The organism is Capilliphycus salinus ALCB114379, from assembly GCF_047276495.1.
GTDB lineage: Bacteria > Cyanobacteriota > Cyanobacteriia > Cyanobacteriales > Microcoleaceae > Capilliphycus > Capilliphycus salinus.
Window position 1 is genome coordinate 6154496 of sequence record NZ_CP178543.1, and the last position, 57671, is coordinate 6212166.

A 57671-nucleotide genomic window follows, 5' to 3' on the forward strand; every position below is an offset into this window, starting at 1 on the left:
GAACTCCCGATCTCGTTTTCTTGCAAGAAGTAACTGAAATCCATGAACAAGAAGCTTTTCCTCAGTTAATAGAGGCTTATCCTTACCAATTTTCATCACCTCGAACAACAATTTTAAGTAAGTTTCCTCTCCGGGAGACTCAAACCATTCACTTAGCCGAACATTCGGAATTTCAGCAGCGGGCAATTGCCAAGATTAACGAACAAGAAATAACGCTTTATAATATTCAAACCATTTCACCTTGGATTCGCTTTCACCAGATTTTACCCTTTTTAAAAATCCCCTTTTATGATTATCGCGAACGTTCTGAAGAAATCATCGATTTAGTCAAAAGACTACAGAAAGAAACAAACCCTGTAATTGTAGCAGGTGACTTTAATCTCAGCGACCAAACTCAAGATTATTATCGATTGCGGCAAGTTTTACGGGATGCTTTTCGAGAGTCTGGATGGGGTTTAGGTTTAACCTGGCCTCAAGGTTGGCCGCTCAATTTTCTGATTAAAAATTCGACTCAAACTCTTGATTATCCCCTGTTTCGGATTGATTATATTTGGTATTCTCCAGATGGGGAGTCTAAAATGACAAAGGTGTTGGCTTCGACGGGTTCGGATCATTTGCCGGTGGAGACTCAAGTTTATTTTCGGCTATTTGCTGCACTAAACCCCCAGAAATTGGTATAACAAATGAATGACCCCTACAGGAAAATAGGAATGATTGCAAATACAGCAACCGCAGACAGACCATTACTTCGAGGAAAAGGACTCCCTCCGTTTGAGATGATCGAACCGGATGCGGTGGTTCCCGAGATGACGCAATTATTAGAAGAACTTGATGCCGAACTTGCAAGTTTAGAAGCGAATGTACAGCCGACTTGGGAAGGTTTGGTTGAACCGTTGCAACTTTTGCAGGAGCGTTTAACCTGGAGTTGGGGAATTGTTAATCATTTGATGGGCGTAAAAAATAGCCCGGAACTGCGAAAAGCACACGAAAGCGTTCAGCCAAAAGTTGTGCAGTTTATTAACAAATTCAACCAAAGTCAAGCGATTTATAAAGCGTTTAAAGCCTTGCGAGAATCTTCCGAATGGGAGAATTTAGACTCGGCTCAAAAGCGAATTGTAGAAGCGGCAATTCGAGATGCTGAACTTTCTGGGGTGGGTTTTGAAGGCGAAAAACGGGATCGTTTTAATGCGATTCAATTGGAATTAGCCGAACTTTCGACTAAGTTTTCCAATCATGTTTTAGATGCGACAAAAGCCTTTAGTTTGACTTTAACCGAACCGGAAGAAGTCGAAGGTTTACCCCCCAGTTTGCTCAGTTTGGCGGCTCAAGCGGCCCGTTCGGAAGGGATGGAATCAGCCACCGCAGAACAAGGTCCCTGGCGAATTACATTAGATTTTCCCAGTTTCGGCCCCTTCTTAAAATTTAGCAAGCGGCGAGATTTGCGCGAACAAGTTTATAAGGCTTATATGAGTCGCGCTTCTAGCGGAGAATTGAATAATTTTCCCTTAATTGAACGGATTTTAGAATTGCGTCAAGAAAAGGCAAAATTACTCGGTTTTGAAAGTTATGCTGAGTTAAGTTTAGCCAGCAAAATGGCGCCGAGTGTGGAAGCGGTGGAGGCGTTATCTGAAGAATTGCGGGTCGTTAGTTATGATGCGGCTTTGAAAGATTTTGAGGAACTAAAAGCCTTTGCAGCGTCCAAAGGAGCGCCGGAAGCCGAGGATTTAAAACATTGGGATATTAGCTTTTGGGCCGAACGTCAGCGAGAAGAAAAGTTTGCCTTTACCGATGAAGAATTGCGCCCTTATTTTCCCTTGCCTCAAGTGTTAGAAGGGTTGTTTGGTTTGGTCAAACGGATTTTTGGAATTACGATTATTTCGGCCGACGGTGAAGCCCCGGTTTGGCACAAAGATGTCCGTTATTTCCAAGTGTCTGATGACGCCGGAAATCCCATCGCTTATTTTTATTTAGATGCCTACAGTCGTCCGGCAGAAAAACGGGGCGGCGCTTGGATGGATGAGTGTATTACTCGCAGCAAAATTACCGAAAATGGTGCTTTTACTGTTCGTTTACCTGTGGCTTATTTGCAGTGCAATCAAACGCCACCGGTTGATGATAAACCGAGTTTAATGACGTTTAGTGAGGTAGAAACGTTATTCCATGAATTTGGTCACGGTTTACAACATATGTTAACCACCGTTGATTATGCGGGGGCTGCGGGGATTAATAATGTTGAATGGGATGCGGTAGAATTGCCAAGCCAATTTATGGAAAATTGGTGTTATGATCGCTCGACTTTGTTCGGGATGGCAAAGCATTATCAAACCGGAGAATCTTTACCCGAACATTATTATCAAAAGTTGCTGGCAGCCCGCACTTATATGAGCGGTACGGGTATGTTAAGGCAGCTTCATTTTGGATTAATTGATTTGGAATTGCACCACCGTTATCAACCGGGAGGAAAGGAAACGGTTATTGAGGTCAGAAACCGCATTGCTGAAAATACAACCGTGTTAAAACCTTTACCCGAAGATGCGTTTTTGTGTGCTTTTGGGCATATTTTCTCGGGCGGTTATGCGGCAGGTTACTACAGTTATAAATGGGCGGAAGTTCTCAGTGCCGATGCGTTTTCTGCTTTTGAAGAAGCGGGTTTAGAAGATGAAATCGCAGTCGCGGATATTGGGAAACGTTTCCGAGAAACTGTGTTAGCTTTGGGCGGAAGTTTGCACCCAATGGAAGTTTTTAAATCCTTCCGAGGACGCGAACCGAGTACCCAACCTTTATTGGTTCATAGCGGTTTAGTTCCTGCGGCATAATTGCGTTAAATTTGTTTAGGGGCGTTCATCAAGAACGTCTCTAAATCTTATTAGCCTGAACAATTTAGACCGGGATGCAGCAGATGTTTTATCCCCCTAAATCTCCTGTAATAATCCCCCTAAATCCCCCTTGAAAAGGGGGACTTTATCCCCCTAAATCTCCCTTAAAAAGCAGGACTTTCAATCATTTCCCCTTCTTTTCCCCTTCTTTTCCCCTTCTTTTCCCCTTCTTTTCCCCCCGATCATCGGGGGGCTAGGGGGGATCGCGAGGGGGGCTAGGGGGGATTTAAAAGAGATACTAGGGGGGATAAGTATCAAAAGCAAACATAATAGTATTTCATATAATCTCTATATTTATGATTGTTATTCTCTCTTCAATTTTACCTGTAGCTTGTATTGTTTTGATTGGGTTTATTATCGGAAAAAAGCTAAATCTCGATATATCTACCCTTTCTCGCCTGAGTTTGTACGTGTTATATCCCGCTTTAATTATTGATAATCTCTACAAAACCACCCTGAGCGGTGAAAGTGCGTTCGCCATTACGGTTGGATTTTTAATTACCTTTGTTATTTTAGGTATTATAGCATGGCAACTCAGCAATTATTGGCAATTTTCAACCGATTTAAAAAAAAGTTTAATCACCACAACCGCTTTACCCAACGTCGGAAATTTGGGGCTTCCGGTGACTTTATTTGCTTTGGGAGAGGCGGGACTGGAACGGGCAATTGTGTACTTAATTGCTTGGAACATCGTTGTTTTAACAACAGTTCCCGCTTTTTTACAAAGTGGGGGTTTTCGTTCTTCGATTCAATTCATGCTGAAACTTCCCCTCACTTGGGCGGTGACTTTTGGCGTGTGTTTGCGAGTGTTTAATGTTCAGCTTCCCTTTAAGTTAGACGAAGGATTAAACCTGTTAGCAAATGGGGCAATTCCCCTGGCTTTATTAATGTTAGGTTTGCAAATAGCCAATAATCGATTATCCGTCAATTTATACGAAGTGGGAGCCAGTTTTTTAAGACTTATGGGCGGTGCGGCGATTGCGTTTATCGTCGGTAAACTGTTGGGTTTAGAAGATTTGGATTTAAAAGTTTTGATCTTGCAGAGTTCAATGCCAACCGCAATTACAGCCTTTTTAATGGTGAACGAATTTGGCGGCGATGCGGTTCAAACGGCGCGAGTTGTTGTGGTTTCAACCCTGCTTGCTTTTATCACCTTACCGGGGGTTTTATTCGCCCTCCAAACCTTTATTTAGTTGTTCCGATAATGCTGTAGGGGCGGGTTCCTAACCAATTTAGACTTCCCACAGACAATCATAATAAACCCGTCCATTCTTAGCCTAAATTGCTCTTTACTAAAAATCAACACATATAAATAGAATCAAAAACCCGGTTTCTGTTATAAACCGGGTTTTTGGGGTGTAGTAAGTTCGTTGTTGCGCTTTAGCACAAAGTCAAAAAAATAATTAAAAAAAAAAATAAGATTGGGAAAAATAAAAACCCGGTAACTAACCGCGAAACCGGGTTTTTGGGGTGTAGTAAGTTCGTTGTTGCGCGGAGAGTGCCAAATCAAACCTATAATTTCCGATGGAAAATTATGTGTGAATAAGAAGGGCTAAAGCCCAACAACAAGCCCAACAACAAAGGTTTTAAAATTCACCGGAGAGATTAAACCCTCCCAAAATAATTAATAACAATCCCGCAATTAATCCCAATTCAATCCCCAAAGGTTTGTGAGTGAACTGTTTCCCAAACCAATAACCCCCGCCAATGGTTAACAAACTCGAACAAAAACTAAAAAAACTGGTTAAAATTACATCAAATTTAGCAATACCCGCCCCGACACCCGTTCCTAAATTTGTGATAGTTAAAGCAAAACCTAATAAAATTGCGGTTTTTAAATTCAGTCTATTTATAGAATTTTGAGAAGTCAATTCTTCGGTTTCGTTTGAGTCTGAAGCGAGCGTTTGCCCAATACTAACCAGACCAATTATAATTAAAATTAAGCTGCCGATATAACCCGCCAAACTGTCGGGTAAATACTGACGAATTTGATCGCCAAGATGAATCGAAATCCAAGTGCTTAAACCCGAAAGAATTGCAATGGCAAAGTTAGCAGAAGTCGGAACAATCCAGTTTCGCAGTCCGTAACTCATTCCCACTGCTAAATTATCAAGATTGGTGGAAAGCGACAAAACAATAGAACTCAAAACAGACTCAAATAAATTCATATTTTAGACGACTAATACGATGTCAGATTGATTAACTTTATTATCAGAATGGGGCGGGTTCATCTCAGTTACCAGTGATTACAGTTAATAACGGTTTACAGTTTTTGCAGTTATTGGTTATCAATATTCACTGTTCACTGTAATCAACCCGCCCCAACATAATGATAATTGATTAATTGTACAGGATCTAATTCCACTTAGAAAGGCGAACCCGGAATCGAAGGTCTGGGAACCGACGGCACCGGAGGAGTAGGAACATTCGGAGTAGGAATTCCATTCGCAGAACAACTAAAACTAGACGGAACAATGCGCTGACAAATTGCTTGTAAAGCACCTTCTGGCGTGATGGGAATATTAAAACCAGAAAACAGTTCTCCAGCTAAAATTAAAGCCAATTCTTCGGGAGTAATATCCTGAATATCTCCGAGAATACCCGGTAAAACCCCTATTTTTTGACCTTCCCTCAAAATCACCGGAACCGCACCTTCTTCTTGAGAAATTACTTCAACTTCTCCCTCCAAAACTTTAATATTTCCGGTCCCATCTTCGTTGGTTTCCATAATATAAAGTGTACCTTTTACCCCAACAGAAAACCCTCCAATACAACCATTTGCAGGCCCACTAACGACCACTTGACCTTGTTGAATATCAATACATTGACCAACAGTAACCCGAGAATTTGTTCCAATGCGTCCGGCGGCGCCGTTATTAAATTCTAACCCCGCACGGGAATTTTCGGTGTGAATCAGTTGACCCAAATTCGCTCGGTCTTCAAGTTTTGCTTGCTGTTCTTCGATGAAGACTTCTTCTCCATCTAAAATTTCTTGAACGGTAGCCAAATCAATTTGAGCAAAAGCGGGAGGATTAAACAGTCCGAACCCCACAGCAAAAGATACAGCGGATAGCAGGCTTAAAATGGTTTTTGGGGAACGATAGTGATTGACAATCGAATTTAATGGCATCATCTGGTTTAGTGGTTAAAATTGAGAAAGGAGATAAAGAAGCGCAAATCAAAGGTTGAGGTTAACACCCTCAAGATTGTCATAAAAACTATTTTAAGATAAACCATGACCTGCGAACAAAAACAAAACAAAATCTTGAATAGGTGGTTTTACGGAATACTTCAAGTTACTTTTCTACTGAGCCTTCTGTTATCAGGAAAAATTCCGCCCGTCGCCTCCGATGAACCGGTGAACCCCTCCAACGTTTGGGATAGGGAATTGACCGAAAAAATGATACTGGCGGCGAACCCTAAAAATCCGGCACAAGAAGCCTTAAAAGCGGGTTTAAATCACTATCGCCAGGGAACGGGTGCGGCTTTACGCCTAGCCATTGAACAGTTAGAAATTGCTTTAAAACTGTGGCGAGAACAGGGCGATTTTACTCAAGAAGCAACCACGTTACAATTTTTGGGGTTAATTCATTCTGATTTGGGAGAATATCAAGCCGCTTTAAATTATTATCGTCAGGTTTTACAATTACTTCCTGAATTGTCTCAACCGGAGTATTGGGAAGCGCCGATTTTAGAACTTTCGGCTGAGGTTTATTTCAGATGGGGCGAATATCAAAAAGCCTTAGAAGCCTATGAAAAAGCTTACAGTCTCCGCCAACAAATTGGCATAGAATCCGCACAAGCCGCCACGTTAAATAGTATCGGTTTGGTGTATTATGATTTGGGAGAATTAGACCGGGCGTTAAAGTATTATCAACAGGCGCAGTCGCTCTTACAACGTTCCGAAAATTCCGGTGATTTAAAAACTACAGCTTTGATTTTAAATAATATTGGTCAGGTTTATTCCGAACAAGGAGAATTAGAAAAAGCCAAAGAAACCTACGAGCAAGCGTTGAATTATTGGAGAGCATTACCGAGCCAATCTGATATCAGAAATATTCGCGGACAAGCCGCAACTTTGAACAACAAAGGTTATATTTTTGCCCAATCTAATCAACTTCAAATCGCCCAACAAACTTACAATGAAGCCTTACCCCTCTGGCAAAAAATCGGAGACCGCACCCGAGAAGCCAGTACGTTAAATAATCTCTGTTATGTGGATTTTAAACAGGGAAATTTAGCCCAAGCTTTAGAAATTTGTACTCAATCTCTACAAATTAGACAAACGGTAGGAGATAAAAGCAAAGAACCGCTTAGTTTGTATTATATCGCTCAAATTCAACGGGAACAAGGTCAGTTAGAAGCCGCAGTTCAAACTATAGAAACGGCGTTAGAAATCATTGAAGATTTGCGAACAAAAGTTGATCGCCAAGATTTAAGAACCTCCTTTTTTGCATCAAAACAAGAATATTATCAGTTTTATATTGACTTGTTAATGCAACTGCACAAACAAAATCCCGAAAAGGGTTTTGACGGGTTAGCTTTGCAAGCCAGCGAACGCGCCAAAGCCAGAAGTTTATTAGAAATATTAGCCGAGTCTGGGGGAGAAGTTACCTCGGGAATTGACCCCAAATTATTAGAAGAAAAGAAACAACTGCAACAACAACTCAGCGCCTTAGAACAGTTGCGAGTTCGGTTACTCAGCGGCGAACATACGGAAGAACAAAGAATAACAATTAACGGCGAAATTGATAATTTACTGCAACAATATCGAACGTTACTATCAGAAATTCGCGCCACCAGTCCCCATTATGCGGCGCTAACTCAACCCCAACCGTTAACCTTGGGAGAAATTCAACAACAAATTCTCGACTCCGAAACCGTTTTATTAGAATATTCCCTCGGAGAAAACCGCAGTTATTTATGGGTGGTCACGCCAAATTCCATAGAAAGTTATGAACTCCCCGGACGAGAAGAAATCGAAACAAAAGTAACCGCATTTCGAGATTCTTTTTTACTTCCCAACCAACGCATTCGCCGAACCCTCGCGGAAAACGCCGGAAAAGAACTGGCGGAGATGATATTACCCGAATCAGAAAAACTCAGTCAAAAACGGTTATTAATTGTCGCCGATGGAGTCTTACAATATGTACCGTTTAACGCCTTACCAACCCCCGGAACATTAATCTTAGAAGAAGACTGGACGCCATTAATTGTGAGCCACGAAATTGTCACCCTTCCTTCTGCTTCTACTTTAGCAGTTTTACGTCAAGAAATCAAGGGAAGAACACCCGCACCCAAAGCCTTGGCAATAGTCGCCGATCCGGTTTTTAGCTATCAGGATGAACGGGTAAAAAATGTAGCTCCAGAAAAGGCAAAATCCTTATCGCCCGAGTTAGAACGTTCGGCGAGAGAGTCGGGGGTTTTATTTGACCGTTTACCCTTTACCGAAAAAGAAGCCGAACGAATTTTAGACCTCATTCCAACGGTTAATAGTACCAAACAATTTGGGTTTTCAGCCCGCCGAGAATTTGTCACCAGCCAACAAATGAGTCAATATCGAATACTTCATTTTGCAACACACGGTTTACTCAATAGCGAAACCCCCGAACTTTCGGGTTTGGTCTTATCTCTGGTCGATAAAACGGGCGAACCGTTAAACGGTTTTCTGCGTTTATACGATATTTTTAACCTGAATTTATCGGCAGAGTTAGCCGTTTTAAGTGCCTGCGAAACCGGATTGGGAGAAAATATCAAAGGCGAAGGTTTGGTGGGGTTAACGAGGGGATTTATGTATGCGGGAGCGCCCCGAGTTGTTGTCAGTTTGTGGAAAGTTGATGACCAAGCAACCTCCGAATTAATGGTGAAATTTTATCAACGAATGCTGCAACAAAACCTATCCCCCGTCGCGGCGTTGCGAGTTGCTCAAATTGATATGTGGCAACAAAATAAATGGTCATCTCCCTACTTTTGGGCGGCGTTTACGCTACAAGGAGAATGGCAACCGCCCCAATAAACCCCAATTAAACTGTTAATTTTATTGATAGTTATTGATAGCGATCGCCAACTTATCCGTAAATTTACTGAGTGGTTAGCCGATAGAGATAGAATCTCAATTCTGTAATTCTACTGTGGACTTTGCTTGAGAGGTTGCTGTATAAATGAAATAGAGCAAAAAATTCTATCCTTAGGAAGATGACAACTTCCTGGTGCATCGATAACAAGACGGGCATCTGAAGCCATCTGTAGAGTAGCTCACTACGAAGCTGTACGAAGCTATGACGAATCCTCAAATGTCTGGAGTCTGCAAAAGCCCACACATTTGAATTTCCTCACAAAAGGCTAACGCATTTCCTCAGACTCTCATTTAAAAGATTTACTATCAGGGTCAAATTAACCTGTCTAACTTCTTTAGGAATTATCCGAAAGAGGTCAACCTTTAGTGTGCAAAAAAGTTCGATTTTACATGAAAAAACTAATAGTTTTACTTGCGTTAGTTTTCCGGAAAAAAGACAGTTTTCAACGTTTTATGAAATGGAGTTAGCAAGCCCTATGCTTCTATCAACCGACGCTAATTCCATCGCCAAAAATATTATCTATGTTACGGGTTTGCCCCGTTCCGGTTCGACTCTAACCTGCCAACTTCTCGGAGAACACCCCGACATTTACAGTCCCGGTTACAGTTCTCCGCTACTGACGGCAATTAGAAGTTTGCAAACCCAACTCAGCGATAACGAATTTCTACTCTCCCAACTCGATAACGATTTTGATGTCGTCTACCAACGCCTTCTCAATGCCTATCGGGGGTTTATCAACGGTTGGTTTGCTGAAACTGAAAAAAATTGGGTGGTTGACAAACATCGGGGCTGGCTGAATGCTATCGACTTGGCGCTTCACCTCGACCCAAACTGCCGGATGGTGGCCTGCGTGCGGGAACTGGGGCAGGTCTACGGTTCCATCGAAGCCCAACACCAAAAAACCCTGCTGCTGGACTTTCCCGACGACCTGGCGGGGCTGTCCCGCTACGGACGGGCTGAGCGCCTGTTTGCCTCGGAAGGGGTCATTGGCGGGCCGTTAAAAGCCTTGGAAGGGGTTCGGGACTTGCCCGAGTCCAAACAAAAGCGGGTGTATTACATCGTGTTCGAGCATCTGGTCAGCGAACCGGTTGCGGCGATGCGGGAACTGTTCACCTGGTTGGGGCTGCCGGACTACGAAATCGACCCCAACGCCCTGTCGGTGAAGTCCCTCGACAGCGATAGTTACTACCGTTACAAATACCTTCACAAAACCGGGTCGCGCATTGTTCCGCCAACTCCCCACGAAATTTCCCCCCGCATTCAGCAGCAGTTGCAGGTCAACTATCGCTGGTTTTACGAAGTATTTTATCCGGGTCAGTTGCCAATAGTTGAAAGCTGACATCGGGTGATTTTTGGCTGCGTCTTTTTTATGTTCAGTTTCCATCAATTGTTGTGTCTCAGTCGTAAATTTTAGCAAGGAAAAAAATAATGGCATTTTTTGAAGTTACTCAGACAAACGATAACGGTTTGGGCGATACCGAAGGAACCTTGAGTTGGGCGATTTTTCGAGCCAATACTGAAGCCGGAGACGATACGATTGTCCTCAAAGGCGATGTCTTGGTAGAAGGGGTGATGAAGCGGTTAATTAACAGCAACGTCACCATCACCGGAGATGACCCCGATACTGTTGATGTTGTTGAGACAGCCACAATTAGCGGTAACAACCAGTTTCGCCCCCTGTTCGTCAAGTCCGGAACCGTCAACCTCAACAACCTGACCCTGACCAATGGTAAAGCTTTGGGGGGCAGCAGTAGCGGAGGTGGAGGCGGCGCCGGTATGGGCGGTGCGCTGTTTATTTACGATGGTACGGTAACAGTCGAGGATGTTGCCTTTACTAACAACACCGCCCAAGGGGGAAACGGGGGTGTAAGTGGACTGGGCTACGGCGGAGGCGGGATGTTCGGTAACGCTGGCGGCAACGGCGGCGGTGGTCTTTTTGCGGGTTCAACAGATAAGAAGGGTGCCGACGGAGGCTTAGGTGACTACGGCGACCGCTTCGGTGTCGGCGGTGAGGCTGGTGAGGGCGGCGAGGCTGGTGAGGGCGGCTACTTCGGCGGTGGCGGGGGCTTCGGCGGCTTCGGCGGCTTCGGCGGCTTCGGCGGCGGCGGCGGCTTCGGCGGCTTCGGCGGCTTCGGCGGCTTCGGCGGCTTCGGCGGCGGCGGCGGCGGCGGCTTCGGCGGCTTCGGCGGCGGTAACAGCATCGGCTTAGGAGAGGGCGATGACAGCTTAGGAGGCGGCGGTGCGGGGATGGGGGGTGCTATCTTCATCCGCAGCGGCTCTCTCAATTTGTCCGACACTATCTTCAGCAACAACAGTGCCACGGGTGGAACGGGAGCTAACAACGGCTTGGGACTCGGCGGCGCCATCTTTGCCATGAAGTCTAACTTCAACGAGAATCATAACGACCAAGGGATGCCGATGATTTTACCCACCGTTGAAGGCAGCAACGTTTACGGTTCGGGGAATACCGCAGCCAATGACGAAGGTACAGAGGGCAACGACGATAATATCTTCGGCCCTTCTCTTACCTTTTTACCCCCACCCCCGAATGTTCTTCTAACAACTCCCACTATTTCCGAAGCTACCGTCATTGCGGGTGCAACCGACCAAATACTCTACCAACTCAACCTCGCCGTTAGCGATGGCGATGCCGAACTCAACAGCATCACGTTCACCCCGGGCGGCACATACACCCCAGCAGACATCGGCGGGTTTGAACTCATCTACTCCACCGATAACATCCTAGACCAACTTGACACTTCCCTCGGTACTCAAACTTCTGTTGAACCGGGTAACAGCCTGACCTTCTCCGGGTTAATTCAACCTATCGACGAGGGTAGCACCGGCTACTTGTTCCTGACCGCTGATATTGCCCAAACCGCTACCGAAGGCAGAACTATCAATATTGCCGCACCAGCCCTGACCGATATCACCTTCGCCTCCGCCAACATAACAGGCACTCCCACAGCAGGGGCGACTCAAACCTTCGATGGCATCCCGGTCATTACCGGCGTTGCACTGCCGACTGAGGGCTTCTACGGCATTGGAGAACCTCTCGACTTTGTGGTCACGTTCAGCGAAGCCGTTACAATCATTGAGGAGGAAGGCAATATTGTTCTGCCCGTAACCCTCGACAACGGCGGGACTGTCAACGCCACCTTGGTCGGCAATGGTTCATCTGCCACGACTCACACCTTCCGTTACACCGTCGCCGAGGGCAACGAAGATATCGACGGCATGACCGTTGGCGGCGAGTTAATGTTAAATGGGGACATAGCTGTTCTAGATGCCACGAACAACAGTGCTGTCCTCACCCTCAACAATGTTGGCAGCACGGGAGGTATTGTAGTAGATGGTATCGTTCCCGCTTCTCCCGTTATCGCTCCCACTTCCGGCGCCACCAACGACACCACCCCCACATTAACCGGAACCGGGGAAGCCGGAACTACAGTAACAGTTTTTTCGGGAGAAACTCCACTCGGCACCGCTACCGTTGACGAACAGGGGAACTGGACATTTACCCCCGAAACTCCCTTATCCGAAGGTAGTTATCAGTTAACGGCAACAACCACCGATGAAGCCGGTAATACTTCTGAGACTCTAACTGCGGTTAGCTTAACAGTAGACAGCAGCGCACCGACAGCGCCAACTATCAACAGCAGTGGCACCACCAACGACACCACCCCCACATTAACCGGAACCGGGGAAGCGGGAAGTACCGTAACTATCCTCAAAGATGGAAACGAAATTGGTACCGCTACCGTTGACGAACAGGGGAACTGGACATTTACCCCCGAAACTCCCTTATCCGAAGGTAGTTATCAGTTAACGGCAACAACCACCGATGAAGCCGGTAATACTTCTGAGACTCTAACTGCGGTTAGCTTAACAGTAGACAGCAGCGCACCGACAGCGCCAACTATCAACAGCAGTGGCACCACCAACGACACCACCCCCACATTAACCGGAACCGGGGAAGCGGGAAGTACCGTAACTATCCTCAAAGATGGAAACGAAATTGGTACCGCAACAGTTGACGAAAATGGTAACTGGACATTTACCCCCGAAACTCCGTTATCGGAAGGTAGTTATCAGTTAACGGCAACAACCACCGATGAAGCCGGTAATACTTCTGAGACTCTAACTGCGGTTAGCTTGGTTGTAGACACCACCGCACCGACAGTACCAACTATCAACAGCAGTGGCACCACCAACGACACCACCCCCACATTAACCGGAACCGGGGAAGCCGGAACTACAGTAACAGTTTTTTCGGGAGAAACTCCACTCGGCACCGCAACAGTTGACGAACAGGGGAACTGGACATTTACCCCCGAAACTCCCTTATCCGAAGGTAGTTATCAGTTAACGGCAACAACCACCGATGAAGCCGGTAATACTTCTGAGACTCTAACTGCGGTTAGCTTGGTTGTAGACACCACCGCACCGACAGCGCCGACTATCAACAGCAGTGGCACCACCAACGACACCACCCCCACATTAACCGGAACTGGCGAAGTTGGAAGTACCATAACTATTCTTCAGGATGGAAACAAAATTGGTACCGCAACAGTTGACGAACAGGGGAACTGGACATTTACCCCCGAAACTCCCTTATCCGAAGGTAGTTATCAGTTAACGGCAACAACCACCGATGAAGCCGGTAATACTTCTGAGACTCTAACTGCGGTTAGCTTGGTTGTAGACACCACCGCACCGACAGTACCAACTATCAACAGCAACGGCACCACCAACGACACCACCCCCACATTAACCGGAACCGGGGAAGCGGGAAGTACCGTAACTATCCTCAAAGATGGAAACGAAATTGGTACCGCAACAGTTGACGAAAATGGTAACTGGACATTTACCCCCGAAACTCCTTTATCCGAAGGTAGTTATTCTTTCAGTGCCAAAGTTACCGATGCTGCGGGTAATACTTCTACAGCTTCCACTCCGGTTAGCTTGGTTGTAGACAGCAGCGCACCGACAGCGCCGACTATCAACAGCAGTGGCACCACCAACGACACCACCCCCACATTAACCGGAACCGGGGAAGCGGGAAGTACCGTAACTATCCTCAAAGATGGAAACGAAATTGGTACCGCAACAGTTGACGAACAGGGGAACTGGACATTTACCCCCGAAACTCCCTTATCCGAAGGTAGTTATCAGTTAACGGCAACAACCACCGATGAAGCCGGTAATACTTCTGAGACTCTAACTGCGGTTAGCTTAACAGTAGACAGCAGCGCACCGACAGTACCGACTATCAACAGCAGTGGCACCACCAACGACACCACCCCCACATTAACCGGAACCGGGGAAGCCGGAACTACCGTAAGTATCCTCAAAGATGGAAACGAAATTGGTACCGCAACAGTTGACGAACAGGGGAACTGGACATTTACCCCCGAAACTCCTTTATCCGAAGGTAGTTATCAGTTAACGGCAACAACCACCGATGAAGCCGGTAATACTTCTGAGACTCTAACTGCGGTTAGCTTAACAGTAGACAGCAGCGCACCGACAGTACCAACTATCAACAGCAACGGCGCCACCAACGGCACCCTCAGCGGAACTGGCGAAGTTGGAAGTACCGTAACTATCCTTGAGGATGGAAACGAAATTGGTACCGCAACCGTTGACGAACAGGGGAACTGGACATTTACCCCCGAAACTCCTTTATCCGAAGGTAGTTCTAACTTCAGCGTTACGGCTACCGATGCTGCGGGTAATACTTCTACAGCTTCCACTCCGGTTAGCTTGGTTGTAGACACCACCGCACCGACAGCGCCGACTATCAACAGCAACGGCGCCACCAACGGCACCCTCAGCGGAACTGGCGAAGTTGGAAGTACCGTAACTATCCTTGAGGATGGAAACGAAATTGGTACCGCAACCGTTGACGAAAATGGGGAGTGGACATTTACCCCCGAAACTCCTTTATCCGAAGGTAGTTCTAACTTCAGCGTTACAGCTACCGATGTTGCGGGTAATATTTCTACAACTTCCACTCCGGTTAGCTTGGTTGTAGACACCAGCGCACCGACAGCGCCGACTATCAACAGCAACGGCACCACCGACGGAACTCTCACCGGGACTGGCGAAGCGGGAAGTACCGTAACTATCCTCAAAGATGGAAACGAAATTGGTACCGCAACAGTTGACGAACAGGGGAACTGGACATTTACCCCCGAAACTCCCTTATCCGAAGGTAGTTCTAACTTCAGCGTTACGGCTACCGATGCTGCGGGTAATACTTCTACAACTTCCACTCCGGTTAGCTTGGTTGTAGACACCACCGCACCGACAGTACCAACTATCAACAGCAACGGCACCACCGACGGAACTCTCACCGGGACTGGCGAAGTTGGAAGTACCGTAACTATTCTTCAGGATGGAAACGAAATTGGTACCGCAACAGTTGACCAAGATGGTAACTGGACATTTACCCCCGAAACTCCCTTATCTCAAGGTACTTATTCTTTCAGTGCCAAGGCGACCGATGTTGCGGGTAATATTTCTACAGCTTCAACTGCGGTTAACTTAACGGTTAATGGAACTAATTCCGGTTCGGGTACTGACTCCGGTTCGGGTACTGATTCTGGTACTGACTCCGGTTCGGGTACTGATTCGGGTTCGGGTACTGACACAGGTTCTGGTACTGATTCCGCTACTGACACAGGTTCGGGTACTGACACAGATTCGGGTTCCGGTACTGATTCTGGAAATACCCCTTCACCCACTCCCCAACCGAGTCCTTCTCCCCAACCGAGTCCTTCTCCCCAACCGAGTCCTTCTCCCCAACCGAGTCCTCAACCGAGTCCTTCTCCTCAACCGAGTCCTTCTCCCCAACCGAGTCCTTCTCCTCAACCGAGTCCTTCTCCTCAACCGAGTCCGACTCCAACACCGACCGTTGGAGAAACAGACCTCTATGACCCAACAGACTTTATTTCTGTCGTCACTCAACCGGTAAAACCATCTAACACTGCGGCTAATGCAACTTCTAATTCTTCTAATAATGAAGCAACAGAGAATGCAGATATTTTAGTCGGTGATGCGGGGGATAATGAAGTTTTTGGTTTGGGAGGCGATGATATCATCAATACCGGTGATGGCAACGACTGGATAAGTTCCAACCAAGGTAATGATACTGTTGATGGCGGTAACGGTAGCGATACCATTTATGGCGGAAAGGATAACGACGCTATTTTCGGTTCGGCCGGCGACGACTGGTTAAACGGTAACATCGGTGATGACTTCCTCGATGGCGGCGAAGGTGTTGATACCCTGTTTGGCGGTCAAAATAATGATACCCTTTCCGGTGGAGGCGGTAACGACTGGTTAAACGGTAACAAAGGTGAGGATTTCGTTGACGGTGGCGAAGGCGAAGATTTGGTCTATGGCGGTCAAGACGGCGATACCCTCCTCGGTGGAAGCGGAAATGATACCCTCTTTGGTAACATTGGCAATGATTTTATCGAAGGAAACGACGGTAATGACCTGATTTACGGCGGTAAAGACAATGATACCCTTTCCGGCAATCAAGGCAATGATACCCTTTACGGCGACTTGGGTAATGATGTTGTTGTCGGTGGCGAAGGTACGGACTTTGTTTTCGGTGGCGAAGGTAATGATACTCTCGACGGTGGAGAAGGTAACGACGAACTGACCGGCGGAAATGGCAACGACCTGTTACTCGGCGCTGAAGGTAATGATACCTTAACTGGGGAAGGAGGAAGTGATCGCTTTGTTCTGGCGTCCGGTATGGGTTCAGATTTAATTACTGACTTTACCGATGGCGAAGATATTATTGTTCTCGATGGCGGTTTAACCTTCGACCAACTCACCTTAACTCAAAACAACGGTTCAACTCTGATTCAATTCAATTCCGAACTGTTAGCAACTCTTGATGGTGTGAATATCGGCTTGATCACTGCCAACGATTTTACCACTTTTGCAGCTTAATCTTTCTCTCAATTTGATTTTTTGATTTGAATCAATTTGATTTGAATAACGGTGGAAGTTCTTCTGACAAGGGTTTCCACCTTTTTTTCTGCTTTTAGAACTGCGACTCCCCAATTTTGAACCCGAGTTTTATATCAAGCCCGGTTGAATAGCCATCATAAAAGTGTGGGGAGATCAAGAGATTTTGACTAACCGACGATCATCACTTTATTTAGGGTTTCAATCCAAACCCTCGCACCACAACTGAGCGGCTTATCAGGACTATAGACAACACGACATCCTCCCAGTATTTCGACCTGATGTCCATAAACGTTAGTATTACCCTTCTTGACCGTAATCACGGGAAGTTGTTGCTGTTGTTTTTGATTTTGCCGAATTCTATGAGAGTTAACGTGAACAATGGTTTGAGCGGCCAATCTTTGATTGCGCCAACGGGGAGCGGGGCCTCTTGTGCCTCGCTTAATAATGGGTTTGCCGTTAACCAGGGGAATTAGCCACATCTTCCCGGTTTTATAAGCACCTCGGACTCGGCCTTCGCTCAGGAGAACTCGCAGTCGAGCGGTAGAGATTTCTAAAATATGGGCTGCTTCTGTAGTACCTACTATCATTGGACCCTCTGGGGACTATTTGGGAATCGCAATAGTTTAAAAACTGTATAACTCAATTATAAATGATCGGCCGCTCAATAGTCAATGCTCTGGCTATTCGGTGTTCGGAGTAGCGAGGTTCAACAGAAGCCTGTTCACGGTCGGTGGTACGGGTCAGGTGTCTGTTATTGGTTGATTACACAACCGGATTTGATATTAGTATAGCTATATACTGAAAAAAAATTTTTGGAAATTAAACGATAATTATCCCGGCTGACTTTTATGAGTTTTATTGTATACTCAGCATAAGCTCGATCCGATTATCCCAAACTCAACTGCTGTTCAAAAAATCCAGAAATGTTAATTAACTTAATTGCTGATTATGGTGTTGGCGATCCGGCGTTTGCAGAGGTCAGCCAACGTTTACTTCAACACTTAAGCGATGCACAAATTCACTGTCTTTCTGTTCCGGCTTTTAGCACGTTAGCAACAGGTTTTTGGATCGCTCAATTGGGACTCAATCCGGGTCCTGAAAACCATTTAATTTATCATAATTGCGCCCCCCGTCAAGATAATTTAGAAGGTCGTCCGAATAACGAAGGGGAAGGACTTACCTATGCTTTACTTCCCAATGGGGTTAAAGTTGTGGGGGTTTTGGCCGGATATTCTCTATCTTTTATTAAAGATATCGCCGTCTCTATTCATGCTATAAATGTCTCGCGTGGCGGTTCTCAATTTCGGTCTCGGGATGTGTTTCCTCAAGCGGCTATTGCATTAGCAAACGGGGATGAAAGTGTTTTGGGAGATATGATTAAACCGGAACAAATTCCCGACCCGCCTAAAGATAGAGTGGCTTGGGTGGATGGATATGGTAATATTAAAACAACGATTTCTGCCGATTCTATTGACCTCGAACCGGAAACAAAAGTTATCGTTCGAGTGGGAGATATGGTCAGCGATGCGGTGTATTCTGATGGGAGTTTTCGCGTCAGTGAAGGAACGTTAGCTTTTGCTCCCGGAAGTTCCGGTTGGATGGTGAATGATAAACAACAAGTGCGGTGGATGGAGTTATTTCTGCGGGGTGGAAGTGCTTGGAAACGCTTTGCAAAACCCCGGGTGGGTCAGTTTGTCACTTATCAACCAATTTGACCTTTGCTGAGGGTTGAGTCGGGGAAATAAAGGCCCGCTTTCTCTTAGAAAGTGGGTTTTGATGTATGATGATATGAGATTAAGTGTTAACATGGGTAAGCCGTGAAAAAAATTGCCTTACAGAGTCCACCTGTCTTATCAAAAGAAGATATTCTCACCAAAATACTCAGCTATTTGTCTCAGTTTGACCTCAATCAAAAGCGAGTCTTAATGATTTGCGAAGACGTTACCCGTGCTACACCCCTTTATCAATTTTTTCCCGATTTTTTGCAGGTTATCCAAACAGATGCGAGTCAAATTAGTGTAATTTTTGCTTTGGGAACTCATCGCCCCATGACCCCCGCAGAAATGCAACAAAAATTAGGACTAACTCCCGAAGCAACTGATAATATTCAACTGATTAACCACAATGCTTTTGATGATAATTTATTAGTAGAAGTCGGAAAAATTGATAATATTCCCGTTAAAATTCATCATTCGGTCAGCGAACATGATATCATTATTGCGTTGGGAAGTATACTTCCTCATCGTGTGGTTGGTTTTTCGGGAGGGGCTAAATATCTTTGTCCCGGAATTGCCAATAAAGCCGCAATTGATTATACTCACTGGAAAATAACTCGGTATTCAGAATCAGAAATTATCGGCAAAATTGAGAATCCCATCCGTCAAATTATTCATCAAATTGCCGACTTGGTGATGACAACGTTACCGAAAATCTACGTTTCAGTTAATTTTATTACCCTCCCGACGGGAATTGCTGATTTATTCATCGGTGATTTTTATTCTTCTTACCAAGAAGCCGCAGAAGTTTGTGCGGAATACTTCGTTAAACCCGTCGAACCTTGCTCAAGTATGCTAACCTATATTGATAACAAATGCGTTGATTTTTGGCAGGGTGCAAAAGCCATTTATAACTGCGGTTCTCGCATCCAACAAGGCGGAAAATTGGTGATTCGGGGTCAACTTTCGGAAAAAATATCGGGAACTCACGGCGAAATTATTAGCAAATTTGGCTATTCCAACCCGGAAACTATTCAACACTTAGTCGATGCGGGCGAGTTAACCAGTCCGGTTGTCGCCAGTCACATGATGCGGGTGAGTCAGGCGTTACAAAAATATCAGGTAATTTTGTCTTCTGAAAATATTAGCCAAGCCGAATGTGAGGCGTTAAATTTGGGATATTTAGACCCGAATGACATTAATGAATCCGAGTTTGATTATGTGGTTTATAATGCCACCGATTTAATTTTAACAGACATCTAAATCCTTGTCAAATTAATAATGATTCTGTCGGGGCGTGTTCTGCAAAAATTTCTGTTTCTCCGCAACAATTTAGATAAACCCGCCCCCTTCCAAAACCAAATTATATATATTGACATCTAAACGGTTATTAAAAATTTAATCGGCTTGAGAAATACCGCTTGCTAAAATACCCATTATTTTGTTAACATCGTTGAGATAATATTCGCTCAAATCAATAGTTAATGTTTGGTTTTCTAATTTTAAAAATTGCCAAATGCTACCCGTTGTTACCGCACCGTAAATGATTTTAATTTCCGTTTCGGCTTGCTGATTAAAAATTTGAGCGGCGACCATTTCCGCAGCACACTGACCCAAACCCGCATTAATATTTTCTTTCTTGGCTTCTACAACGGTAATGACTGGGGCTGTTAACATCAAAAGTTCTGGAGATTTCGTAATAATAAAATCACAAATTCCGTTTAACCCTTTGTTGAGGTCAACGGTAAAATCTATCCCCGAAAATAAACTAATTTGTTCTTGAAACTGTCGGCGTAAATCGACTAATATCGGAGCGATAATCATTTCAGAACGTGCTTTTTCACTGTTACTTCCTAAAGCAATGGGTAGATTAGAATTGAGGGTTTCTGTGAGTAAATTGCTTGGGGTGAGTTTGGGAACGTCTGCGAAAATATCCCGTTTTTCTAAAGTAACTAAACCAAACTCTTGTTTGGCTCTCGCTAAACTAAACTCACTGTAAGACATCAACCAACGCCTCCGTTGAGTTTTGAATTATTATATCATGTCTGCCGATGAATTAATAATAATTCTGTCGGGGCGGGTTTATTAACGTTTTTTCTGATATTTATTAAGGGATTACATATTCAAGAAATACCGCTTAAAGAAAGGATTTTTAATTGTGAAGCTTGCGGTAAAGTTCAAGATGGTGACTATAACGCCAGCCTCAACTTAAAACGTGCCGAAGGCTATTCGGTTTGAGCCTGTGGACCGTGAGAAGTGCCGACACCTCAGGCAATGCCAGTGACTCGAAGCAAGCCGGAACGGAACTTTAATACGGGTTGTACTGTATTATATCAGTTTTCGATAGCAGTCAACTTGAATTAAAATAGATCACAAGACAACCCTATCCCTCAGATTTCAAAAAGGAGCGAGGTTAACTTATGTTAAAAAAACAACTGTTTAAATGTCTGGTGTTTTTATGTTTGTTCTTGGGAATCTTTTCGGTGACAAGTCTCCCGACTTTGGCGGTAGAATGTGGAGAGTCTTTGTTTAAAGAAGAACTGCTTACCCCACAACTTCAACAAGTCCAACAGCGGTTTTTAAATTTAGCTAACTCCTTTCAAGCTGATAGTAATGTCGATAGTATTTTTGAAGTGGCTATCGAAGGTAAATCTATAGAAGAAATAGAACAAATTATTACAGATAATCAATTAAATTACTTTACTCCCGCTCAAATTAACGGATTAGCAACTTTGTCCGATGGATTTTCTCAAAGTTATGATTCGGTTGACGGAGAATGGAAAAAAACAGTTAAAGTCACTACAATTAATCGGCAAGGAAATACAATTTACCCCTACATCCAAATTTTTTATGAAGATAACAATGGTGGGGTAATTAGAGTAAAACCTTACGGCAATACGGACGCACCTCCCAATTTAACTCATTTAAGAAAAGCTCACGGAACTTTATACTTTAAAAATGATCCTAACGGGGATTTATCTTGGGAAAATGAAGCTTTTAAAGTTTATGGGAATCAACTTCTTCCTAAATCTCCTAAAGACGTTAAACTCCCCGATGGTATCGTGTATGGTTCACAACAAGCAGAGGATTTCCTCGCCCAATGTTGGACTTATTACACTCATGTTCCCGTTGATAGTATTTTTGATTAACAGTCTCTAAAAAGCGGTCAAGAAAGCCGATTAGGAATTGATTAAAATTTGATTAATTTGTTTCAGTACAGCTAACACTATCGGGTAGGATTTGTAACATGATAAACTAATCGGTGAATTTATTGATCCCCCTAAATCCCCCTTAATAATCCCCCTCCCGTCCCCCTTATAAAGGGGGAAGCCAGAGGAGGTTTCGCTTTAATTAGTACGGGGGACTTTTACCACTCTTTTCCCCTTCTTTTCCCCTTCTTTTCCCCTTCTTTTCCCCTTCTTTTCCCCTTCTTTTCCCCCCCCGCCTCCCTTTTTAAGGGAGGTGCCGTAGGCGGAGGGATCAAAGGCTTGCTAGGGGGGATAAAAAGGCTTGCTCGGGGGGATAAAATTTAAGATTTCATCTCGTTTCAAAAAACAGCAAGAGGCGCATTGCCATGCGCCCCTACGGATGGAATTTCAACTGACAAACGAACTAACGAAGCTGGAGAATTTGAGCGGTTAACGCCAAACTTTCTTCATACAAAATATCGCGACCCCAACGTTGCAATTGCTGCGTCATCAGGGATTCTGCTTTTTGGTCAGAAGTCGCCGTTACCTGTTCGGTGCGACAAGATTGAGCGCTTCCGCCCGCTTCCATCCGCATACAACCGGTTGTTTCCGAACATAAAATCGTGCAGCAATTCGCATTCGGATTACTCGAAGTCAAGCGCAAACCGACCAAATCACCGGGAATTTCGCCATAATCAGCCGCAGGAATCGCCGCCAACTCTGCAACAATTTCCTTATTATTTGGAGCTTTAAACTTGACATATTTCAAGTCATAATCTCCGCCTTCGGAAGTAAAAGAAATCGGTTTCCAATCCAAACGAGAAGCAAACCAACCCAAAAACATTAACGCTTGGGTGGCATTTCCCTTTTCATAATCAATCGCCACATTATCAATTTCCCCCAACGACATCCGACGTTCGGGCGGGTCAAAAGCGGCGGCCGATAACTCTTGCCAGGGTGCCAAACGGTGCCAATTCAAATCGGCAATATAAGTTTCTTGTTCGATCAATTCCTGCATTTTCAACAATTCCGATTCGGGATCGCTAAAATAACAAGAATCCACAATCAAACAATTACTACAAGTGGAAAGTCGCTTAAACAATTCCTGTTCGGGGTTGGGTGTCGCCTTCCACCAAACAAACTTGGGTAAGTCGGGAATCATCAACGACGCCACCACATCGCTAACCCGTTCTAAGGCTTCTTTGGTGCCGCGTAACGTGATATATTCAGCACAGATAAGACTTTCTTCCCTCTTTTGCTGAATCGGACAGTAAGCCGAAACCTGAGCCGTTACCCCGGTATCTTCCCCCATGATCGGACATAAGGTAATAATCCGACAGGGATTTTGAGCGGCGATCGCTTCACTAATACTAAACCCGCGCCCGTCTAAATTTACAATTTGTTTGCGTTCGTCGGGAAGCTTGGCAAATTCTTCGCGGAGTTTAGCCAAAGTGTGGGAATCAACCCGCCCGGTAATACTCAAACCATAAGCCTTTTGAGCCTGTTTAATCGCTTCGCGGGTGTTTGACCCGTGAATGCCATCGATCGCCTCAGAATAGAATCCCAAGCCGGCTAGGAGTTGTTGAAACTCTTCCGGTTCGTAGATGACCATGCTAAACGTCGCCGCGCGGGTGGCGACCGCCGTTGTCTTACCGCCCCCGACGGCTTGAGAAAGCCAGATCCCATTTAATTCGCCCTCAATTTCGCTGAGGGAGATATCTTTTGGTTTTTGTAATGCAACAAGTGGTGTACTCATAGTGTCAATCGCTAGTGATTCGCTATTAGCTGTTCATTGTAGAGATGTCCGAAGCGTTCACAGGGGTTATTGTCTTTGGCTATCCGGGAGCGGAAGTCACTCAATCCCCTGCTTCCCCTGATCGCTCCCGCCTTCTGACGCTTCCCCGCAATTTTACAGTCGCCGCCAACGACGACCATCGCGGTTGAGCAACAATTCCGCTTCTACGGGTTCCCAAGTTCCCGCTTCGTACATCGGAATCGCCTCGGGAGGTGCGGGTGCGTCCCAAACCTCTAGAATTGGAGTAATAATCTTCCAAGAGGCTTCTACCTCATCCCCTCGGGTGAACAGGGTTTGATCGGCAAGCATACAATCAATCAACAGACGGGCGTAAGCGTCGGTACTCGGCTTACCAAAGGCGGTATCGTAGCGAAAATCCATATCTACCGACCGGGTTCTCAGGGAGTTTCCGGGGGTTTTCACCTCAAACCGCATGGAAATTCCCTCGTTGGGTTGAATTCGCAGGGCGAGAACGTTGGGGTTCGCTTGTTTGGCCGCCGACTGGAACATCAAATAGGGAACTTCTTTAAACTGGATGGCAATTTCTGAGACTTTTTTCGGCATCCGTTTTCCGGTTCGCAGATAGAACGGTACCCCTTTCCAGCGCCAGTTATCGATATTGAGTTTCAACGCCGCATAAGTCGGTGTGGTTGAATTGGGGTCTGCGCCTTCTTCGTCTCGATAACCGGGAACTTCTTTGCCTTTCATCCAACCGGCAGTATACTGACCTCTAACGGCCGACTGTTCCAAGTTGGCAATATCGGCGAGGTGGGTCGCCTGCAAGACTTTTACTTTCTCGTTGCGAATGCTATCGGCTTCCAAGGAGTTGGGCGGTTCCATCGCCGTCAAACAGAAAAGCTGCATCAGGTGGTTCTGCACCATGTCCCGCAACGCCCCGGAGGTTTCGTAGTAACCGGCCCTGCCTTCTAAGCCTACCGTTTCCGCAACAGTAATTTGAACGTGATCGACAAATTGGCGGTTCCACAGGGGTTCAAAAATGGCGTTGGCAAACCGGAACACCATCAAGTTTTGAACGGTTTCTTTGCCCAGATAGTGGTCAATGCGGTAAACCTGTTCTTCTGCACAAACTTGACGGACAACTCGGTTGAGAACTTGGGCGGTACTGAGGTCGCGACCGAAGGGTTTTTCGATCACCAAACGGTTCTTTTTCGGGTCGGTTAACATTCCGGCCGCGCCGAGTTGTTGAATGGCTTCTCCGAAGTAACGGGGCGCCACAGACAGGTAAAAGACCCGGTTTCCTCGGGTTCCTCTCTGTTCGTCGAGTTCGCCTAAAAATGCCTTGAGTTTCTGGTAGCTTTCTTGTTGATCGATGTTTCCAGAACAGTAAAACAACCCCTTGGTGAAGTCGTTCCACAGTTCCTCCGATTGTATCCCGCCCCCGAATTCTTCGACGCCGATCCGCATCTGTTCGCGGAAGTAGTCGTGAGTCCACTCCCGTCGGGCGACTCCGACTATGGTTAATTCTGGAGGAAGTTTACGTTCGAGGCGCATTTGATACAGCGCCGGAACCAGTTTGCGCTGAGTTAAATCCCCTGATGCACCGTAGATTACTAAAATCTGGGGTTCAGGGATGCGATCTTGTTGCAGTCCAACCCGTAACGGATTTTCGAGTAGTGTGACCATTTACATTCCCTTGTCAATTTAGTTGAGGCGGTGACACTTTTTGTTTGTTTTAATTATCTGTTTTTGGCGATCGCCAAACCGTTAGAAATGAACAGTTATCGATTTTACTTTTTAGGCGGGGAACTTTTGAGCTTGAAAGCCTGATTCAGCAAGCTATTGAGTGAGGTTTTCCTCTTTAACCAACAGGCTTTTTTCTCTGGGAGTGCCTAAAATAATTGACCGTTCAAACTTAGGCGGTAATACCTATCTAATCGGCTGTCACCCGTGCGATCGCCATTCCGTTCACTATCCCACCGTTGAAAGCTGTTTTACCTTTTCTTCTAAGGAACCCATCAACGAAGTAAAGGGTTTAACAAACTTATCAATGCCTTCGCTTAATAAGTCATCCATGACTTGATCGAGGTCGATATTAATGTCAGGATCTTTGAGACTTTCAATCAAGTGATAAGCCTGATCAACATCGGTTTCGACCCGATTTTCAACATCACAATGATCGGCGCAAGCATCAATAGTATTCGGAGGTAATGTATTAACGGTATTCGGCCCGATCAGTTCGTCAACATACATGACATCGCTGTAGCTTGGGTTTTTGGTGCTGGTACTCGCCCACAGTAACCGCTGTGTATTTGCACCTTTTGCCGATAACGTTTTCCAGCGATCGCTTTGAATAATTTTCTTGTATTCTTGATAAGCAATCTTGGCGTTAGCAATGGCAACTTTACCTTTAACTTCCTCTAATTTTGCCTTGCGATTCAAGTCGGTTACGCCGTGCAGTTGGTCATCAATCGCATCATCAATATTACTATCAATGCGACTGAGAAAGAAACTCGCCACCGACGCCAACTTACTGATATCTTTTCCTTGATTGAGACGGGCTTCTAAGCCTTTAATATAAGCCCAAGCCGTCTCCACATAACTTTTCACCGAAAACAGCAAAGTCACGTTAACATTAATTCCGTGAGCGATCACCCGTTCAACCGCCGGAAGTCCTTCGGGAGTTCCCGGAATTTTGATCATCACATTTTCCCGACCGATGGCTTCATAATAGCGTAAAGCCTCTTTAACGGTACTCTCGGTATCTTTAGCAATAGTCGGGGGAACTTCAATGCTGACATAACCATCCAATCCGCCCGTTTGTTCGTAGACCGGCTTAAAAATATCGCAAGCATTGCGAATATCTTCAAACACCAGGGACTCATAAATTTCCATCACCGACTTGCCGGCTTTAATCCCTTTTTCAATCTCCGCATCATAGATGGCATTTCCCTTAATGGCCTTCTCAAAAATCGCCGGGTTAGAAGTAATTCCCCGAATCCCTTTTTCAACCATTAACGTCTTCAATTCGCCGGACTCAATCAGGTCGCGGCTTAAATTATCCATCCAGATACTTTGACCGAGATTTCCAATTTCCAGCAGATGATTTGTGGTCATAACTGCAATTCCTGTAACGTCTACAAAATTGAAACAAATAGAGAGCGGATTTTCCGATTAAGCGAACTGTAAGACCAATCAATCTCTAATTTAAACAGTTCAGTTAATCGGTGTTTCCGATTCAATCTCGCTTTCCGATTCTATCGGTGAATGTTTTCGCCTAGAGGTATTTTTAGGCCTAACTCTAGAAAGAGGACCGTCTAGAGTTCTAGAAACGACTATTGTTGATCTCGACGCACCCGATCTTGAATAAACGACTCTACCAGGGCAACATCTTCTTTACTACCAATCACAAGAGGCGTGCGTTGATGTAATTTATTGGGAACCACATCCATAATTTCTTCAGTTCCCGTAGAAGCCCGTCCTCCGGCTTGTTCCATTAAGAAAGCCATCGGCGCCGACTCGTACAACAACCGCAGTTTTCCTTCCGGTTTTTTGACGGTACCGGGATACAAAAACACACCACCCTGATACAAAATTCTATGAATATCTCCGACTAAAGCGCCGCTATATCTAGCCGTGTAACCGTCGTGACGGTGAACATAACGAATATAATCGCGAATGGATTCATCCCACTGCCAGAAATTCCCTTCGTTGACGCTGTAGACCGGACCGTGATCGGGAATTGTAATGTTCTCATCTGCAAGAATAAATTCACCCAGACTCGGGTCTAAAGTGAAGGAATGAACACCCGTCCCAATGCTGTAAACCAGCAATGTACTCGGCCCGTAGAGGATGTATCCCGCAGCGATTTGTTTGCGTCCATGTTGCAGCAAGTCCGCAGCCTCGCCCTCTTCGTCGTTCCCTTCCTGTTGACGAATGGAAAATATCGATCCGACATTCAGGTTGGTATCGAGATTGGATGAACCATCTAGCGGGTCATAAAGCAGGGTGTAGCGTCCGATGGGGCAGTTTTCGGGAATATAGTAAGGCTTCTCCATTTCCTCGGATGCCAAGCGACAAACTAGGCCGCTTTGTTTGAAAACGGAGATAAACACCGCATTGGAGTAGAGATCCATTTGTTTGACTTCTTCCCCTTGGACGTTCACACTGCCGGTGAACCCCAAAGCATCATCTACTAATCCCGCCCGACTCAAACGACGTGCAATCAGCTTACCCGCCAGTCCGATGCGGTTCATCAGGGCGCTGATGTCTTGGGCATCGGGGGAAAAACTATTGAGTTGTTCGAGAACGTGACGGGATAGCGTGGTGCAGTCCCGATCGATATATTGTCCCTGATCCAGAGGATCGGAGGGCGTGGGCTTGGCTGGAATCTGAACCATGATTATCGTCTCCGGTGTCTACTCGTCTCACCAATTGAGTGAATGTTTGAATTCTCTTAGGGTGAACGAAGTTACTCGCGCTGCCTTCTATCTTAAGGAGACTTTTAGGGTCAAGCGGCTAAATTTTAAGCTAAGTTTTATATCTTTGGTTTGTTTGGCGACTGTTGTTTATTTTTCTTTTTTTAAAGGACTAAGTTCTTCGTCTTTGTTTGGGGTTTCCCTAAAATTCAGTATCAATCGCAGCAGTTTTTGTAAAATAAGTATTAATAACTATTCCCCCATTAATCTTGTAGAGCGGAAAATTTGTAGGCCCCGACTGCTGCTGCTGCGATCGCCACCGTTAACAAAATCGGTAAACTATACAGGGGAAATTTTTCGATGTCGTAGGCTGCGGCTCTTAACCCAATGCTGGTATAAGTTAAGGGTAACAAATAAACAATGCTTTTCAAAATTGGCGGTAAGGTGGCGGGGTCAAAAAAGGTTGCGCCTAAAAAAGACATGGGAATAATTAAAAAGTTGTTGTACAGTCCGACGGTTTCCAACGATTGAACTTGCAAACCAACAATTACGCCCAATCCCGCAAATACCGCACAGTTTAAGACTAAAACCAATAAAAATAACGGGCTGAGAAAAACAAGTTTTTGGGTAAATAAAACCGCGACAATAATCACAGAGAGGGAAGTTAATAAACCCCGAACAATTCCCGCCATCATTTTTCCCAAATGCAAAGATAACGGATGCACCGGAAGCAGCAATAATTCCTCAAAAGTTTTTGTATAGAGACGTTCGCCACAAATCGAAAAAACCGTCCCGCTAAAACTAATCGTCATGGAAGATAACGCCACCATTCCCGGTAAAATAAACTCCAGGTAGCTGTCTCCGATGGCGGGTTTTGGCAAAGAACTTCCCAACCCCAAACCAAAGGCGAGAATATAAATCAAAGGAGAAATTAATCCGGCTGAAGCCACTTGTACCAGTCGCACCCGCAAGTCCAACCAATCTCCCCAAAACACCGTTAAACCATCTTGTAAAATTCGTTGAAATGACAATCCCTGATTTTTTTTTAAAGTAACCATTTAATACACCTTTTCTAACTGTCTAAAATCCCGTTCAACTTCCGCCCAGAGTGCGCGATTGTGGGGGTCGGTTTTTAATGCTTTTTTGAGATAACTTCTGGCTTTTTCCAGCTTTTTCTCTTTAATTAAATGCCGTCCAAAGCGTTGATAAGTAATGGCTTGCCACTGACGAATTTCGATATCTTGGGGGATTCTTTGAGCCAAACCTTCAATTAAAGCGATGGCTCTCGGAAAGCGTTTATATTTCAAAAGTTGCTGCAATTCTCGATAAGAATTATGCTTAAGTTTCTGCTCAATTTCCGAGAGTTGTACATTTCTTTTTAAAGCGGGTTCTTGGCGAGAAATCTTCACCCGTAGGGGTTGAAAAGGCGGAGGAGAAACAACCGTTGTTTGTGTCGGTTCGGGCTGACTTACGACTTTAGCTTCAGGTTGAGCAACATCGAGTAAAAACTTATAAGCTTCCGTGACTGCAATAAACTTTTCACGGGCTAAATGATCGGGATTGACATCAGGATGATAAAGTCTAGCCAACCGTCGGTAAGAAGCTTTTACCGCTTCTAAACTTGCTCCTGATCGCAATCCCAACTGTCGATAATAATCTGCCGTATCCATTCAGTTTAGATCAACTCCGTTAACCCTAATTCTCTAGTTAACAGCAAAGAATTATCGATTGTCAACTTGAGAGGGAACAGGGAATAGGGAACAGGGAACAGGGAATAGGCGTTCAGGCAAGGGGCAAGGGGTAAGGGGTAAGGGGTAAGGGGTAAGGGGTAAGGGGTAAGGGGTAATAATCGGGCTGTTTAGGAGGGCGCATTGCCATGCGCCCCTACAGAAAAATCTGTTTCCTATTCCCTGACTCGGTGACTCGGTGACTCGGTGAGGCAGTGCGGACTTGGTGGTTTCCATCAAGGAGCAACGGACGTTCCCGGAGGGTGACTCGGTGACTCGGTGACTGTTTAAGCGGGCCGTTCTTCAATCACCTGATCGACCAAACCATAGTTTTTGGCTTCTTCGGCGGATAAAAAGTAATCGCGATCGGTATCTTTCTCGATTTTTTCGAGGGGTTGATGAGTCTGTTCGGCGAGGATACTATTTAATAAACCGCGAATTCTGAGAATTTCTTTAGCTTCAATCTCAATATCGCTCGCTTGACCCCGAGTTCCGCCGAGGGGTTGGTGAATCATAATCCGGGCGTGGGGTAGGGCGAGGCGTTTTCCGGGGGTTCCGGCTGCCAACAGAAAAGCGCCCATCGAAGCGGCCAAACCGACACAAATGGTGACGACATCGGCTTTAATGTATTGCATGGTGTCATAAATCGCCATGCCTGCGGTAACAGAACCACCGGGAGAGTTGATGTAGAGATAAATCGGCTTATTGGGGTCTTCAGAATCGAGATACAGCATATAAGCAACAATGGCATTAGCGATCCCGTCATCGACTTCCTCAGATAAGAAGATAATCCGCTCTCGGAACAGTCGCTCGTAAATATTAATCCACTGTTCGTAGGTACCGCCCGGTAAACGATAGGGAACACTCGGAACACCAATGGGCATCGCTTTTTTCCTCCAAGCAAGTTATATTTTCAAGTCGCCATCAAACCGCAGTTAAGACACTTTGGCTAAATCCTTTCGGCTGGCCATAATTTGATCGATCAAGCCATACTCTTTAGCTTGTTCGGGGGTCATGTAAAAAGTCCGGTTCATGTCTTTGGAGATTCTCTCGACAGGCTGACCCGTATTTTCAGAGATAATATCAATCATGAGTCTCTGCTTTGCCAAAACTTCTTTAGCGTTGATTTGAATATCGGTCGCTTGTCCTCGGGTTCCAGACAGAGTATGAGTCAAAGCGATCATCGAATGGGGTAAACAGGCTCGTTTTCCTTTGGTTCCGCAGGAAAGCAACATCGCCGCCACCCCGATCGCCTGACCCAGACAGATGGTAATAATCTCTGACTTGACGTGCCGCATGGTGTCATAGATTGCCAGACCTGCCATCATAGACATGGTACCGATGGACTCATCGGTCATTCCGGCCAACACCGGATCGCCCAACGAGTTAATGTACAGGTAAATTGGCTTGTTTTGGTCTTCCGAGTCGAGATATAACAGGGCTGAAACCAAAGAATTCGCCAATCCCATTGATACGGGTTGGTTGAGAAAAATAATCCGTTCCTGACTCATCCGAGTATAGATGCTTACCCATTGCCACTGGCGGCTACCGGGTAAGTTGTAGGGAACGCGAAGCACTTCATCGACAGCCATTGTTCACACCTATAAACACGCTATACACCCACAGGTAACTGTTTGGGTAGTTCTTTTGTACTCTCCAACACGCGATCGATCAAGCCGTACTCTTTGGCTTCTGGCGGGGTCAGGTACAACATTCGGTCGGTGTCCTTGGCAATTTTTTCGGGCGCTTGACCGGTGTTTTTAGAGAGAATATCTAATGTTGCTTGCTTGTTGGATAATACTTCTTTCGCCCGGATCTGAATATCGGTGGCTTGAGAGCGACCCATTCCCATGCGAGGTTGGTTGAGTACAATCGTCGCGTGGGGTAAACTGGCCCGGAAACCTTTGGTACCTGCCGAGAGGATCATCGCTGCGGTTCCCATCGCCTGACCGATACAAATGGTGTGAACGGGGGGCTTGATGTAGCTGATCGTATCACAAATGGCAAAGGCTTCGGTATCTTGGCCGATCGCATCTCCGGTATACCATGAGGTGCCGGTGGAGTTGATGTAGAAGTAAATGGGCTTGTCTGAAGCATCAAACTGAAGGTAAAGTAACTGAGCGATGATCAGCTTTGTTACATCGACTCCTAGCTGGCGTTTGAAGTCATCAGAGGAAACTAAGGGTAAACCCAGATAGATGATTCGCTCTTTCAACAGGAGAGAGGGAAGATCTGGAGGGGGTGTCCGAACGGCGCTGTCGCCATAGTATGGGCTTTGCACGGTTAATCTGTTATGAACTCTTCAAAAATTGTAACTTGAACCTAGAAAAGGATTCTGATACAAAAATAGTAACGCAAGTTTAGGTTACTCTGTTGACGGTTAGTTTACACCCTTTTTTGCGATCGGTGGCGCCGCAGGATTTTATCCCCCGAGAGCGATAATCCCGCTTTTATCTAACGCTTTTACTCAATTTTAGGGTTTTTCGCTGCCGTTCTTCAAAGGTTCGGTAATTACGTCAAGGTGTGGATTTCCGATCTCAAACGCGATTCTAACTCCGCGATCGCAGATAATATTAGCTGATGTTCAAACCGTCGCCCGACTCGACCCTTGGTAATTTTCTAGGGTTCGGGAAGTGCGGACAAAGTTAATGTAGAATTAAACAGATTTATCTGAGTCCCTGAAAAGCTCCGGTCTGGTAAATACATACTAGCGCAAGTTTAGCTCACTCCTATGAACGTTAGTTTAGAACCTTTTCTCAACGATCCCAATCTCGATGTTACCCAAGGAAGCAGCCAGCGTCAGCTTTCTATTTCGGTTTCGGCGCTTCCCAACTCCATCGATCGCCATGTTCCCCTCAACCTCTGTTTAATTTTAGATCACAGCGGTTCGATGAGCGGGCGTCCGTTGGAAACGGTTAAAAAAGCGGCGGGAGAATTAATTGATCGCTTGAACCCCGGCGATCGCATTTCGGTTGTGGTTTTCGATCATCGGGCTAAAGTGTTAATTCCCAATCAAGATATCGATGATCCTGAAAGTATTAAAAAGCAAATTAATCGCTTAAGAACTTCTGGGGGAACTTCGATTGATGAAGGATTAAAACTGGGAATCGAAGAGTTAGGAAAAGGCAAAGTTGAGCGCATTTCTCAGGGGTTTCTCCTCACCGATGGCGAAAACGAACACGGAGATAATAACCGCTGTTTGAAATTAGCCCAACTCGCCACCGATTATAATTTAACTTTAAATAGTCTCGGTTTTGGAGATGATTGGAACCAAGATATTTTAGAAAAAATTGCCGATGCGGGCGGCGGTTCTCTGGCTTATATTGAATATCCCGAACAGGCAATAGATGAGTTTAGCCGTTTGTTTAATCGGATGCAATCGGTGGGTTTAACTAATTCTTATTTGCTGTTTTCTTTAATGCCCGGAGTCAGATTTGCTGAGTTAAAACCCATTGCCCAAGTTGCCCCGGATACGATAGAATTACCGTTACAAAAAGAGGGGGATAGATTTGTTGTGCGGTTGGGGGATTTAATGAAGGACAGGTCACGCATTGTTTTGGGAAATCTTTATATCGGAAAATTGCCCCCAGGAAGACAAAAAATCGCCCAATTACAAGTTCGTTATGACGATCCGGCGTTAGGAAATCAAGGATTATATTCCGAACCGGTTTTGGTTGAAGCCAATGTTATTAATGGATATAAACCCACTCCAGATCCCCAAGTTCAAAAACATATTTTAGCCCTTGCAAAATACCGACAAACCCAAATAGCAGAAACCAAATTACAACAGGGCGATCGCGCGGGTGCGGCGACTATGTTACAAACTGCGGCGAAAACCGCTTTACAAATGGGGGATAACGGCGCCGCTACTGTTTTACAAACCAGCGCCACTCGTTTACAATCGGGTGAAGAACTTTCCGAAGCCGATCGCAAGAAAACCCGCATTGTTTCTAAAACGGTATTAAAAAGTGAATAGTTATGTTTTCCCCTCAAAAATTTATCTAAACCCACCCCCACAACAACGTAGGGGCGGGTTCGGAAAAAATCTCTGTTTTCCTATCAAAAATGTATCTAAACCCGCCCCAAAAAATCGCCCAAACCGCGTACAAATGTAGGGGCGGGTTCGGAAAAAATCTCTGTTTTCCTATCAAAAATGTATCTAAACCCGCCCCAAAAAATCGCCCAAACCGCGTACAAATGTAGGGGCGGGTTCGGAAAAAATCTCTGTTTTCCTATCAAAAATGTATCTAAACCCGCCCCAAAAAAACGTTATTGATATCAATAATGGTGCTGGTTTTCATGGGTTTATTTATATTACAAATAATTGCAATTGGGGCGGGGCGGGTTTATAAATATTTATTCAAATTCCGAAAAATCTGGGGGGAACCCGCCCCTACACAGATGATATTGATATTGATAATGGGGCGGGTTTATAAATATTTATTCAAATTCCGAAAAATCTGGGGGGAACCCGCCCCTACACAAACGTTATTTATATTGATAATGGGGCGGGTTTATAAATATTTATTCAAATTCCGAAAAATCTGGGGGGAACCCGCCCCTACACAAACGTTATTTATATTGATAATGGGGCGGGTTTTCATGGGTTTATTTATATTACAAATAATTGCAATTGGGGCGGGGCGGGTTTATAAATATTTATTCAAATTCCGAAAAATCTGGGGGGAACCCGCCCCTACACAGATGATATTGATATTGATAATGGGGCGGGTTTATAAATATTTATTCAAATTCCGAAAAATCTGGGGGGAACCCGCCCCTACACAAACGTTATTTATATTGATAATGGGGCGGGTTTTCATGGGTTTATTTATATTACAAATAATTGGAATTGGGGCGGGGCGGGTTTATAAATATTTATTCAAATTCCGAAAAATCTGGGGGGAACCCGCCCCTACACAGATGATATTGATATTGATAATGGGGCGGGTTTATAAATATTTATTCAAATTCCGAAAAATCTGGGGGGAACCCGCCCCTACAGAGTTTACTGGTGACTGTTTAAAGCTTGACGTTGGGCTTCTAATAACTGTTTTATTCCAATTTCAGCATAATCCATAATTTTATTCAACTGCTGACGGGTAAAACTTTCGGCTTCTGCGGTTCCCTGTAATTCAATAATTCCCAATTTATCGTTCATTACAATATTAAAATCAATATCTGCGGCGACATCTTCTTCGTAGTCTAAATCTAAATAGGGTTCCCCTTCTAATAATCCCACAGAAACGGCTGCAATTTGATGAGAAATTGGCGATTTTTCTAATTCCCCTTTTTCGACTAATTTATCAAACGCATTCGCCAACGCCACAAACCCGCCGGTTATCGAAGCGGTACGAGTTCCCGCATCGGCTTGAATCACATCCGCATCAATAATAACCGTTTTTTCGCCCAATACTTTTAAGTCTACCGCAGCCCGCAAACTGCGACCAATTAAACGTTGAATTTCTTGGGTTCGTCCCGATAATTTCATCAATTCCCGGGGTTGACGTTGTTGAGTCGCACCGGGTAACATTCGGTATTCTGCGGTTAACCAACCTTGTCCGCTATCTTGTAAAAATTTGGGTACTCCCGGTTGAATGGTAACATTACAAATAACTTGAGTATTCCCGCATTTTGTCAGTACAGAAGCCTCCGAATAGCGAGTATAATCGAGTTCAAAAGAAACCGAACGCAATTCATCGGGTTTTCGATCATCCAGACGTTGCAAAACCATAAGAATTCACCTATAATTAGTTTGTGGAAAAAAGTAAATTTTCAAGTCGGGTCAGCAGAAGAATTCCCGGAACTCCTCAACTGACTAAAAATATCCTGTTGTACTTTTTCGGGGGGTTGGTTGCCATTAATATCGAGCAAGCGATCGCGAGGGCTGTAGTATTCTAATATGGGAATAGTACGTTGATAAAACAGTTCGATCCGACGTCGAATAATCAGAGGTTTGTCATCTGATCGCGATCGGTGTATTGTCCGACTTGCTAACACATCTTCGGGAACATTGAGATAAATTGCCCAATTTAATTGTTGTCCCAAATCTTCCAGTAAAAAATCCAATTCTTCGGCTTGAAATGCAGTGCGTGGATAGCCATCAAGCAACCATCCATCACTGACATCGGGTTCAAGTAGCCGTTGACGAATGAATTGAATCATAATATCATCGGGGACCAATTCCCCTTTTTCCACGTAGGGACGGGCTTTTTCGCCGAGGTTGGTTCGATAAGCGATCGCGTTTCGCAAAACCTCACCCGTTGATATCGAGGGGATACCGAGATGCTGAGATATCCCTTCGGCTTGTGTTCCTTTGCCGGCGCCGGGTCCTCCGAGAATCACCAATCTCACTCCATTTCACCCCCTGATCTTGCGTTAAAACTAAGTTAACGTATATTGTCTCATTTGTTTAATCATCTGGAAACTGCCAGCAAGCGATATGTTCAACGTTTGTACTTCCACAGGCGGGACAGGGTGCCTCATCGGAAGAATCTACCCATTCATAATTACATTGACGACAGTGACAGAAAACATTATTATCGTTGGCTTGTCTGAGGTTAAATTGCCATCGATCCAATTGAGTTTCTGAGTTTTTAGAATTGGGATCTGACATCTTTAAACTTGAGGAATTGAAGTCGGTTTTAATAAGAAATTAGCCGCTTTTTTAGTAATCTCCTCCGACAGATGAATCTGTTTGAGTTTAACCAAATTTTCACTGACAAATAAATCTCGAACCATCACTTTTTCACCCTTGTTAAAAGAAGTTTCATAAAAAACCTCTTTAATTCCCGCAGAAATAATCAGTTTCAAGCAAGAAATACAGGGTTCTAACGTCACATAAATACTCGCCCCCCCGCAGCTAATACCGTGTTTTGCAGCTTGGGCGATAGCATTGGCTTCGGCGTGAACCGCCCGAGAGGGTAAAGATGAACTGGCGTCGCAGCTACTTAACCCCGGATAGCAGTAACCTTGGGTTGTGCAGTGTACCGAACCCGATGGCGAACCATTGTAACCGGTGGCGACCACTTGGCGATCTTTGACAATAACGGCGCCGACGGGAAACGCCAAGCAAGTTGAACGGGTGGCGGCGAGTTTGGCTAACATTAAAAAATATTCGTCCCAAGTGGGGCGGAGTGGGGGTTCGTAGTGAGAAAATTGTTCATTCATCAGTTAAAAACCGCTCGATCCAAATCCATTATCTCCTCTAATTGTTGAATTGAGTTGTTCAACTTCTTCTATTTCCGCGTGTATGACGGGTGCGATGACGAGTTGAGCGATTTTCATGCCTTTATTAATCTTAAAGGTTGTTTTGCCGTGATTGATTAATATTACCCCAATTTCGCCCCGATAGTCGGCGTCTATGGTACCGGGCGTGTTCAATACGGTGATTTGATGTTTGAGGGCTAAACCGCTTCGGGGACGAACTTGGGCTTCGGTTCCGGGTGAGAGTTCGATAGAAATTCCGGTGGGAATGAGTTGGCTTTCTCCGGGTAAAATTTCTCGATCTTCTATGGAATATAAATCCAGTCCGGCATCATTGGGATGGGCGTATTTTGGCACAATTGCCGCTTCGTTGAGTCTCAATATTTTGATTTTCATTTTATCCTATTTTTCCGAATATTTTTAACAACAGTTCAAGCATCTTGCTTGCTAAATAATATCATGTCCGACTCATCAATAATCATTATGTAGGGGCGCGCCTCATTACAGTTTACAGTTTACTGTTACCAGTGACCAGTCATGTAGGGGCGCGCCGAGCGCAATTATTTATGTTTTCCCACTCTCAACTGATATAAACCCGCCCTTCTTACTTAGGACTAGCTATCAACAGAATTAACTTTAATTCTATCATAAATTTAGGGCGAAAGTCTGGCTTTTCCCATGCGAGTTGTTTTGTACCAAGCTGCAACCTCTGGAACCCAAGTTTCTACATGAGGCCACATCAATTCGCAGAGTTGTTGAATTTCCAGTTGGGCATCTTTTTTATAGCGCAAATCCAGAAAATGTAACAGAGTTCGCAAGTTTAAACTGACCACAAAATGTTGACGGTAATCAAAGGGAAGTTTGCCTCTAGCGTGTTCTTCGGACATTCCACTTTCAAAGTCGATTTGATAGCGTTTTACCGCTTCTAAACACCAGTCTAAATCGGCTTGTCGTTGTTCGGGAGAGTAGTAATATTTTTTGCCCTGTCGGTTTGTATAGTCGCCAACCGGACGCAAATAAAACACATCTTCTAGATCTTTTTTTCCTTCTAAAACTTCTATAAACTGTTGTCCCGTGTACCGAAAAGAGTTGTGAACAACTAGACCATTGGCGACGAAGTTATGCCATTTTCCTTCTACTTCAATATCGTAGGTCATTTGTTTTCCCAAATACTCCACTTTTCGGACTTTCACCGGATGAGCAATTAATTTTTTCTTTTCCTCGATAACAGTTTGACCATTACACATTAAAGAAATTGGCTTAGTCATTTGGATAACATTACCACTATAATCAGTGATTAAACCCACTGCATCTCCCATCGTTTGCCAACCTTTATCGGTTAACAGCCGATGGTTTACCGTACAGTCTAAAGTTTTGCCATCTTCTAAAGTTAAACGATAAACGGGTTGAACTCCGCTACACATTACATCTTTAATTGAACCTGTTGTAAATTCTCCCGTTTCTTCGTTTAAAACTCTCAACCGCATTTTACGGATTCTGTTTTTGCAGTCGCGGCGATATTCCCCTGGAGGTTCCCCATTTCTACCTCGAATTGACCTTTCACGAATTGCTTTTTCTCCATTTGTCCACAGATCATATAACTCGCCAATTGTTTTTTTGAGTCGGGGTGAAGTTTCTCCCTCGATATTGACAAAGGTGATCTCTGTATCCGCACCCAAACACTGAACATCAAAGGAAATTCCTACCCGATGGGTTCGGGCTTGCTGCATGACGCTGTGGGGAAAATAACCGCAATTAAACACAATTTGAACGTGTTCTAACGGCCCGTAATGTCCTCGTTCTCCGGCTAACAGACGCTTGACAATAATCTCCCCGCATTTGGTTTCAGACGGCCATTTTTCCCGTTCGTCGATAATAAATTTATCGGAATAGTCTTGGTGCATTGCCGCATAAATCACGGTTTGCGGGTTGGGGGTTTGGGCGATAACTTCTACTCTAAATTTATCCATTCTCTTGATCCGAAAAATCGTTAAATCTTATAAAATTTTCTCTACAGAACTTACCTTAATTTTACAATATAACTGAAATATTTTATGTTATTTTAAGAGAAGATTGGGGAAAAAACATGATCCTATCCTCTCGTTTTCGTCAGGCGCTCGTCTACGCCTGTGAACTCCACGCCGAGCAAGTTCGCAAGGGTTCCGGCGTTCCCTACGCGGCGCATTTGTTGGGTGTTGCTAGCATTGCGTTAGAATACGGGGCAAACGAGTCGGAAGCGATCGCCGCACTGTTACATGATGCCATAGAAGACCAAGGCGGCGCATCTACAAGGGAAGAAATTCGCCGTCGGTTTGGGGAGACGGTCGCCGCTATTGTAGACGGGTGTACCGATACGGACCAAACGCCCAAACCCCCTTGGCGAGAACGCAAACAAGCTTACATTGACCATCTTCCCACGACGAGCGCTTCCGTGCGTTTGGTTTCTGCGGCCGATAAACTTTATAATGCCCGATCTATTTTACAAGATTATCGTCAGGTCGGTGAAACAATTTGGGAACGGTTTACAGGGAGAAAAGAAGGAACACTTTGGTATTATCGCTCGCTGGTCGAGGCTTTTGAAAAGGCAGAAACAACGCCTCTTGTTGAAGAATTGGATCGGGTTGTTTCTCAGATCGAACAGTTGGCAAAATGAATTGACTTGATGACAACTACCCTTGGATTAACTTTTACGATTAAAGGAAAAAAATGGCAAATGTTCGCTTAGAGAAAATCAACCGTATCTATAATAATGTTACCGCAATTGAGGATATTTCTTTTGAAGTTCCCGACGGTGAATTTTGGGTGCTTTTGGGGCCTTCCGGCTGTGGAAAATCAACAATTTTGCGGACAATAGCCGGTTTGGAAACGGCAACAAGCGGCAATCTTTATATTAATAATCGCTTGGTGAATGAAATTCCGGCTCGTCAACGAGATGTGGCGATGGTGTTTCAAAATTACGCCCTTTATCCCCATATGAGCGTCGCGGAAAACTTGGCATTTGGTTTGAAAATGCGTCAAATTGAACCTCAAATTATACAGGAACGGGTTCATAAAGTTGCGCGATCGCTATCAATTGATCGTTTATTAAACCGCAAGCCCAAACAACTTTCGGGCGGACAACAACAGCGGGTTGCACTGGGGAGGGCGATAGTACGAGAACCCCAAGTTTTTCTACTCGATGAACCCCTTTCTAATCTCGACGCTCAACTGCGGGATGACACGCGAGCGGAACTGAAAAAGTTACATCAACGTTTAAATATTACCACAGTTTATGTTACCCACGACCAAACCGAAGCGATGACATTGGCGGATAAAATCGTCGTGTTAGACCAAGGAAAAATTCAACAAATTGGAGATCCTCAAACCGTTTATGCCCAACCGAAGAATCAAATGGTTGCCACTTTTTTAGGCAATCCTCCGATGAATATTTTACCCGTTACCTACGGAAATAGCATCTTTTGGATCGCCAATCAATCTTTTAATTGTCCCCTAGAAATTCAAGAAAAAATCAATCCCAAAGATCGAGAAAGTTTTAACTTGGGAATTCGTCCCGAACATATTGAACTGGTTACATCTAACGTTAACCAACAAAATCTTCAGTTGGACAGTCGAAAATCCAATCAAGCTTTGCTGTCGGTTGAGGTGGATGTGATTGAACCTTTGGGTCGAGAAATTTTAGTTCGAGCGAGTTTATCGGTATCCGATAATTCAGAGTTTTCCCAAACTGTAATACAATTTCTAACCCCAGTAGAAATCCGTTTAAAACCGGGCGATCGCATTTCGATTAAACTCGACCTCAATCACGCTATTGTTTTCGCTCCCCAGACGGGAGAGACATTATACGCTTAATCTTCTAGGGGAAAATCCTATTCTGAGAATTCTATTCTTGTGGTTGAGTTATCTTCTTCCTCCTCTTCTACTTCTTCTTCTTCGATTTCAAAGCTAAATTCTTCTTCGGCTAAAACTTCATGTTGTTGTTCAACTTGAACCGTTTTTTCCGGCTCATTTAATGGATTTAGAGTCAGAGTTTGTTGGTGAGCAGAATCATCAATTTTAGGAGTGGAAGGGAGTTCATTTTTAATCACCGAACTCAATTTTACCATCAATCTAGGCCCGGAATGTCCGAGACGAATCACCATTCCATCTTTAATGAAAAACTGATTGAGAGGTTTATTATTGATATAGGTACCGTTTGTACCGAAACACAAAGCTTCCCAACCTGATTCTCGGTTCCACAGTTCTAAATGATGACGAGAAACAACAGCATTATAAATCACAATATCATTATCTTTCGCACGGCCGATCCGAATCGTTGACTTATCCTTAAAAGTCCACCGATTGACTGGTATAGGTTGAGTTGGATGAATGAGAATCAAAGTAATCACTTATAAATCTAAAAGTGAGATAAAAATATACAGAAATTTTTCAGTCGGAATCATTACTTTTGTTGTCGGCTTCAAAATCAATCTAATCTTCTCAAAAATTGGGAATTTTAAGTTGACCAGAAATTTAACTTCATTTGAGGAGAAACGTTAGGAATGATCCCGATCGCTATTCGTCTCGCCAGAATTTGCCGGCAGTTCTTTGGGTTTTATTTCTTGGGGTTCCCGTTCTTCGGAAATAATTTCTACTTCAATTTCTTTCATTCCCTCCTGTTTTCCTTTCGTGATTTTTTGAGCATTTCGTTTCAAGCCTTCAATATGTTCTCGGGTTTTCTCGAAATCCTCTTGTATAAATTCCGCCGCCTGACCCATCTTTTGACCCCAACCTTCCGAATATTGCTGAGGGGTTTTGATGGCAGCTTCTAAGACAATCAACCGTTTGTTTCCCGCGCTAGAAACTGCCGTTGCGGGTAGAATATATACTCCTTCTAAGACGCCTCGCAACCCCTGAGAAGTGTAGAGATAATGATTAATAAAACCGGTTTTTTGCTCAAAAATATAGTCAACAATGGAACCGATTTTATTTCCGGCATCCGTCCAAACTTCGTGATTCATCCCGTGAATGGCTTGTTCCGGTTTCGTGGGATTTTCGTCGGATTCCTCCTGAGAAATCGGACGATTGACGAGAACCGCATCATCACCGATTTGAACAATATTATCCCAAGTAAAGACTCGTTTTTGACCTCGAATCAGTCCCGATTTACAGGTCAAAGCCACCACTTGATGAGATTGAGGATTGATCCAGAGTTGTTCGACTCGACCTAAATCTTCAACAGTATTACGTTCTAGCACCAATCGATTGATTAACTCACTCCGTTTAATCATTTGGGTTTCGGTATTCATAGAGTTAGCCCCACAGTATTTTAAAATTGATCGGCGTTAACGGATGACAACCTCCTGATTTGTTTAATTCTAATTGAGGCCAAGTTCCCCCCAAAATCTCCAGCCAGCATAAATTACTCAGTTACCGTAATATCTTCCTGGGGTTCAGAGGATATTAATTGAGAAGAAGTTGAAGACGAAATGTGATCGACTTTAACTCCGGTATCTAAATGATCTGCTGTTTTTATTTGTCTTTCGCGAACTCCAATTCGACTCATTAAATGTTGACTTTTATCGGCGGGAATATTCAGCTTAATTTTTGGCCCGGAAATCGCTAAATGAATAATTTGTCCGTCAGCAATTGGAGATTCTTGAACCAGTTTTCCGTCGAGATAAGTGCCATTTGTCCCTAAACCAACAATCGTCCAAGTTTTTCCTCGCAGTCTTAACTCGACATGATAGCGGGAGACTACAGCACTATACAAAACGACATCATTTTTCACCGAGCGGCCGATCCGAATCACCTCCTCCTGTTCAAAAGTCCAAACGCGAACGGGAATAGATTGGTTGGGATGAAGTAAAGTTAAGGTAATCACATTGACAGGTTTCAGTTCAAGTAGAGCACCCAAGCACAATTTTAGATGGTTCGGTTCCAATTTTGAACCCCAACAAATCCAGATTCATCGATCGGGTCTGATCTCAAGACTTGCCTTTTTTTGATATCGAGTTCAAAATCACACCTGTAATCTTCAAATTGCCTTAGGAATGTTGAAAAATAAACGAAACGAGATCCCCTTTTCCTAAGGATACGCGATCGCCAGGTCGCAACCGATGTCGATTTCCCTTGGTCAGAGGAATATTATTGACATAAGTTCCATTAGAACTGCCGACATCTTCAATATAATAGGAATCTCCCTCAACCCGAATATCGGCATGGGTACGAGAGACAATTTCCGAATGAGGGAAACCGGAAACATCAAGATCTGGGGGAACCAGATCGTTCGGCTTTCCAACGTGAATCACGGGTAAATTGGGAGGGAGTTCCAAAGTCACATTCGTTTGGATGTGCAGCAAACGTGCAGATAGATGTTGCAGTTGAGTCGTGGGACTCCCCGCTGTTTGCACCGATGCTGTCGGTGGAGATGAATTCAAGTCCGGACTGGTCGTCGCTCTCACCCCCACCGGCTCGGGATCGGGGTTAGATTTTTCTAAATTTGGGGGGGCGACCGCAGAAGTAACAACAGGTTCGGGAGTCACCAACGGCTCGGGTGTCACGGGAGCAGAGGGTGGAGAAACCACAGTCGGTATAGCGGCGGGGTCTTCTTCCAAAGGTGCTGCTGTTGCTGGCTGCAAATTATAGCCACACTGACCGCAAAAAGCAGCATCACTTTGAACGGTTGCACCGCAGCTTGGACAAGTCGTGGTTGTTGGTAGCGGAGTGTAGCAAGCTTCGCACTGAGTTGCTCCCTCCGGGTTTTGGTGATTGCAATTGGGACAAACAATCATCACAATTCTCTGTAGTCAGCTATTACAATTCTGACACTTCGAGACGCTCTCAGCTATGAATTTGTGAGAAATAGGCAATTATCAGTCACCCTTCGGGTTCAGCAGTCGCTCTCTTGCGAACTTCGCTCTCGGCGGAAACCGCCGGGCCGCAAGGAACGCGCTCATGGGGGAAACCCGCGCAAGCCCTCGCTGCAACACCTGTCACCAGTGAAGAGGCAATCATGCAAGAGTTTTGTAGGGGCGGGTTCGGCCAAAATCTCTGTTTTCCTAGAAATAACTTACATAAACCCGCCCCCAACCCGTTAACAATTTTTCCCGGACAACTGGGGTGGGTTTAGATCAGTTATCTGTGGGTAACAGACGCCCACAGGGGGTGGGTTTAGATCAGTTATCTGTGGGTAACAGACGCCGGATTACAGAACCCGCCCCCAACCCGTTAACAATTTTTCCCGGACAACTGGGGCGGGTTTAGATCAGTTATCTGTGGGTAACAGACGCCGATTACAGAACCCGCCCCCAACCCGTTAACAATTTTTCCCGGACAACTGGGGCGGGTTTAGATCAGTTATCTGTGGGTAACAGACGCCGATTACAGAACCCGCCCCCAACCCGTTAACAATTTTTCCCGGACAACTGGGGCGGGTTTAGATCAGTTATCTGTGGGTAACAGACGCCGATTACAGAACCCGCCCCTACATCGGACTCCTATTCCCTATTCCCTATTCTCCGTTAAGACTTGACCGGCGGCTTCATCTAACAGCCACCAGAGTTCCCCTTGAGGTTGGATGGCGCGAGAGGGATACATCATTTCGTCGGCGGTTTCGGCAAAAACCTGAGTTAAGGCGGGTTGTTTATTCTCCCCCGTCACCAAAAACATCACACATTCAGCTTGGTTAATCAGGGGAACCGTAAACGTTAAACGGGGTTGACCGGCCTTATTCCCCACCGCAATTAAGCGATCGCGAACCTGTAACGCTTCAGTCTGGGGAAACAGACTCGCCGTGTGAGCATCATCCCCCATCCCGAGTAAAATCACATCAAAAGCGGGAAACTCTCCCTCAGACACCTGAAAAAAGCGGCGCAACTCGGCATCGTACTGACCGGCATCGGCAAGGGGATCATTTCCGCCGGTCGGCATCGGGTGAATATTCTCAGGTGGAAACGGGACTCGCTCCAGCCAAGCTTGACGAGCCATCCCTTCGTTACTATCGGGGTGATCGGGGGCAACGTAGCGTTCATCTCCCCAAAAAATATGAATCTTATCGAGGGGTAAATCTTCGGCCGCCAGCCCTTCATAAAGCGGTTTTGGGGTACTTCCTCCCGCCAACACCAGGCTAAACAGGCCTCGGGATGCGATCGCGGGTTCGATTTTGTCCAAAATAATCGCTTTTGCTCGCTCTACAAGCTGATCGCGACTGGGAAAAAGTTCAATATTTTTTTTCATAGTCCAGAAAATCGAGTTAGACAACAAACCATAAAAGCAATTAAGCCGGAGCAATGCTCTATCTGTCCGGGGTTTCACCCCTGATTTCTCGCCCGACCTCGCTCTAAAGAAAACCAACAGTTAAAATAAAACTGTTAGAGTTCAATTGGCGAGGCGATTGGAGTGACAACGGCTCAATCCAGCCAAGACGCTACTCACACAGACGAGGTTATCAGCTTTAAGGCGATTTGGATGAGAACTCTAATGATTTCTTCAATGATTTCTTCAATCCCTCTTTAACGGAAACTAAACCGATGTCTATCCTTAAAAAAACATCTGAGACTCTTAACCTGATCGGCGCCAAACTTAAACCCGCCACCCAACCGAGATTTTGGGGGCCAATCAGCGTCACGGCTATCGTTGTTGCTTTTATTTGGCAAGTTTCAGAACATCCCGAATGGTTTGAGTTGGACGATCTGCGAGAAGCCGTTTCCAATTCGGGAAATTTCGACGATCGCCTTTCTCAAGAAGACCGATCAATTGCCGCCGATATTGACAGTTCAGCCGTTTTGCTCAAAGAATTAGAAGGGCCACAACTGTTACCCTACCCCATAAACGAGCCAATTAACGCCGCAGAAGGCGTACTCGATCAAGCGCGTCAATCCGGTTTAAATCGCTCTACAACGCCTTCAAGCTCGTCTAATCCGCTGTTAGAACCCCCATCGGCTTCCAATAATACCTTACCCGATTTTCCGGTTGCGCCAACGCCATCGGACTCCAATAATATCCTCAATTTCAACCCCACCCCCACTCCTTCTTCTCCGCCCCCGTTACCTCAAAACCCTTCCGGCTTAACGCCTGCGAATCCCTTCGAGGTCAACTATCCCAGTGCGACAACCGCCCCAGAGGGAGAGACATCCACCAATAATCCCCTACAGGCGGCGATGGATCAATATAATATCCAAGAACAAGGACAATCAAATCAACCGAGTTCATCTTCGTCCGATTTGAGGGTAAACAGCAATCAACCCCAAGTCAACCCGGTCAATGTTCCCGGAAAACCCACAAATTCCACCCCGACAAGCGTTGTCAGTCAACCCATTGTCGAAATTCCTCCCGCCACTTGGATTGTACCCCGTCCAAGCACAACTCCGACTCTCCCCACCAGTCCGACAACGACAACCAACTCCTATCAAACCAATATTTCTATCACTCCCCCGGTTGTTCCTTCTCAACCGATAATTCCCCCCACCCGGACCGACGCCGCAGTTACTCCCGATATACAGAATATTTACAATTCCTACAGCACCTATCCCAACGTCAATTCTAACGGTTCCTACAGCGCTCCTTATCCGAATAATAACGCTTCTCCCATTCAAGCCTATCCGGGCTATTCTAACAACACTTCAACCAATCCCCAAGACTATCAAGTTAATCAAAATAGTCTCATTCAAAGTCCCGCCGATCAATTTAATCAAATGAATCAGCAACGTTCTTACTCCGTTCCCCGTCCCATTCCCGGGCGCCGAATTGGAGGGGGCGAAATTAACACGTTTGCCAATCCTTAAAGCCGGTTTTGACCTTGTTGTAAAATACATTCAGCATCGAGTAATTGTCTGTGTTCGCTTCTGACAACTGCACAACCTTCGACTAAAGTTGAAAGGACAAAGACTTGTCCTTGTTTGATGCTGTCTAAAATGGGTTCAACTAACTCGACTTGTCGAATTAAAACCCGGGTTGAAATGTATTCGGCTTTGAATGTACTTTCTCCATCCAACAGCCAAAAATCAACCCCATATTTGCGGATAAAGTCTTGAACTTCGCTCAAATCAGAGCTATATTGAGCATTAACTAAGTCTAATAAACGCTGGTAAAATTGAGTATAATATTGGGTATGGTAGGGGTAATCATATTCCAGTGCAATTAATGTCGAACGTTGGGCTAAAGTGGGAATAAAATCGGCTTCTTCTGAAAGGGTAGCGACTAAAGTTTCTTTGGGTTGTTTTTGCAGAAATTCATAAATTAGCGGTTCTTTTCCGGTGCGATAGAGTTGGTTGGGAAGGGTAACACCGGGTAAAAAAGGAACAATTATTAGCAACATTCCCAAACCGAACGTTAGGCTAAAAAACGTTAATTGGTAGCGATTAAAACCGTTTTCTATCAGTTGAATTAAAGCCCGAATTTGGGCTTCTAGAATTAAGATTACCGCCAAACCTGCGGCGAAAATTAACACAATTTTGAAGCTGTGGTAAGTGTAGCGAGTTGGAAAATATAGCTGGAATAAAACCGCATGGGCTAAGAAATATAATCCCAAAGAGGCTAATAAGATTTGTCCTAAAAGTTTAATTTCAGAATCGATTTGTTTGGCGATAGGAAAGCGTTGAGTTTGTTTGAGTAAAAACGGTAAGGCGAACCCAAATAAAGCCAGCGGGGGTATAAGTCCGATAAAGAGTAAACCCGTTTGAGGGGCGACTAACCAGTAAATAAAAGGATTATCGTGAAAGAAAAAAGCCCGTCCAAATAACCCGTCTAAAGGGTAAAATTCGGGTCTTAATTTGGCTTCAGCAAGGGTGATCATTTCGCCAAATTCAGTTGTATTGAGTTTGTAGGGGAGTAAAATTAAAACCGTAACAATTCCTCCCGCTAACCAAGCTAAACGGTTGAATTTTTGAGAAGAAAGCTTTATTTTGTTATTGTGGAAATCAAACAATCTGAGGGTTAAAATCCCTAAAAATAGCAGGGTAATTTGGGGATAAAATAAACCCGATAAAGCGATCAAAATTAGCAAAGGAAATAAAGATTGACGCAATAGGTAATATAAAAAAGCCAAAAATATCGGATAAACAAACGCTCTCGGTGTCGCAGAAACGAGATCATCTTCTATCCATAACGCTTGGTTTAAAATCAATGTTGTGATCAAACCAACTGCGGGAATGGGTAACAGTTGTAAACTGACTGCAAAACAATAAACTGTGGTAATTAACCCTAAAATTAGCGGTAAAATCTTACTCGCAATCAAAGGATTAATTCCAAAAAAAGCGATAATTTTATAAAAAACTTTGTAACCCCAAGGCGCGAGAGATTCCAAATAATTGGCGATTAAATCTTGGGGAAAAAGTTCGGAGTCGAGAAAGCGTTGCATCCAAAAAACGTGTTGTCTCGCATCATCCTGAATCACATATTCGCTGTTAAAAGCCTGTTGCATGGAAAGAAAACCGTAGAAAAAAGCAATCAACAGACTGAGGATGAAACACCATCTAAAATGAGGATTATAGCGAGAAAGAGTTGGGGTTGTTAAAGATTGATGAAAAGCGGTAAAAACTGGTTTTAAAAAGGGCTTGAAGCTTTGAGTTTTGAACATATTAAACGATAGATACTCCCGTTGTTTGAGAAGAATTTCAGGAAATTAACGAGATGTTCGATACAGTAAAAAACTAGAAACCCCCAAACCGATAGCAATGGGTAGCCAACCCGCAACAAAAGGAGTTAAAATCCCTTTTTGTCCCAAAGCACCCGTAACAAATGCTAACAGATAATAGGAAAAAATAATGATAATACTCAGCCCAAAACTGGTACCCCGACTGGTTCGTTCAGGGCGACAACCCAGCGCCGCACCCAACAAACCAAACACCACACAAACAAACGGAAGGGAATATTTTTGTTGAATTCTAACTTTAGTTTTCTGTACAATCTTGTCATTACCACTGCTTTTCATCAGTTCTAAATATTCGTGGGCTTGTATAATATTCATCTCATCATAGCGACGTTTGCGACTGGCTAAATCTAAAGGAACGCGAGACAATTTTAACTCTTTGTGATCGAAACGGACAATATTACGATAAGATCCTTGAGGATCGACCATGTAAACCGTACCGTCGTAAAAATCCCAACTTTGTTCGGTTCCATTCCAAACCGCCGATTCCGAGGAAATAATTTGAGTAATTCCCTGTTGAGATTGATCCAAAATTGTCACCCCCTTCATGTTCTTCCCATCAAATTCTTGAGCATAAAATAAACGCACAAGGATGCTGACTTCTTCATCCGAATTTTCGACAGGAACGCGACGATATTCGGGATAGAAAATATTATCTTCTTTGACGGGAAGTCGATCTTGATGCAGTGCTTTTTCCAGAGTAATAGAAGCCCGATAGTTGCTGGCGGGAACGAGTAATTCATTAAACACAAACATAGAAGCGGTAATAAACAAGCTAAAAATTAGCGTGGGAATCACCAACCGATAAATACTAATTCCGCAACTTCGCAAAGCGACAACTTCGCTATCGCTAGACATTCGCCCATAAACAATTAACGTCGTCAACACCATCGACATCGGGAAGGATAAAACGATAAATTCGGGCATTTTCAACAAAAAGATTTGCACCGCAATTCCCACATCCAAACCCGACTCGGCAATTTGACGAACCAAGTCAAAAACCGTATCAATCGAAAGCGCAACCGAGGTAAACAATCCCACCCCAAACAAAAACGGAGCGATGAGTTCAGTAATAATATAGCGATCTAAAATCGACAGATGGAAACTCGGAAATTTTAAAGAACTAATCGACTTGGAAATTGATGTTTTCATAGTTGAAAGCTATCACCAAGGTAATATTGTCGTACTAGAGGATTATTGTAAAGTTCTTCAGTCGAACCGGAAGCAAAAATTTGTCCGTCTCGCATAATGTAAGCGCGATCGGTAATTTTCAGCGTTTCGCGAACATTGTGATCGGTAATTAAAATTCCCATTTGGCGCGCACGAAGTCGAGCGACAATTTGTTGAATTTCAGATACCGCAATGGGATCGACACCAGCGAAAGGTTCATCAAGCAATAAAAAGTTAGGAGACCTCACACCACTAGCCAAAGCACGGGCGAGTTCAGTCCGTCGTCGTTCCCCTCCTGAGACTTGATTTCCCATCGTATCGGCGACTTTATCCAAGCGAAACTCCCGCAGTAAAGTATTCAGTCGAGAACGCCATAAATGGGGAGGAACTTGGGTTTGTTGCAAGATGAGCAGAATATTGTCCCTGACAGTTAAGTGACGAAAAATACTCGCTTCTTGTGTCAGATAACCAATTCCCAGTCGCGCCCGTTTGTGAATGGGTAAAGTGGTAATATCCTGTTCATCGAGATAGACGCTACCTTCATCGGGCTTTTCGAGTCCTGTAGCGATGTAAAATGTGGTTGTCTTCCCGGCACCATTGGGGCCAAGCAAACCCACAATTTCCCCTTGAGAAACCGACAAGTGTACCCGACTGACAACGCTGCGTTTTCCGTAGGATTTATGAATATTCTCCAGTACAATTTTCATAAACTGATCAAGCTTTAAACTGCCGAGGTCGTTGAATTGAGACGAACAAAAGAGTAAGCCCAGATGAAAACCTAGACTGAAAAAATCCCCTTCGGGTTCAATGGGCGCGATTGTTTGTTCTCAAAAAACTATCTACTCCTTTGCTTACGTTTATGCAGCGGCAGTTTTTTGGCTTTTAAGCCCTACTCGCGATCGCAAGTATTGTTCAGTATACAATTACTGCGTTGAATTTTAGGGAGCAGCAGGAGCGCTAAAGGGATTTTTAAAAGCGGGTTTGGGGTTAAACGGTTCAACCGCAGCATTTTTGGCACTGGTGCTGTCGTCGGGAACAATATAAATGGATTCCACCTGTTGACCGCCGGCGGGGAGGGCCACAAAGCGTCCTTCATCGATCAGATAGGTAACGGTTTCTCCGCGAATACTGTTACCTTCTTGTAAAATGAACACATCTCCGCTCAATACAATTCGCCGTTCTCGACTAAAATATTGAGCTTGGGCGGCGGTTGCTTGAATGTTGCGGGCGGGATAGTTAATTTGAACGTTACCCCGAGCGGTGACTATTCCGGTATTGGCATCTGCTTCTTGAATATCAGAGCGAACCGTCATCGCCGTTGCGGGGTCTTGTTTAGCCGGAGGTGCGGGTTGGGCTTGGCTGACAGCCGGATTGAAAAAGTTTTCAGATACAATTATACTGCCGAATGCTCCGGGCAGTAATAGGGCAATCAGTAAGCGTGATCGAGTGGAATTCAGGAATTTAGAAAAAAGCATTATAACTGATTAGCAGAACAGGACAGACACGACGTTGATAAAGACGTTGATAAAATAGACTGATCTGTGTGCCTATTGTACTCGATACAACACCGTCATTGTGCGATCCGGCGATTGGTCGTTAAGAGGGAATAGGGAATAGGGAATAGGGAATAGGGAATGGGGAATAGGGAATAGGGAATAGGGAGTCGGGTTGGTAGGGGCGCGCCTCTGTAAAAATGTATGTTTTCTGAGAAATAACCTCACTAAACCCGCCCAGGTGTCGGGTTTCGGGTTTCGGGAATAGGCAAGATCTCACCCTGCACCCCCTGCACCCGGTCCAACAACCCATCCGTTTCCAAGCATCATTAACCCAAAAAACCCACACTCAACCCATCCGTTACCCACCTCCCCACCTCCCCCGTCACCCCTCTCCCCGACACCGGGGCGGGTTTAGATCAGTTGTTGGTGGGACATTATAAATCTATTGGGAACCCGCCCCTACAAATCTGACTTCTAACACCTGAAATCTTTAATTTACTTCCCGGATGTGAAAAATCTGATCCGAAGTGCGATCTTCTAGGTATAATGGTCTAGAAACTTATCTTTCAGTTAGTTAAGGTACGGATTAAAAGCAAAGTCTCAATGGCCAAGATCTAATCTTGTATAACGAGGCTTTATTTTACAGTATCTTTTCTCCAAACTTCTTCGACAGATTTTCGACAGATTGAAGTCGTTCTAAGATTTGGGGATCGTGTTTTCTATGCTGATTCAGCAGGGGTTTGGATTGGGTGCTTAAGGTTTGTTTTAAATGTGAGAGGGTTGTTTCGTTAGACAACAGAACAGCATGACAAACGGATGTAAATATAACGATTATCAGGCGGAATCATATTCCGGCGCTTATCCTACCATCCCCGATCCGGAACTCGATCAAGAGGTCATCTATCAGTTTTTTATTCAGTGTATTCGTCAGTGGGAACCCCAAGACGTTTTAGATGAATTTGAAAATATTTTTATTCATCTATCCTGTCCCGACAGCCTGCGAGTTGTGGAAGCGATTACGAATATTATTGAGTCGAAACAAGAGTTTATTTTTATAAATACTCTCAAGCGGGTTTGTTATATTCTGATCAATAACTGGTACATCAATCGAAAACATCAGTATGTTCAAAAACTGATTGATTTACTAGAAGAAACTCAAGAAGATGAAAGTATTGCTATCGATCAGAATTTGAATCGTTTGGGAAATTGGCTGCGGAATTTCTTCAACAGTGCAGAATATCAAACGATCAAAAACTGTGCGTTAAAATCGAAGAAAGATTGGAGTCATCGTTACACGTCCTATCTGCTCGTTCCCGAATATATCGACAACGACGAAAACTCCAAAGAACAAAAAGAATTTGCTCGAAATTTATCAAAACAGCTAAAAGATAAATATAAATTTGATTTGGCGATGTATGTGGCGCGATCAAATTCGACAGCGATATTGGGAGAAAGACGAACGAATCCAACTCAGCTAGGCGATGAAGTTATACAGCTAATCAAGAAAACCATATCGACTCAAAGAATCTCCAGTTATACCCAGCAAGCCAAACTCTTTCTCCGAGATACCCAAGACCTAAATTACGCCGAATTTAAAAAAGCTTTACCCGAATATTTAATGATAGCAAATAACGCTCCGTTTCCCATTAATAAGGTGCGGGAAAAGCTGATTAAAAAACTGGATTTTATTTATACCCACTACGAAGAACGAACAATCAATAAAGGGTTAATAATCCGCACCTGCAACCGCCTGATAGAAACTCTGACCACCGAAGATAACAAAACGCCTTCGCCGATTTTCACCCTATTAACGACTCACGGAAATCCCCTCACTTTGGTGATTATGCTGCTGAAAATCGTCTTGATTTGTAGTGCAGCGAGAACCTATTTAGAACTGTGTATTTCCAAACTGATTCAACAATATCAAGACTACGAAGAACACCAATGTCAGCGTCTAATACACTTTTTAGAAGTCTTCAACTTGGTGTTTACTATTTTTACGGAAAACGTGCAGTTTCATCTGGTTAAAGTTCCCGAAAGACAAGCCTCTCCCCTGATGAGCAGTTTGGACTCTTATCAGGTTTTTTGTCAATCTAAAGGGCCGGACTTGCGAGGAACGAACCTGAAAGGGGTAAACTTAAGTAGTCTAGAATTGCGGGGTGCCGATCTGCGAGATAGCGATCTCAGCGAAATTGAACTCGTTCAAATTGACTTGCGACTGGCTAACCTCAGCGGTGTCAACCTCAGCGGAGCAATTCTCGATCAGTCTCAACTGTTAGTTGCTAATATATCAGAAGCGGATTTGAGTCATGCCAGTCTGTTAGCAACCGACCTGCGACGAGCCGATTTAAGCCGGACAAATCTCACCAATGCGAATTTAACAAAAGCAACTTTAGATTTAGCCAATCTCCGACAAGCCAAATTAACCCATGCTAATCTCGTTGAAGCCAGCTTAAATGCAACAGACTTGAGTGATGCGGATTTGTGCGGTGCGGATTTGCAAAATGTTAATCTCAGAGGAGCAAACTTAACGGGAGTTAATCTCAGTTATGCCAACCTCAAAGGTGCAAACCTCCAAGATGCGAACTTAGCCGGTGCTAACCTCAGCGGAGTTAATCTGTCTCATGTCGATTTATCTCATGCTAACCTCAGCAATGCCAATTTAGAAGCAACCAATCTTTATCGAGTCAATTTCACTCACGCTAATCTTAGCGCCGCCAACTTGAAAAATGCCAATCTCAGCGAAGCCAATTTGAGAAGTGCCAATCTCAGCTATGCTAATCTCAATTCTGCTATTTTACGTCGGGCTAACTTAAACCGAGCGGTGATCATTAAAGCGCAAATTTGCAACGCTGATTTAACTCGGGCTAAACTGATAGAGGTCGAACTCAGCGAAGCCAATCTTGCTTATGCTCAAATTCGCCATGCTAACCTAACTAATGCTAAACTCTTCAAAACCAATCTACGAGGCGCTAATTTGTTTGGGAGCAATGTCATCGATGCAATTGTCAAAGAAGCGAAGTTTGGTAACAACTCGGGACTGTCCGATGATGTTCGTCGGTGTTTGAAATTGAGACAGTAGCAACTCTAAAAATAACCCGATAACACTCTAGTAAAGACGTTCTCTCGGAACGTCTCTACTGGGGTTTTGCTGTTATTCTAAATCAGCTTAATCAAACGGAACGTAAAGAAAATCCCAAACGCAACGGCTAAAGCAGCCACGTAAATTCCCGCATAGGAGATTAGCGCACCAACACTCATTGTTTTGAACTCCACAAAAGGTCATCATAACTATTGAAACACGAGGTGAGCTAGAATACATCTGTGCTGGGGTAAATTGATCGGGGAAAAACCATGACATCTGTGATTCGGGTGAATTTAGAACGATTGTCCTACGAAATTGCGATCGCACAGGGTTGCCTAGACCAGTTGGGAGAATTGATCGCACCTCTGAAGTTAGGCCAAAAAGTTTTGATCGTCTCCAACCCGGAGATTTTTCACCACTACGGACAACAGGCGATCGCATCTTTGGAAAAAACCGGCTTTGAGGTGGCTTCTACCACCCTTCCGGCGGGTGAACCCTACAAAACCCTAGAAACCCTGCAAAAAGTCTATGATACCGCCTTAGAACGCCGCTTAGAACGGTCTTCGACGATGATCGCGTTGGGTGGGGGTATCGTTGGCGACATGACGGGGTTTGCTGCGGCGACTTGGTTGCGGGGGATTAATGTAGTTCAAATTCCGACGACGCTATTGGCGATGGTGGATGCGTCTATCGGTGGGAAAACCGGCGTTAATCATCCTCGCGGTAAAAATTTAATTGGCGCTTTTCATCAACCCCGCAAAGTGATTATCGATCCGTTGGTTTTAAAAACGTTACCGGATCGAGAATTTAGGGCGGGAATGGCGGAAGTGATTAAATATGGGGTAATTTGGGATGGGGAATTATTTACTCATTTAGAACAGGCTCAACGCTTGGATGAAATGCAGTTTATGGAGCCTTCGTTATTACAAGAAATTTTACAGCGGTCCTGTCAAAGTAAGGCGGAAGTTGTTAGCAAAGATGAAAAAGAATTGGGACTGCGGGCGATTTTAAATTATGGTCATACTATCGGTCATGCGGTGGAAAGTTTAACCGGATATACTACTGTTTTGCACGGGGAAGCGGTGGGAATTGGCATGGTTGCCGCCAGTCGAATAGCGGTAAAATTGGGGATGTGGGATGAAGATTGCGATCGCCGTCAGTTGGCGTTAATTGAAAAAGCGGGTTTACCCACAAAATTACCAACGGGTCTAAATATTGATGAGATTTTAGCCTCTTTGCAAACCGATAAAAAGGTTCAAAATAAGAAAGTGCGGTTTATTTTACCGACTGCAATTGGCGCTGTGACGATTACCGATCAAGTTCCTTCCGAGGTGATTCGAGAAGTTTTACAAGATATGTTTTAAAACTTGACTATTTTATAAATATTCGTTAAGGCGATTACAATTTTGGAGATCGTGTGGTATTGTATTGTCAAGGTAAACATTATATTCCATGAAACAGCTTTCCTTATTCCCCGACGAATCAGATCGGCTTGATACTGATAACTTAGATATATCGACATGGGGAACTTTTAAAGATAACTTAAAAACGCCTATACATAGCTGGTTTACCTATCCAGCAGGCTTTTCTTATAAAGCTGTAGAATCGAGTATTAAGCGATATCAAATTCAACCCTTAGAAGTTATATACGATCCCTTTATGGGTTCGGGTACAACTAATGTTGTTGCTAAAAAATTGGGGGTGAGTTCCTATGGATGTGATGCTCATCCTTTTGTTTTTAAAATAGCACAAGCAAAATTAAACTGGAACGTGGAAATCAAAGCGGTTACAAAAGCAATTAAAGAACTTTTTTTATTAATAAATGAAAAACGAGAAAAAATACAAGACGCAGGCATTTTAAAAGAAACTTTTCCCGAATTAGTTCTCAAGTGCTACGAAGAAGACAGCTTGATAAACTTATTATTAATTCGAGATTCGTTGTTCGATTTAGATATTAATTCTGAAATCAAAGAATTCTTACTGGTATCCTTAACAAATGTACTTAGGCAGGTTTCTACTGCTGCAACAGGTTGGCCTTATATTGCGCCCAAGAAAGTAAAAATAACCTCTCAAAATAAGGATGTGTTGTCAGAATTCCAAATCAACAGTTTTAAAATGGTTAAAGATATAGAAATAATGCTTAGGGAGGTCAATCCAAACTATCTTTTGTCCGAACATCACTTGTTGAATATAGATTCCAAAAACACTGAAAACTTTATTCAAAAAAATAGTATAGATCATATCTTTACTTCACCTCCTTATTTAAACAACTATGATTATGCAGATAGAACCCGATTAGAAATGTATTTTTGGGGTCATGCTAAAAATTGGGCAGATCTAACTCAACAAGTGAGGAAAAAGTTAATGACTTCTGCTACGACGCAAACATCTCGGGAAGATTCTCGCTATATTCTTTCACCAGAAATACAAGATTATGCACCTGATATTTATAGTTTTCTTGAATCAGCAATAGAAAAACTTGGAAAAATCCGTTTAACTAAAGGCGGTAAAAAAAATTATGATTTAGTTGTTGCCGGATATTTTAATGATATCTTTGAAGTTTTAAAAGATTGCTATCGAGTCTTAAAACCGGGAAAAAAAGCTATTTTTGTATTGGGAGACTCTGCTCCTTATGGAGTCCATATACCTACGGATGAATTTATTGGAGAGTTAGGAGTTGCTATCGGTTTTTCTAGCTATAAAATAGAAATTTTGAGACAAAGAGGTGGCAAGTGGCAAAAGAATCCTCAACGACACACAGAAAAATTAAGAGAATCGATTGTCACCTTGCTCAAAGAATAAAAAGCTATGAATAATATGAATATACAAAACCCAGGTAGTGCTTTGGGTGAAGCAATTGGATCTGAACTCGAAAAAGCACTTAATAATTTTCTTGAACAGATTGCAGATCAAGAAGGATATCACTTTATTAGTGAAGGAGTAGGAACCACAAGGCAGGGAAAACCCAGAAAAATATTACTGATGTATGATCAATTTGGAACACAGTATAAAATTGATGCTGTTATTACTAATCATGCAATGCAGCCGATTATCTTATTTGAATCTAAGTATCTTCGCTATACCAAACATAATCGGGATAAAGGGAGTTGGATTTGTAATACTCACTCGGCTTTAAGAAGAAGATATTCCAGTATAAGAAGTTCAATTGCTGTATTAGCAGGAAACTGGACAGATACTTCTTTGGCAATGATGACAAGCTATGATATTAATATTTTTATGATACCCTTCCAATTAATCTGTGAATTATTAAGCCAACACGATATCGAATTTAATTGGAGAGAAAAAGATAGAGATATAGCTTCCCAAGCTTGGAGTCAATAT

At 44.2% G+C, this 57671-nt stretch carries 46 protein-coding genes (2 of these 46 running past the window's edge); 18 read left to right on the forward strand and 28 right to left on the reverse strand.

Going from position 1 to position 57671, the window contains the following annotated elements; translation table 11 throughout:
* The 3 genes from ACL6C3_RS24805 to ACL6C3_RS24815 form a co-directional block, all read left to right on the forward strand.
* Positions 1-680, forward strand: partial view of an endonuclease/exonuclease/phosphatase family protein gene (locus tag ACL6C3_RS24805; protein ID WP_413162109.1) — the 3' portion only. Its footprint begins 394 nt before the window's first position; only the last 680 of its 1074 coding nucleotides appear in the window; its start codon lies off the left edge, out of view; the stop codon is at positions 678-680.
* Positions 681-710: 30 nt separating this feature from the next.
* On the forward strand, positions 711-2816 hold the full coding sequence (locus ACL6C3_RS24810) for a M3 family metallopeptidase (RefSeq protein WP_413162111.1): 2106 nt from the start codon (positions 711-713) through the stop codon (positions 2814-2816).
* A gap of 356 nt (positions 2817-3172) precedes the next feature.
* Positions 3173-4069: an AEC family transporter gene (locus ACL6C3_RS24815; protein WP_413162113.1), complete on the forward strand. Its 897-nt coding sequence runs from the start codon at positions 3173-3175 to the stop codon at positions 4067-4069.
* A gap of 393 nt (positions 4070-4462) precedes the next feature.
* On the opposite strand, the gene ACL6C3_RS24820 is transcribed toward ACL6C3_RS24815, so the two are convergent.
* On the reverse strand, positions 4463-5023 hold the full coding sequence (locus ACL6C3_RS24820; protein ID WP_413162116.1) for a manganese efflux pump: 561 nt from the start codon (positions 5021-5023) through the stop codon (positions 4463-4465).
* Between the two features lie 218 nt (positions 5024-5241).
* The gene (locus ACL6C3_RS24825; RefSeq protein WP_413162118.1) at positions 5242-6009 is read right to left on the reverse strand and encodes a hypothetical protein; all 768 of its coding nucleotides are present in this window, start codon (positions 6007-6009) and stop codon (positions 5242-5244) included.
* Between the two features lie 102 nt (positions 6010-6111).
* Between ACL6C3_RS24825 and ACL6C3_RS24830 the strand changes: the two genes are divergently transcribed.
* From ACL6C3_RS24830 to ACL6C3_RS24840, 3 genes are all read left to right on the forward strand, one after another.
* Positions 6112-8892: a CHAT domain-containing tetratricopeptide repeat protein gene (locus tag ACL6C3_RS24830; protein WP_413162121.1), complete on the forward strand. Its 2781-nt coding sequence runs from the start codon at positions 6112-6114 to the stop codon at positions 8890-8892.
* 536 nt (positions 8893-9428) lie between these two features.
* Complete coding sequence (locus ACL6C3_RS24835) at positions 9429-10292, forward strand: sulfotransferase family protein (RefSeq protein WP_413162122.1); 864 nt, start codon at positions 9429-9431, stop codon at positions 10290-10292.
* Positions 10293-10381: 89 nt separating this feature from the next.
* Positions 10382-16924, forward strand: a complete 6543-nt coding sequence (locus ACL6C3_RS24840; protein WP_413162124.1) for an Ig-like domain-containing protein — start codon at positions 10382-10384, stop codon at positions 16922-16924.
* Positions 16925-17112: 188 nt separating this feature from the next.
* Here the strand turns inward: ACL6C3_RS24840 and ACL6C3_RS24845 are convergent, their stop codons facing one another.
* The gene (locus ACL6C3_RS24845; protein ID WP_413162127.1) at positions 17113-17532 is read right to left on the reverse strand and encodes a DNA-binding protein; all 420 of its coding nucleotides are present in this window, start codon (positions 17530-17532) and stop codon (positions 17113-17115) included.
* A 336-nt stretch (positions 17533-17868) separates the two neighbouring features.
* Here ACL6C3_RS24845 and ACL6C3_RS24850 point away from each other — a divergent pair, with 336 nt between their 5' ends.
* Together ACL6C3_RS24850 and ACL6C3_RS24855 are read left to right on the forward strand one after the other, a co-directional pair.
* The gene (locus ACL6C3_RS24850) at positions 17869-18660 is read left to right on the forward strand and encodes an S-adenosyl-l-methionine hydroxide adenosyltransferase family protein (protein ID WP_413162129.1); all 792 of its coding nucleotides are present in this window, start codon (positions 17869-17871) and stop codon (positions 18658-18660) included.
* Positions 18661-18762: 102 nt separating this feature from the next.
* Complete coding sequence (locus tag ACL6C3_RS24855; protein ID WP_413162132.1) at positions 18763-19923, forward strand: lactate racemase domain-containing protein; 1161 nt, start codon at positions 18763-18765, stop codon at positions 19921-19923.
* A gap of 135 nt (positions 19924-20058) precedes the next feature.
* Here ACL6C3_RS24855 and ACL6C3_RS24860 read toward each other — a convergent pair whose 3' ends face one another.
* The gene (locus ACL6C3_RS24860) at positions 20059-20664 is read right to left on the reverse strand and encodes a hypothetical protein (RefSeq protein WP_413162135.1); all 606 of its coding nucleotides are present in this window, start codon (positions 20662-20664) and stop codon (positions 20059-20061) included.
* A 416-nt stretch (positions 20665-21080) separates the two neighbouring features.
* Here ACL6C3_RS24860 and ACL6C3_RS24865 point away from each other — a divergent pair, with 416 nt between their 5' ends.
* Entirely contained in the window at positions 21081-21809 is a 729-nt protein-coding gene (locus ACL6C3_RS24865) for a hypothetical protein (RefSeq protein WP_413162138.1), read from the forward strand.
* A gap of 463 nt (positions 21810-22272) precedes the next feature.
* On the opposite strand, the gene opcA is transcribed toward ACL6C3_RS24865, so the two are convergent.
* On the reverse strand, positions 22273-23604 hold the full coding sequence (gene opcA, locus ACL6C3_RS24870; RefSeq protein WP_413162140.1) for a glucose-6-phosphate dehydrogenase assembly protein OpcA: 1332 nt from the start codon (positions 23602-23604) through the stop codon (positions 22273-22275).
* 44 nt (positions 23605-23648) lie between these two features.
* Here opcA and ACL6C3_RS24875 point away from each other — a divergent pair, with 44 nt between their 5' ends.
* Positions 23649-23792, forward strand: coding sequence for a hypothetical protein (locus tag ACL6C3_RS24875; protein WP_413162142.1), 144 nt, complete (start codon positions 23649-23651; stop codon positions 23790-23792).
* Here ACL6C3_RS24875 and zwf read toward each other — a convergent pair.
* The 8 genes from zwf to ACL6C3_RS24915 form a co-directional block, all read right to left on the reverse strand.
* Positions 23758-25287, reverse strand: coding sequence for a glucose-6-phosphate dehydrogenase (gene zwf, locus ACL6C3_RS24880; protein WP_413162143.1), 1530 nt, complete (start codon positions 25285-25287; stop codon positions 23758-23760). The two genes, ACL6C3_RS24875 and zwf, sit on opposite strands and share 35 nt — an antisense overlap.
* 285 nt (positions 25288-25572) lie before the next feature.
* The gene (tal, locus tag ACL6C3_RS24885) at positions 25573-26718 is read right to left on the reverse strand and encodes a transaldolase (protein ID WP_413162145.1); all 1146 of its coding nucleotides are present in this window, start codon (positions 26716-26718) and stop codon (positions 25573-25575) included.
* Positions 26719-26936: 218 nt separating this feature from the next.
* Positions 26937-28001 (reverse strand): class 1 fructose-bisphosphatase, encoded by a 1065-nt coding sequence (fbp, locus tag ACL6C3_RS24890; protein WP_413162147.1) that lies wholly within the window; start codon positions 27999-28001, stop codon positions 26937-26939.
* A gap of 281 nt (positions 28002-28282) precedes the next feature.
* Positions 28283-29077, reverse strand: coding sequence for an ABC transporter permease (locus tag ACL6C3_RS24895; protein WP_413162149.1), 795 nt, complete (start codon positions 29075-29077; stop codon positions 28283-28285).
* Entirely contained in the window at positions 29078-29689 is a 612-nt protein-coding gene (locus tag ACL6C3_RS24900) for a DnaJ domain-containing protein (RefSeq protein WP_413162150.1), read from the reverse strand.
* Between the two features lie 344 nt (positions 29690-30033).
* Entirely contained in the window at positions 30034-30630 is a 597-nt protein-coding gene (locus tag ACL6C3_RS24905) for an ATP-dependent Clp protease proteolytic subunit (RefSeq protein ID WP_413162152.1), read from the reverse strand.
* A 51-nt stretch (positions 30631-30681) separates the two neighbouring features.
* Entirely contained in the window at positions 30682-31338 is a 657-nt protein-coding gene (locus tag ACL6C3_RS24910) for an ATP-dependent Clp protease proteolytic subunit (RefSeq protein WP_413162154.1), read from the reverse strand.
* 20 nt (positions 31339-31358) lie between these two features.
* Entirely contained in the window at positions 31359-32027 is a 669-nt protein-coding gene (locus tag ACL6C3_RS24915) for an ATP-dependent Clp protease proteolytic subunit (protein WP_413162155.1), read from the reverse strand.
* Positions 32028-32477: 450 nt separating this feature from the next.
* Between ACL6C3_RS24915 and ACL6C3_RS24920 the strand changes: the two genes are divergently transcribed.
* Positions 32478-33722, forward strand: coding sequence for a vWA domain-containing protein (locus ACL6C3_RS24920; protein ID WP_413162157.1), 1245 nt, complete (start codon positions 32478-32480; stop codon positions 33720-33722).
* A 1032-nt stretch (positions 33723-34754) separates the two neighbouring features.
* Here the strand turns inward: ACL6C3_RS24920 and rph are convergent.
* The 6 genes from rph to thyX all read right to left on the reverse strand — a co-directional run bounded on the left by rph (position 34755) and on the right by thyX (position 38922).
* The gene (gene rph / locus ACL6C3_RS24925) at positions 34755-35480 is read right to left on the reverse strand and encodes a ribonuclease PH (protein ID WP_413162159.1); all 726 of its coding nucleotides are present in this window, start codon (positions 35478-35480) and stop codon (positions 34755-34757) included.
* Positions 35481-35521: 41 nt separating this feature from the next.
* Positions 35522-36100 (reverse strand): adenylate kinase, encoded by a 579-nt coding sequence (locus ACL6C3_RS24930; protein WP_413162161.1) that lies wholly within the window; start codon positions 36098-36100, stop codon positions 35522-35524.
* Between the two features lie 58 nt (positions 36101-36158).
* Positions 36159-36362: a hypothetical protein gene (locus ACL6C3_RS24935; RefSeq protein WP_413162163.1), complete on the reverse strand. Its 204-nt coding sequence runs from the start codon at positions 36360-36362 to the stop codon at positions 36159-36161.
* 2 nt (positions 36363-36364) lie between these two features.
* Complete coding sequence (locus ACL6C3_RS24940; protein ID WP_413162165.1) at positions 36365-36916, reverse strand: deoxycytidylate deaminase; 552 nt, start codon at positions 36914-36916, stop codon at positions 36365-36367.
* A 3-nt stretch (positions 36917-36919) separates the two neighbouring features.
* Positions 36920-37348: a dUTP diphosphatase gene (gene dut / locus ACL6C3_RS24945; RefSeq protein ID WP_413162167.1), complete on the reverse strand. Its 429-nt coding sequence runs from the start codon at positions 37346-37348 to the stop codon at positions 36920-36922.
* Positions 37349-37605: 257 nt separating this feature from the next.
* A complete protein-coding gene (gene thyX / locus ACL6C3_RS24950; RefSeq protein WP_413162169.1) occupies positions 37606-38922 on the reverse strand; it encodes an FAD-dependent thymidylate synthase in 1317 nt (438 codons plus the stop codon).
* Between the two features lie 116 nt (positions 38923-39038).
* Between thyX and ACL6C3_RS24955 the strand changes: the two genes are divergently transcribed.
* Together ACL6C3_RS24955 and ACL6C3_RS24960 are read left to right on the forward strand one after the other, a co-directional pair.
* Entirely contained in the window at positions 39039-39605 is a 567-nt protein-coding gene (locus ACL6C3_RS24955) for an HD domain-containing protein (RefSeq protein WP_413162171.1), read from the forward strand.
* A 53-nt stretch (positions 39606-39658) separates the two neighbouring features.
* Positions 39659-40801: an ABC transporter ATP-binding protein gene (locus tag ACL6C3_RS24960; protein WP_413162173.1), complete on the forward strand. Its 1143-nt coding sequence runs from the start codon at positions 39659-39661 to the stop codon at positions 40799-40801.
* Between the two features lie 17 nt (positions 40802-40818).
* Here the strand turns inward: ACL6C3_RS24960 and ACL6C3_RS24965 are convergent, their stop codons facing one another.
* The 5 genes from ACL6C3_RS24965 to pgl form a co-directional block, all read right to left on the reverse strand.
* A complete protein-coding gene (locus ACL6C3_RS24965) occupies positions 40819-41337 on the reverse strand; it encodes an FHA domain-containing protein (RefSeq protein WP_413162174.1) in 519 nt (172 codons plus the stop codon).
* A 147-nt stretch (positions 41338-41484) separates the two neighbouring features.
* Positions 41485-42237: a PRC-barrel domain-containing protein gene (locus tag ACL6C3_RS24970; protein ID WP_413162176.1), complete on the reverse strand. Its 753-nt coding sequence runs from the start codon at positions 42235-42237 to the stop codon at positions 41485-41487.
* A 113-nt stretch (positions 42238-42350) separates the two neighbouring features.
* The gene (locus tag ACL6C3_RS24975; protein ID WP_413162178.1) at positions 42351-42845 is read right to left on the reverse strand and encodes an FHA domain-containing protein; all 495 of its coding nucleotides are present in this window, start codon (positions 42843-42845) and stop codon (positions 42351-42353) included.
* Positions 42846-42975: 130 nt separating this feature from the next.
* The gene (locus ACL6C3_RS24980; protein WP_413162180.1) at positions 42976-43722 is read right to left on the reverse strand and encodes an FHA domain-containing protein; all 747 of its coding nucleotides are present in this window, start codon (positions 43720-43722) and stop codon (positions 42976-42978) included.
* A gap of 712 nt (positions 43723-44434) precedes the next feature.
* The gene (gene pgl, locus ACL6C3_RS24985; RefSeq protein WP_413162182.1) at positions 44435-45166 is read right to left on the reverse strand and encodes a 6-phosphogluconolactonase; all 732 of its coding nucleotides are present in this window, start codon (positions 45164-45166) and stop codon (positions 44435-44437) included.
* Between the two features lie 293 nt (positions 45167-45459).
* On the opposite strand from pgl, the gene ACL6C3_RS24990 reads away from it, so the two are divergent.
* Positions 45460-46713 carry a hypothetical protein gene (locus ACL6C3_RS24990; protein ID WP_413162184.1) on the forward strand — a complete coding sequence of 418 codons (1254 nt, stop codon included), beginning with the start codon at positions 45460-45462 and terminating at the stop codon, positions 46711-46713.
* On the opposite strand, the gene ACL6C3_RS24995 is transcribed toward ACL6C3_RS24990, so the two are convergent.
* The 4 genes from ACL6C3_RS24995 to ACL6C3_RS25010 all read right to left on the reverse strand — a co-directional run bounded on the left by ACL6C3_RS24995 (position 46710) and on the right by ACL6C3_RS25010 (position 51223).
* Entirely contained in the window at positions 46710-48506 is a 1797-nt protein-coding gene (locus ACL6C3_RS24995) for a hypothetical protein (protein ID WP_413162185.1), read from the reverse strand. The two genes, ACL6C3_RS24990 and ACL6C3_RS24995, sit on opposite strands and share 4 nt — an antisense overlap.
* A 45-nt stretch (positions 48507-48551) precedes the next feature.
* On the reverse strand, positions 48552-49730 hold the full coding sequence (locus ACL6C3_RS25000) for an LptF/LptG family permease (protein WP_413162187.1): 1179 nt from the start codon (positions 49728-49730) through the stop codon (positions 48552-48554).
* On the reverse strand, positions 49727-50455 hold the full coding sequence (gene lptB, locus ACL6C3_RS25005) for an LPS export ABC transporter ATP-binding protein (protein WP_413162189.1): 729 nt from the start codon (positions 50453-50455) through the stop codon (positions 49727-49729). Before lptB ends, ACL6C3_RS25000 begins: the two co-directional genes overlap by 4 nt.
* A 231-nt stretch (positions 50456-50686) precedes the next feature.
* A complete protein-coding gene (locus ACL6C3_RS25010; RefSeq protein ID WP_413162190.1) occupies positions 50687-51223 on the reverse strand; it encodes an LptA/OstA family protein in 537 nt (178 codons plus the stop codon).
* A gap of 826 nt (positions 51224-52049) precedes the next feature.
* Between ACL6C3_RS25010 and ACL6C3_RS25015 the strand changes: the two genes are divergently transcribed.
* The 4 genes from ACL6C3_RS25015 to ACL6C3_RS25030 form a co-directional block, all read left to right on the forward strand.
* Positions 52050-54326, forward strand: a complete 2277-nt coding sequence (locus tag ACL6C3_RS25015) for a pentapeptide repeat-containing protein (RefSeq protein WP_413162191.1) — start codon at positions 52050-52052, stop codon at positions 54324-54326.
* 272 nt (positions 54327-54598) lie between these two features.
* Complete coding sequence (aroB, locus tag ACL6C3_RS25020; RefSeq protein ID WP_413162193.1) at positions 54599-55693, forward strand: 3-dehydroquinate synthase; 1095 nt, start codon at positions 54599-54601, stop codon at positions 55691-55693.
* Positions 55694-55781: 88 nt separating this feature from the next.
* Positions 55782-57131: a DNA methyltransferase gene (locus tag ACL6C3_RS25025; RefSeq protein WP_413162195.1), complete on the forward strand. Its 1350-nt coding sequence runs from the start codon at positions 55782-55784 to the stop codon at positions 57129-57131.
* Positions 57132-57137: 6 nt separating this feature from the next.
* Positions 57138-57671, forward strand: partial view of a hypothetical protein gene (locus ACL6C3_RS25030; protein WP_413162196.1) — the 5' portion only. The gene runs 285 nt beyond the window's last position; 534 of the gene's 819 nt are visible here — the first part of the coding sequence; its start codon is at positions 57138-57140; the stop codon falls past the right edge of the window.

What these genes read in the sequence shown, in the direction of transcription:
- ACL6C3_RS24810 (WP_413162111.1), top strand. Translation starts at nt 711, where the DNA reads ATGATTGCAAATACAGCAACCGCAGACAGACCATTACTTCGAGGAAAA.
- ACL6C3_RS24815 (WP_413162113.1), top strand. Translation starts at nt 3,173, where the DNA reads ATGATTGTTATTCTCTCTTCAATTTTACCTGTAGCTTGTATTGTTTTG.
- ACL6C3_RS24825 (WP_413162118.1), bottom strand. Translation starts at nt 6,009, where the DNA reads ATGATGCCATTAAATTCGATTGTCAATCACTATCGTTCCCCAAAAACC.
- ACL6C3_RS24830 (WP_413162121.1), top strand. Translation starts at nt 6,112, where the DNA reads ATGACCTGCGAACAAAAACAAAACAAAATCTTGAATAGGTGGTTTTAC.
- ACL6C3_RS24835 (WP_413162122.1), top strand. Translation starts at nt 9,429, where the DNA reads ATGCTTCTATCAACCGACGCTAATTCCATCGCCAAAAATATTATCTAT.
- ACL6C3_RS24840 (WP_413162124.1), top strand. Translation starts at nt 10,382, where the DNA reads ATGGCATTTTTTGAAGTTACTCAGACAAACGATAACGGTTTGGGCGAT.
- ACL6C3_RS24845 (WP_413162127.1), bottom strand. Translation starts at nt 17,532, where the DNA reads ATGATAGTAGGTACTACAGAAGCAGCCCATATTTTAGAAATCTCTACC.
- ACL6C3_RS24850 (WP_413162129.1), top strand. Translation starts at nt 17,869, where the DNA reads ATGTTAATTAACTTAATTGCTGATTATGGTGTTGGCGATCCGGCGTTT.
- ACL6C3_RS24860 (WP_413162135.1), bottom strand. Translation starts at nt 20,664, where the DNA reads ATGTCTTACAGTGAGTTTAGTTTAGCGAGAGCCAAACAAGAGTTTGGT.
- ACL6C3_RS24865 (WP_413162138.1), top strand. Translation starts at nt 21,081, where the DNA reads ATGTTAAAAAAACAACTGTTTAAATGTCTGGTGTTTTTATGTTTGTTC.
- opcA (WP_413162140.1), bottom strand. Translation starts at nt 23,604, where the DNA reads ATGAGTACACCACTTGTTGCATTACAAAAACCAAAAGATATCTCCCTC.
- ACL6C3_RS24875 (WP_413162142.1), top strand. Translation starts at nt 23,649, where the DNA reads ATGTCCGAAGCGTTCACAGGGGTTATTGTCTTTGGCTATCCGGGAGCG.
- zwf (WP_413162143.1), bottom strand. Translation starts at nt 25,287, where the DNA reads ATGGTCACACTACTCGAAAATCCGTTACGGGTTGGACTGCAACAAGAT.
- tal (WP_413162145.1), bottom strand. Translation starts at nt 26,718, where the DNA reads ATGACCACAAATCATCTGCTGGAAATTGGAAATCTCGGTCAAAGTATC.
- fbp (WP_413162147.1), bottom strand. Translation starts at nt 28,001, where the DNA reads ATGGTTCAGATTCCAGCCAAGCCCACGCCCTCCGATCCTCTGGATCAG.
- ACL6C3_RS24895 (WP_413162149.1), bottom strand. Translation starts at nt 29,077, where the DNA reads ATGGTTACTTTAAAAAAAAATCAGGGATTGTCATTTCAACGAATTTTA.
- ACL6C3_RS24900 (WP_413162150.1), bottom strand. Translation starts at nt 29,689, where the DNA reads ATGGATACGGCAGATTATTATCGACAGTTGGGATTGCGATCAGGAGCA.
- ACL6C3_RS24905 (WP_413162152.1), bottom strand. Translation starts at nt 30,630, where the DNA reads ATGCCCATTGGTGTTCCGAGTGTTCCCTATCGTTTACCGGGCGGTACC.
- ACL6C3_RS24910 (WP_413162154.1), bottom strand. Translation starts at nt 31,338, where the DNA reads ATGGCTGTCGATGAAGTGCTTCGCGTTCCCTACAACTTACCCGGTAGC.
- ACL6C3_RS24920 (WP_413162157.1), top strand. Translation starts at nt 32,478, where the DNA reads ATGAACGTTAGTTTAGAACCTTTTCTCAACGATCCCAATCTCGATGTT.
- rph (WP_413162159.1), bottom strand. Translation starts at nt 35,480, where the DNA reads ATGGTTTTGCAACGTCTGGATGATCGAAAACCCGATGAATTGCGTTCG.
- ACL6C3_RS24935 (WP_413162163.1), bottom strand. Translation starts at nt 36,362, where the DNA reads ATGTCAGATCCCAATTCTAAAAACTCAGAAACTCAATTGGATCGATGG.
- ACL6C3_RS24940 (WP_413162165.1), bottom strand. Translation starts at nt 36,916, where the DNA reads ATGAATGAACAATTTTCTCACTACGAACCCCCACTCCGCCCCACTTGG.
- dut (WP_413162167.1), bottom strand. Translation starts at nt 37,348, where the DNA reads ATGAAAATCAAAATATTGAGACTCAACGAAGCGGCAATTGTGCCAAAA.
- thyX (WP_413162169.1), bottom strand. Translation starts at nt 38,922, where the DNA reads ATGGATAAATTTAGAGTAGAAGTTATCGCCCAAACCCCCAACCCGCAA.
- ACL6C3_RS24955 (WP_413162171.1), top strand. Translation starts at nt 39,039, where the DNA reads ATGATCCTATCCTCTCGTTTTCGTCAGGCGCTCGTCTACGCCTGTGAA.
- ACL6C3_RS24960 (WP_413162173.1), top strand. Translation starts at nt 39,659, where the DNA reads ATGGCAAATGTTCGCTTAGAGAAAATCAACCGTATCTATAATAATGTT.
- ACL6C3_RS24970 (WP_413162176.1), bottom strand. Translation starts at nt 42,237, where the DNA reads ATGAATACCGAAACCCAAATGATTAAACGGAGTGAGTTAATCAATCGA.
- ACL6C3_RS24980 (WP_413162180.1), bottom strand. Translation starts at nt 43,722, where the DNA reads ATGATTGTTTGTCCCAATTGCAATCACCAAAACCCGGAGGGAGCAACT.
- pgl (WP_413162182.1), bottom strand. Translation starts at nt 45,166, where the DNA reads ATGAAAAAAAATATTGAACTTTTTCCCAGTCGCGATCAGCTTGTAGAG.
- ACL6C3_RS24990 (WP_413162184.1), top strand. Translation starts at nt 45,460, where the DNA reads ATGTCTATCCTTAAAAAAACATCTGAGACTCTTAACCTGATCGGCGCC.
- ACL6C3_RS24995 (WP_413162185.1), bottom strand. Translation starts at nt 48,506, where the DNA reads ATGTTCAAAACTCAAAGCTTCAAGCCCTTTTTAAAACCAGTTTTTACC.
- ACL6C3_RS25000 (WP_413162187.1), bottom strand. Translation starts at nt 49,730, where the DNA reads ATGAAAACATCAATTTCCAAGTCGATTAGTTCTTTAAAATTTCCGAGT.
- lptB (WP_413162189.1), bottom strand. Translation starts at nt 50,455, where the DNA reads ATGAAAATTGTACTGGAGAATATTCATAAATCCTACGGAAAACGCAGC.
- ACL6C3_RS25010 (WP_413162190.1), bottom strand. Translation starts at nt 51,223, where the DNA reads ATGCTTTTTTCTAAATTCCTGAATTCCACTCGATCACGCTTACTGATT.
- ACL6C3_RS25015 (WP_413162191.1), top strand. Translation starts at nt 52,050, where the DNA reads ATGACAAACGGATGTAAATATAACGATTATCAGGCGGAATCATATTCC.
- aroB (WP_413162193.1), top strand. Translation starts at nt 54,599, where the DNA reads ATGACATCTGTGATTCGGGTGAATTTAGAACGATTGTCCTACGAAATT.
- ACL6C3_RS25025 (WP_413162195.1), top strand. Translation starts at nt 55,782, where the DNA reads ATGAAACAGCTTTCCTTATTCCCCGACGAATCAGATCGGCTTGATACT.